This is a genomic window from Roseateles albus (assembly GCF_028595345.1).
In the GTDB taxonomy this organism is placed as follows: Bacteria; Pseudomonadota; Gammaproteobacteria; order Burkholderiales; family Burkholderiaceae_C; genus Paucibacter_A; species Paucibacter_A albus.
Window position 1 is genome coordinate 1 of sequence record NZ_JAQQXT010000009.1, and the last position, 57,671, is coordinate 57,671.

At 62.0% G+C, this 57,671-nt stretch carries 40 protein-coding genes (1 of these 40 running past the window's edge); 15 read left to right on the plus strand and 25 right to left on the minus strand.

From position 1 onward, the window contains the following. From PRZ03_RS14895 to PRZ03_RS14910, 4 genes are all read left to right on the plus strand, one after another. Window positions 1-385: hypothetical protein (locus tag PRZ03_RS14895; protein WP_273601037.1), on the plus strand; the 385-nt coding region annotated here is incomplete at its 5' end. 313 nt (window positions 386-698) lie between these two features. Then, on the plus strand, window positions 699-1,283 hold the full coding sequence (locus PRZ03_RS14900) for an FxDxF family PEP-CTERM protein (protein ID WP_273601038.1): 585 nt from the start codon (window positions 699-701) through the stop codon (window positions 1,281-1,283). 138 nt (window positions 1,284-1,421) lie between these two features. Continuing rightward, window positions 1,422-3,119, plus strand: a complete 1,698-nt coding sequence (locus PRZ03_RS14905) for a type I secretion system permease/ATPase (RefSeq protein WP_273601039.1) — start codon at window positions 1,422-1,424, stop codon at window positions 3,117-3,119. Beyond that, the gene (locus PRZ03_RS14910) at window positions 3,116-4,480 is read left to right on the plus strand and encodes an HlyD family type I secretion periplasmic adaptor subunit (protein ID WP_273601040.1); all 1,365 of its coding nucleotides are present in this window, start codon (window positions 3,116-3,118) and stop codon (window positions 4,478-4,480) included. Before PRZ03_RS14905 ends, PRZ03_RS14910 begins: the two co-directional genes overlap by 4 nt. Window positions 4,481-4,613: 133 nt before the next feature. On the opposite strand, the gene PRZ03_RS14915 is transcribed toward PRZ03_RS14910, so the two are convergent. Beyond that, window positions 4,614-11,756 carry a beta strand repeat-containing protein gene (locus PRZ03_RS14915; RefSeq protein ID WP_273601041.1) on the minus strand — a complete coding sequence of 2,381 codons (7,143 nt, stop codon included), beginning with the start codon at window positions 11,754-11,756 and terminating at the stop codon, window positions 4,614-4,616. 198 nt (window positions 11,757-11,954) lie between these two features. Between PRZ03_RS14915 and PRZ03_RS14920 the strand changes: the two genes are divergently transcribed. Then, window positions 11,955-13,478, plus strand: a complete 1,524-nt coding sequence (locus PRZ03_RS14920) for a hypothetical protein (protein WP_273601042.1) — start codon at window positions 11,955-11,957, stop codon at window positions 13,476-13,478. A gap of 411 nt (window positions 13,479-13,889) precedes the next feature. On the opposite strand, the gene PRZ03_RS14925 is transcribed toward PRZ03_RS14920, so the two are convergent. The 9 genes from PRZ03_RS14925 to PRZ03_RS14965 all read right to left on the minus strand — a co-directional run bounded on the left by PRZ03_RS14925 (window position 13,890) and on the right by PRZ03_RS14965 (window position 25,277). Next, a complete protein-coding gene (locus PRZ03_RS14925) occupies window positions 13,890-14,699 on the minus strand; it encodes a substrate-binding periplasmic protein (protein WP_338109615.1) in 810 nt (269 codons plus the stop codon). Between the two features lie 326 nt (window positions 14,700-15,025). After that, a complete protein-coding gene (locus PRZ03_RS14930) occupies window positions 15,026-16,570 on the minus strand; it encodes a methyl-accepting chemotaxis protein (RefSeq protein WP_273601044.1) in 1,545 nt (514 codons plus the stop codon). 1,178 nt (window positions 16,571-17,748) lie between these two features. Further along, the gene (gene garD / locus PRZ03_RS14935; RefSeq protein WP_273601045.1) at window positions 17,749-19,308 is read right to left on the minus strand and encodes a galactarate dehydratase; all 1,560 of its coding nucleotides are present in this window, start codon (window positions 19,306-19,308) and stop codon (window positions 17,749-17,751) included. Between the two features lie 58 nt (window positions 19,309-19,366). Beyond that, window positions 19,367-20,461 (minus strand): porin, encoded by a 1,095-nt coding sequence (locus PRZ03_RS14940; RefSeq protein WP_273601046.1) that lies wholly within the window; start codon window positions 20,459-20,461, stop codon window positions 19,367-19,369. Window positions 20,462-20,626: 165 nt separating this feature from the next. Next, window positions 20,627-21,910 (minus strand): TRAP transporter large permease, encoded by a 1,284-nt coding sequence (locus PRZ03_RS14945; protein WP_273601047.1) that lies wholly within the window; start codon window positions 21,908-21,910, stop codon window positions 20,627-20,629. Further along, window positions 21,901-22,389: a TRAP transporter small permease gene (locus PRZ03_RS14950; protein ID WP_263533996.1), complete on the minus strand. Its 489-nt coding sequence runs from the start codon at window positions 22,387-22,389 to the stop codon at window positions 21,901-21,903. Before PRZ03_RS14950 ends, PRZ03_RS14945 begins: the two co-directional genes overlap by 10 nt. 110 nt (window positions 22,390-22,499) lie before the next feature. Next, the gene (locus PRZ03_RS14955) at window positions 22,500-23,477 is read right to left on the minus strand and encodes a TRAP transporter substrate-binding protein (protein ID WP_273601048.1); all 978 of its coding nucleotides are present in this window, start codon (window positions 23,475-23,477) and stop codon (window positions 22,500-22,502) included. A gap of 46 nt (window positions 23,478-23,523) precedes the next feature. Then, window positions 23,524-24,423 carry an SMP-30/gluconolactonase/LRE family protein gene (locus tag PRZ03_RS14960; protein WP_273601049.1) on the minus strand — a complete coding sequence of 300 codons (900 nt, stop codon included), beginning with the start codon at window positions 24,421-24,423 and terminating at the stop codon, window positions 23,524-23,526. Then, window positions 24,420-25,277: an NAD-dependent epimerase/dehydratase family protein gene (locus PRZ03_RS14965; RefSeq protein WP_273601050.1), complete on the minus strand. Its 858-nt coding sequence runs from the start codon at window positions 25,275-25,277 to the stop codon at window positions 24,420-24,422. Before PRZ03_RS14965 ends, PRZ03_RS14960 begins: the two co-directional genes overlap by 4 nt. Before the next feature lie 153 nt (window positions 25,278-25,430). On the opposite strand from PRZ03_RS14965, the gene PRZ03_RS14970 reads away from it, so the two are divergent. The 9 genes from PRZ03_RS14970 (at window position 25,431) to pelA (ending at window position 35,999) form a co-directional block, all read left to right on the plus strand. After that, window positions 25,431-26,201 (plus strand): FadR/GntR family transcriptional regulator, encoded by a 771-nt coding sequence (locus PRZ03_RS14970; protein WP_263556757.1) that lies wholly within the window; start codon window positions 25,431-25,433, stop codon window positions 26,199-26,201. 285 nt (window positions 26,202-26,486) lie between these two features. Then, window positions 26,487-27,398, plus strand: a complete 912-nt coding sequence (gene kdgD / locus PRZ03_RS14975; RefSeq protein ID WP_273601051.1) for a 5-dehydro-4-deoxyglucarate dehydratase — start codon at window positions 26,487-26,489, stop codon at window positions 27,396-27,398. Between the two features lie 54 nt (window positions 27,399-27,452). Continuing rightward, window positions 27,453-28,787: a glucarate dehydratase gene (gene gudD / locus PRZ03_RS14980; RefSeq protein WP_273601053.1), complete on the plus strand. Its 1,335-nt coding sequence runs from the start codon at window positions 27,453-27,455 to the stop codon at window positions 28,785-28,787. 13 nt (window positions 28,788-28,800) lie between these two features. Continuing rightward, the gene (locus PRZ03_RS14985; RefSeq protein WP_273601054.1) at window positions 28,801-30,240 is read left to right on the plus strand and encodes an aldehyde dehydrogenase family protein; all 1,440 of its coding nucleotides are present in this window, start codon (window positions 28,801-28,803) and stop codon (window positions 30,238-30,240) included. Between the two features lie 107 nt (window positions 30,241-30,347). Next, on the plus strand, window positions 30,348-31,334 hold the full coding sequence (locus PRZ03_RS14990) for a sugar kinase (RefSeq protein WP_273601056.1): 987 nt from the start codon (window positions 30,348-30,350) through the stop codon (window positions 31,332-31,334). After that, window positions 31,331-32,812, plus strand: coding sequence for a pectate lyase family protein (locus PRZ03_RS14995; protein WP_273601057.1), 1,482 nt, complete (start codon window positions 31,331-31,333; stop codon window positions 32,810-32,812). The genes PRZ03_RS14990 and PRZ03_RS14995 overlap by 4 nt, the downstream gene beginning before the upstream one ends. A 41-nt stretch (window positions 32,813-32,853) precedes the next feature. After that, window positions 32,854-33,723 (plus strand): fumarylacetoacetate hydrolase family protein, encoded by an 870-nt coding sequence (locus tag PRZ03_RS15000; protein WP_273601058.1) that lies wholly within the window; start codon window positions 32,854-32,856, stop codon window positions 33,721-33,723. 25 nt (window positions 33,724-33,748) lie between these two features. Beyond that, window positions 33,749-34,630 carry a hypothetical protein gene (locus PRZ03_RS15005; RefSeq protein WP_273601059.1) on the plus strand — a complete coding sequence of 294 codons (882 nt, stop codon included), beginning with the start codon at window positions 33,749-33,751 and terminating at the stop codon, window positions 34,628-34,630. A gap of 37 nt (window positions 34,631-34,667) precedes the next feature. After that, complete coding sequence (pelA, locus tag PRZ03_RS15010) at window positions 34,668-35,999, plus strand: pectate lyase (protein WP_273601060.1); 1,332 nt, start codon at window positions 34,668-34,670, stop codon at window positions 35,997-35,999. On the opposite strand, the gene PRZ03_RS15015 is transcribed toward pelA, so the two are convergent. From PRZ03_RS15015 to PRZ03_RS15025, 3 genes are all read right to left on the minus strand, one after another. Beyond that, entirely contained in the window at window positions 35,970-36,482 is a 513-nt protein-coding gene (locus PRZ03_RS15015) for a YgjV family protein (protein WP_273601061.1), read from the minus strand. The two genes, pelA and PRZ03_RS15015, sit on opposite strands and share 30 nt — an antisense overlap. Before the next feature lie 78 nt (window positions 36,483-36,560). After that, window positions 36,561-39,407: a sensor histidine kinase gene (locus PRZ03_RS15020; RefSeq protein ID WP_273601062.1), complete on the minus strand. Its 2,847-nt coding sequence runs from the start codon at window positions 39,405-39,407 to the stop codon at window positions 36,561-36,563. Window positions 39,408-39,422: 15 nt separating this feature from the next. Beyond that, window positions 39,423-40,982 carry a methyl-accepting chemotaxis protein gene (locus PRZ03_RS15025; protein ID WP_273601063.1) on the minus strand — a complete coding sequence of 520 codons (1,560 nt, stop codon included), beginning with the start codon at window positions 40,980-40,982 and terminating at the stop codon, window positions 39,423-39,425. A 231-nt stretch (window positions 40,983-41,213) separates the two neighbouring features. On the opposite strand from PRZ03_RS15025, the gene PRZ03_RS15030 reads away from it, so the two are divergent. Continuing rightward, window positions 41,214-42,398 (plus strand): dienelactone hydrolase family protein, encoded by a 1,185-nt coding sequence (locus PRZ03_RS15030; RefSeq protein WP_273601065.1) that lies wholly within the window; start codon window positions 41,214-41,216, stop codon window positions 42,396-42,398. A gap of 251 nt (window positions 42,399-42,649) precedes the next feature. Here the strand turns inward: PRZ03_RS15030 and PRZ03_RS15035 are convergent, their stop codons facing one another. The 12 genes from PRZ03_RS15035 to dgoD form a co-directional block, all read right to left on the minus strand. Beyond that, the gene (locus PRZ03_RS15035) at window positions 42,650-45,289 is read right to left on the minus strand and encodes a TonB-dependent receptor (protein ID WP_273601067.1); all 2,640 of its coding nucleotides are present in this window, start codon (window positions 45,287-45,289) and stop codon (window positions 42,650-42,652) included. Between the two features lie 221 nt (window positions 45,290-45,510). After that, window positions 45,511-46,464 (minus strand): LysR family transcriptional regulator, encoded by a 954-nt coding sequence (locus PRZ03_RS15040; RefSeq protein WP_263534014.1) that lies wholly within the window; start codon window positions 46,462-46,464, stop codon window positions 45,511-45,513. A gap of 89 nt (window positions 46,465-46,553) precedes the next feature. After that, window positions 46,554-47,339 (minus strand): SDR family oxidoreductase, encoded by a 786-nt coding sequence (locus tag PRZ03_RS15045; protein WP_273601068.1) that lies wholly within the window; start codon window positions 47,337-47,339, stop codon window positions 46,554-46,556. Next, a complete protein-coding gene (locus tag PRZ03_RS15050; protein WP_273601069.1) occupies window positions 47,336-48,538 on the minus strand; it encodes a glycoside hydrolase family 53 protein in 1,203 nt (400 codons plus the stop codon). The genes PRZ03_RS15045 and PRZ03_RS15050 overlap by 4 nt, the downstream gene beginning before the upstream one ends. Then, window positions 48,531-49,481, minus strand: a complete 951-nt coding sequence (araH, locus tag PRZ03_RS15055; RefSeq protein ID WP_263534090.1) for an L-arabinose ABC transporter permease AraH — start codon at window positions 49,479-49,481, stop codon at window positions 48,531-48,533. The genes PRZ03_RS15050 and araH overlap by 8 nt, the downstream gene beginning before the upstream one ends. Before the next feature lie 76 nt (window positions 49,482-49,557). After that, window positions 49,558-51,057, minus strand: coding sequence for an L-arabinose ABC transporter ATP-binding protein AraG (araG, locus tag PRZ03_RS15060; RefSeq protein ID WP_273601070.1), 1,500 nt, complete (start codon window positions 51,055-51,057; stop codon window positions 49,558-49,560). Next, on the minus strand, window positions 51,054-52,049 hold the full coding sequence (locus PRZ03_RS15065; RefSeq protein ID WP_273601071.1) for an arabinose ABC transporter substrate-binding protein: 996 nt from the start codon (window positions 52,047-52,049) through the stop codon (window positions 51,054-51,056). Before PRZ03_RS15065 ends, araG begins: the two co-directional genes overlap by 4 nt. 31 nt (window positions 52,050-52,080) lie before the next feature. Continuing rightward, window positions 52,081-53,040 (minus strand): SMP-30/gluconolactonase/LRE family protein, encoded by a 960-nt coding sequence (locus tag PRZ03_RS15070; protein ID WP_273601072.1) that lies wholly within the window; start codon window positions 53,038-53,040, stop codon window positions 52,081-52,083. Window positions 53,041-53,175: 135 nt separating this feature from the next. Continuing rightward, window positions 53,176-55,662, minus strand: coding sequence for a beta-galactosidase (locus PRZ03_RS15075; protein WP_273601074.1), 2,487 nt, complete (start codon window positions 55,660-55,662; stop codon window positions 53,176-53,178). A gap of 44 nt (window positions 55,663-55,706) precedes the next feature. Further along, window positions 55,707-56,336, minus strand: coding sequence for a 2-dehydro-3-deoxy-6-phosphogalactonate aldolase (locus tag PRZ03_RS15080; RefSeq protein ID WP_273601075.1), 630 nt, complete (start codon window positions 56,334-56,336; stop codon window positions 55,707-55,709). Between the two features lie 13 nt (window positions 56,337-56,349). Further along, a complete protein-coding gene (locus tag PRZ03_RS15085; RefSeq protein ID WP_273601077.1) occupies window positions 56,350-57,333 on the minus strand; it encodes a 2-dehydro-3-deoxygalactonokinase in 984 nt (327 codons plus the stop codon). Then, on the minus strand, window positions 57,327-57,671 hold the 3' end of the coding sequence (gene dgoD / locus PRZ03_RS15090) for a galactonate dehydratase (RefSeq protein WP_273601078.1). The gene runs 804 nt beyond the window's last position; the window shows 345 of its 1,149 coding nt (coding positions 805-1,149); the start codon falls outside the window, past its right edge; the stop codon is at window positions 57,327-57,329. The genes PRZ03_RS15085 and dgoD overlap by 7 nt, the downstream gene beginning before the upstream one ends.

The window sequence follows — 57,671 nt, forward strand, 5'->3', positions numbered from 1 at the left end:
CAATGCCGATCAGCGAGACACCGACAACGATGGTTACGGCAACGTCGTGGATGCCGACCTCAACCAGGACTTGATGGTGGACTTCTTCGATCTGTCGATGCTGGACAGCGTGTTCTACACCGAGGACCCGGATGCCGATTTGAATGGCGACGGGCTGGTGGACTTTTTCGATCTATCGATGCTGGATGATTTGTTTGGCAAGGCCCCAGGGTCCTCATACATCGATCTGCCGCACGGTGGGCACGGCGCGGTGGCGAATGCGTGGAAGCAAGGCGCCGACGCGCAGCAATTGGTCGAGGAGCATGTGTCGGAAGATATCTTGGAATTGACGCTGGTGGGTGTGCAGCATGGGCATGGCATTTCAACTTTGCTACACCTCGCTTGATGTGATGACCTATGCCCAGGGTAATCTTGCCTTTCGTTCGTGCCGCGGCCCTTGATGTAACCCCTTATTTGAGGGGTTGCAATGCAGTGTGTTGTAGTTAGGATATGAGGGTAACGTTGGTGTTAGTCCGCTCGGCGCGTGACCGAGGGGCTCATGAGCGAGTTTAGTGACAACTATTGAATTGTTCGTGTGGTCAGCCATCGCCACCCGGATAGCAAGTCGGTCAGATGGTGCAATTTGGGGTCTTCGTCGGCGCTGGAGTTGCTGCGCTGGAATGAGGCGTTACATAATTTGCCAAGGGATATAAACAATCATGATGAAGTCAATAATCGCCGGTTTTTCGCTTGCCGCTCTGTCCGTAGCTGCGCATGCTGCGCCTGAAGTCAAGCTTCAGCCGAGTTTCAATTCGGTGGCCGTTGGTCAAGAATTCGAAGTTTCGGTCAATGCTCTGGGCTTCGGTACAACGAGCGGTGGGCTAACGATCGATAACTTTACCGGCGGGCAAAAGCTGGATTTCACTTTTCAGAGCTCGAAGCTTCAAGTGTTGAGCGTGACTATTGATCCGCGCTGGACCTTTACCACCGGCAATAAAGTCGGCACGATCGATAACGTCAACGGAACCTTGAAAGGCGTTGCCTTTGGTGTGTTCCCGGCGACTACTGATGATGACTTTGCTATTGCCACCATCAAGGTGCGCGCCATTGGCGCTGGTAACGCAACACTTGATCTGACTAACGGAACATTCATTGGTAAGGTCAACAACAAGGCGGGTCAGGCCATCGCCGCGACGATGGGCCAGGCCGACGTCGTGGTGACAGCGGTACCTGAGCCGCAGACATTGGCCATGCTTTTGGCGGGTCTCGGTTTTGTTGGCTTTGTAGCGCGTCGCCGCGCTTGATTTTTCGAGGGGGACGCAGCTCTGAGGCAGCTTCCCCAAACTAGATGCACCGATCTGGTTGTTCATGGCTTTTTCCTTTAGGGCGCCGTTCATACCCCCAATCGACCAGGGTTTGAACGGCGTTCACACATCTAAGACGTGAAAACATACCTCAAGCGCGCCGCCTTCTTTTTTCGCTATGCATGGCTGTTCAGCCTGTTCATCAATCTGACGCTGTTGCTGTCTCCGCTGTACATGCTGCAGGTCTACGACCGCGTCTTGGCATCTCGCAGCTTGCCGACGCTGGCCATGTTGACCCTGGGTGTGTCCTTGGGCTATTTGGTCTACATCGGGCTCGAGACTCTCCGCTCCAGAATTTTGGTCCAGGCCGGGCTGGCATTGGACGAGATGCTGTCTAGCCGCGTGATGGACGTCTTGTTTGAGCGGGCTGCGCAAATCGGTGGTGAGCGGCATGCGGGATCGATCAGGGATGTAGCCGTGCTGCGTCAGTACCTGACTGGTAATGGGCTATTTGCCTTTTTTGATGCGCCTTGGGGCCTCGCCTTCCTGGCGATTATTTTCGTCATTCACTGGGCGCTGGGAGTGACCGCGCTGCTGGGTATGGCGATTCTGGTCCTGATGACTTTTATCGATGATCGTCGAACTCGGCCCATGCTGCAGGAGGCCAATCTGCAGTCACGCGAGTCTGGGCGTTATCTTGATGGTGCGCTGCGCAATGCCGAGGTGATCAAAGCCATGGGCATGCGGGCTAACGTTGTCGCGCGCTGGAGTGGCCGCAATGCCCGTGTGATGGCGACGCAGGCCGGGGCAAGCGACCGCGCCGGTGTCATCGTGGCAAGCTCCAAAGGTGTCAGGCAGTTGCTGCAGACCGCCATGCTGGGTTTGGGGGCGTATTTGGTCATCACGCAGAATTTGAGTTCCGGCACCATGATTGCCGCGACCATTTTGCTGGGCAAGGCGACGGCGCCCTTGGAATTGGCGATCGGAGGTTGGAAGGGCTTTGTGGAGGCGCGCGCCGCATATGGGCGTTTGGATGCGATCTTGAAGCTTCCGCAAGACGCGCCAACTGCGGTGCAGTTACCGGACCCCGTCGGCGCGCTTGCAGTCGATCGGGTTGTATTTGGAGCGGCATCTGGCCAGCCGCCCATTCTGAAGGGTGTGTCTTTTGCGCTGGCGCCTGGCGAATGCCTGGCGGTGATCGGCCCGAGTGCTGCGGGCAAATCGACCTTGGTAAGGGTGTTGCTTGGGCTGTGGCGGCCACAGTCAGGAACGGTCCGGCTTGACGGCGCTAGCTTGGCAGACTGGCCCAGTCATTTGATAGGGCCACATATCGGCTACCTTCCTCAGGAGATTGAGCTGCTTTCTGGGACCGTTGCCGAGAACATTGCTCGCATGAGTTATGCGGAGCAAGCGTCAGAGGCGATCGTCAAGGCTGCAAAGACCGCCGGAGCCCATGAAATGATTTTGAAGCTTCCGCAAGGTTACGACACCGAGATTGGCGAGACAGGCCAGAAATTGTCGGGTGGACAAAAGCAGCGCATCGGATTGGCTCGCGCCTTGTTTGGACAGCCTCGCTACGTTGTACTGGATGAGCCCAACTCCAATCTGGACAAGGAAGGCGAAGAAGCGCTTGTCGATGCAATACGTGTGCTCAAGGGCTTAGGCACCACGCTCATTTTTGTGACGCACAAGCCGTCTTTGGTCAAGCATGCGGACAAAGTCTTGGTGCTCGAGTCTGGCAATGTTTTGGCCTTTGGGCCGCGCGAGGCCGTATTGGCGAAATTGCAACTGCCATCGGCTTCTGCTGCGGCAAGCCGTGGAGGTGACATCGAATGAGCCGCCAGTCTGAAAAATCGCCAGCGTGGCAATCAAACCAGGACTCGGAACGTGCTGATGGCTCGCCTGCCTTTCAAAAGGGTGCCCGCATCGGGAGGGCCGGCGCATTGGCCATCGCCATCCTGTTTGGCGTCACAGCGCTTTGGCTAGGTTTGGCTCCTTTGAATGGTGCTGTCGTCATGCCGGCGCAAGTGAAGGTCGAGAACTATCGCAAGACTGTTCAACATTTGGAGGGCGGCATTGTGCGTGCGATCCTGGTGAAGTCTGGCGACCATGTCAAAGCAGGGCAGGCACTGTTGCAGCTTGAAGAGGTGCAGGCCGATGCCGCCGTAGAGGGTTTGCAGGATCAGCTAGATGCCGAGCGCATCCGAGGTGCCCGAGCAGATGCTGAAAGGCTGCGGCGGCCCTCTCTTGAATTCGCGAGCCAGTTGCGTGAACGCTCGTCACGTAGCAGCAAGCTGCAGTCACTGCTGTTGGCAGAGAGTGAATTGTTTGCTGCCCGCAGAAAGCAGTGGCTTGGGCAAACGGCGCTGCTGCGTAGTCAGGCGCAGCAAGTCAGTGCCGAGATGCAGAGCATTCAAGAGCAAATGGTGGCGGCCAATGTCAATCGGAAGCTACTCGTTGATGAATTGGTGATCAACCAAGATCTGCATAAACGCGAGTTTGTGCAGCAAACCCGGCTGATGGGCTTTGAGCGGGCCTTGGCCGACAAGGATGAAAAGCGTGGCGAATACAGCGCTGACATTGCTCGAGCGCGGCAGAAGCTGATTGAGATCGAGCTGAAAATCAGCAGCTTGCAAGATGAATACATCAGGCGTGCGTCCGACGAATACTCAGACTCAAATCGGCGGATTCTTGAGTTGCAGGAGCGCATTCGGCCTTTGAGCAATGCACTCGCTCGCCAAGTGGTCACCGCGCCGACCTCGGGCGAAGTTGTCGACCTGCGCGTTCACACCGTTGGCGGCGTGATTGGGCCACGCGATGTGCTGATGGAAATCGTGCCCGAGAAGCAAACCTTGCTGATTGAAGGCAAGATGCGGCCGGAAGACGTAGCCGACCTGGTTCCCGGCCAACATGTTGACGTTCAAATAACGGCATTCAAGCAACGCACAACGCCCTTGTTAGCGGGGCGAGTGAGCTACGTCTCGGCGGACACGATCATTGAGAACGTGAACGGCATGCCGATGCCACACTACGTCGTGCAAGTGAGCGTCGACCCCGATTCCGAGGCCGCCATGCCCGCTCGTTTATCGCCGGGCATGCCAGCGGTTGTGTTTATCCAAACCAAAGCTCGAACGGCCATGGACTATTTGTTACAGCCGCTGACTGACTCCATGAGGAATGCTTTCAGGGAACATTGATTGATCGACAGATTCTTGGGCTTTGATGGATGGCTAGCGTGATAGCCAAGGCAAATCGAAGGCGCGGAGTGAATGCCTTCGTTGACGGTCAACTACCGGGGTGATCAACCGATTGGTGGGCTTGCTCCGCCATTCATGCCAATGCTTCGAAGTGGCCGTTGAAATGAGCGGCGCGCACACCGACCAGCTCCAATTCCCATGAATCCAACTTGACGTGGTGATTTGAAGCATGCTCTGCGACCGAATCGGAACTCCAAGCGCTGAACTTGATACTGTCTGCAGGCCAGTTTGCACTGGATTGCTCCGGCAGCGAAATCTGCTGGCTTGTTTCGAAGTAGTGACTTTCGATTGGGTCATATCGCGATGCCGAGTCTCGCAAGGCAGCGCCATAGTGCCACCCCTTCTGGAAACTGCTCACTTGGAACAGGTCAAAGTCAAACTCATCGACACTAGCTTTACTAATGTGTGGACCCTCAACAGGCAGCGCGATTCGGCTGATGCCGTCGATGCTGACCGCGGTGCTTGAGGTCGCGTCCGGTCCGCCGGGAGGCTGGTCGATGAATGACGGCCCTGGCGCCTTGCCGAACAAGTCGTCCAGCATCGACAGATCGAAGAAGTCCACCAGCCCGTCTCCATTCAGATCCGCGTCTGGGTCTTCCGTGTAGAACACGCTGTCCAGCATCGACAGGTCGAAGAAATCGACCATCATGTCTTGGTTCAGGTCGGCGTCAACGATATTGCCGTACCCGTCCCCATCCGTGTCACGCTGATCAGCGTTAGCCACAAAGATCGCGTTGTCGTGGAAGTCGCCTACCCCATCGTCGTCGCTGTCAAGCATCAGCCGCACTTGCGTCGACGCGGCTTGGCCCGCTGCGCTGGCCGTGGCGATGAACTCGCCCACCAAGCCGGTGGCGAGGTTCAGATGCGTCGCGAACGTTCCATTGCCGGCCGTGTCCAGGTCCAACACACCGGTTGCCTTGTTGTAGCGCAAGGCGCTGAATCGCACGCCAGAAACATCGATGAAATCGTTGAAGCCGAGGTCGGTGATGCGGTCCTGCTGCAGGTTTGCACCCGTGTCAGCAAAATGGTCGGCGCCCGCGCCGCCTGTCAAGGTGTCGGCCGCGGCGCCACCGGTCAGCGTGTTGTTCGCAGCGTTGCCCACCAGCACATTGGCCGCAGCATTGCCGGTCGCGTTGATCGCCGTCAACCCGGTAAGGGTGAGATTTTCAATGTTGGTGCCGAGGGAGTAGGTGATGCTGGACTGGACGGTGTCACTGCCTTCGTTGAGCAACTCAGTGATGTTGTCCCCGGCTGAGTCGACCACATAGCTGTCGTTGCCTGCGCCGCCGAGCAAGGTGTCATTGCCCGCTCCGCCATTCAGTACATCGTCTCCGAGGCCACCGGTCAAGGTATTGGCCGCGGAGTTGCCGATGAGGATGTTGTTCAGTGCGTTGCCAGTGCCATTGAGGGCGGCTGTGCCGGTGAGGGTGAGGTTCTCGACGTTGGCGGTCAGCGTATAGCTGCTGCTGGACTGGACGGTATCGGTGCCTTCGTTGAGCAACTCGGTGACCGTGTCGCCGGCGGTGTCGATGACGTAGGTGTCGTTGCCGGTGCCGCCTAGCAGGGTGTCGTTGCCAGCGCCGCCGTTGAGGGTGTCGTTGCCTGCGCCACCGTGGATGTAGTCGTTCATCGCACCCGCGGCCGCTGCCGAGTTGTCGATCACGTCGTTGCCTGAACCGGTCATGACGAGCATGCGCTCGACGTTGCTCACCGTCACGCCGTTGACCACCTGTGCGGCCCCTGCTTTATTGACCCAGTTGATGGCCGACGTCGCACCACTCCAGTCAGCGTACAACGTGTCGACGTCAGCGCCGCCGTCGTACTTGGTGCCCGTGCCGTGAACGATCAGCAGGTCTTTGGTTGAACTGCCGACCAATACGCTCCAGTTCTCGACGTTCTTGATGTCCAACTGCGTGGTCCATCTTCCGTGGTTGTTGTCGTAGTACTGCAGGTAAGCTGTCGTCGTCGCCGACAGTAATGAGGTCACGTCCGCGTAGCTTGCGTCCGGCATGACGGCAGTGGCGGTGTTGTCTACGCCACCGCCGTCACGCGACCAGCGGGTTTGGTAGGTGGTCCCGACACCTGGATTGATCGCTGTGAGGGTCACCGTGTCGTTGCCCGACCCCCCGTCCACGCTGCCATTGGTGATGGTGATCGTGTCGTTGTCTGCCCCACCGTCCGCCGTGCCGCTGGTGAGTTTGATGGTGTCGTTGCCGGCACCCCCGAAGATGGTGTCTGTTCCAGTCCCCCCATTGATGTTGTCGTCACCCGCCCCGGCATTGATGTAGTCATTTGTGTTCCCCACGGCCGCTGCAGAGTTGTCGATCACGTCGTTGCCTGAGCCGGTCGTGACGAGCATGCGCTCGACGTTGCTTACCGTCACGCCGTTGACCACCTGCGCGGCCCCGGCGTTATTGACCCAGTTGATGGCCGACGTTGCACCACTCCAGTCGGCGTACAACGTGTCGACGTCAGCGCCGCCGTCGTACTTGGTGCCCGTGCCGTGAACGATCAGCAGGTCTTTGGTTGAACTGCCGACCAATACGCTCCAGTTCTCGACGTTCTTGATGTCCAACTGCGTGGTCCATCTTCCGTGGTTGTTGTCGTAGTACTGCAGGTAAGCTGTCGTCGTCGCCGACAGTAATGAGGTCACGTCCGCATAGCTTGCGTCCGGCATGACGGCAGTGGCGGTGTTGTCTACGCCACCGCCGTCACGCGACCAGCGGGTTTGGTAGGTGGTCCCGACACCCGGATTGATCGCTGTGAGGGTCACCGTGTCGTTGCCCGCCCCCCCGTCCACGTTGCCGGTGGTGATTGTGATCGTGTCGTTGTCTGCCCCACCGTCCACCGTGCCGCTAGTGAGTTTGATGGTGTCGTTGCCGGCACCCCCGAAGATGGTGTCTGTCCCAGTCCCCCCATTGATGTTGTCGTCATCCGCCCCGGCATTGATGTAGTCATCGGTGGTCCCCACGGCCACTGCCGAGTTGTCGATCACGTCGTTGCCTGATCCAGTGGTGATCAGCAATCGCTCGACGTTGCTCACGCGCACGCCGTTAACCGTCTGTGCGGCCCCGGCGTTGTTGACCCAGTTGATCGCCTTCGTCGCGCCGCTCCAGTCGGCATACAGCGTGTCGGCGCCAGCGCCGCCGTCGTACTGCGTGCCCGTGCCGTGGATGATCAGCAGGTCTCTGGTTGAACTGCCGACCAATACGCTCCAGTTCTCGACGTTCTTGACGTCCAACTGCGTGATCCATTTAGCGCTTTCGCTGGCGCAGTACTGCAGGTAAGCCGTCTTCGCCACCACCAGAAATGACGTCACGTCCGCATTACTCGAGTCCGGCGTCACCGCAGCGGCGGAGTTGTAAGCCCCACTGCCATCACTCGACCAGCGAGTGTTGTAGTACACCCCGACTCCCGCCGTGATCGACGTGAGGTTCACCGTGTCGTTGCCCGTGCCCCCGTCCACACTGCCGCTCGTGATGGTGATCGTGTCGTCATCCGCACCCCCGTCTACCGCGCCGCTGGTGAGTTTGATAATGTCGTTACCGGCACCTCCGAAGATGGTGTCCGTTCCAGTCCCCCCATTGATGTTGTCGTCACCCGCCCCGGCATTGATGTAGTCATCGGTGGTCCCCACGGCCACTGCCGAGTTGTCGATCACGTCGTTGCCTGATCCAGTGGTGATCAGCAATCGCTCGACGTTGCTCACGCGCACGCCGTTGACCGTCTGTGCGGTCCCGGCGTTGTTGACCCAGTTGATCGCCGTCGTCGCGCCGCTCCAGTCGGCATACAGCGTGTCGGCGCCAGCGTCGCCGTCGTACTGCGTGCCCGTGCCGTGGACGATCAGCAGGTCTCTGGTTGAACTGCCGACCAATACGCTCCAGTTCTCGACGTTCTTGACGTCCAACTGCGTGCGCCAAACCAAGAAGTTGGCGTCGAAGTACTGCAAGCAAGCCGTATTCGCTGCCGACAGGAATGACGCCACGTCCGCATTGCTTGAGTCCGGCTTCACGGCAGCGGCGGTGTCGTATATCCCACTGCCGTCTATCGACCAGCGGGTGTTGTAGTACGTCCCGACTCCCGGATTGATCGCTGTGAGGGTCACCGTGTCGTTGCCCGACCCCCCGTCCACGCTGCCATTGGTGATGGTGATAGTGTCGTTGTCTGCCCCACCGTCCACCGTGCCGCTGGTGAGTTTGATGGTGTCGTTGCCGGCACCCCCGAAGATGGTGTCTGTTCCAGTCCCCCCATTGATGTTGTCGTCACCCGCCCCGGCATTGAGGTAGTCATTTGTGTTCCCCACGGTCGCGGCAGAGTTGTCGATCACGTCGTTGCCCGAGCCGGTCGTGACGAGCATGCGCTCGACGTTGCTCACCGTGATGCCGTTGACCACCTGCGCGGCCCCGGCGTTATTGACCCAGTCGATGGCCGACATCGCGCCACTCCAGTCAGCGTACAACGTGTCGACGTCAGCACCGCCGTCGTACTTGGTGCCCGTGCCGTGAACGATCAGCAGGTCTTTGGTCGAACTGCCGACTAAAACGTTCCAGTTCTCGACGTTCTTGACGTCCAACTGCGTGCGCCACACCAAGAAGTTGGCCTCGAAGTACTGCAAGTAAGCCGTATTCGCTGCCGACAGGAATGACGCCACGTCCGCATTGCTTGAGTCCGGCTTCACGGCAGCGGCGGTGTCGTCTATCCCACTGCCGTCTCTCGACCAGCGGGTGTTGTAGTACGTCCCGACTCCCGGTTTGATCGCCGTGACGGTCACTGTGTCGTTGCCCGTGCCCCCGTCCACGCTGCCATTGGTGATCGTGATCGTGTCGTTGCCGCTGTCTCCAAACAACTGATCGACGCCGCCTGCCCCATTGATTCTGTCGTTTCCGCCGCCGCCATAAATGATGTCGTTGCCTGGCGTGCCGGTAATGTCATCATCCCCGTCGCCGTTGTAGGTGCCGTTGGTCGTAGACCCGCGGTAGGCGGTCGAGCCGTCCGTGCTGCCGGTGGCCTGGCTGGCGCTCCATGCCGCGACGAGGTCGTAGTTGTGCTGGGTGCCATTCAAGTTCAGACCGAACGACTCGACTTGACTTGCCGCGGTTGCCATGCCGCTGAGGCGGACCTCCTGCAAAACCTGCCCGGCGGTGTTCCTGATCAGGATGTCAAGGTTGGCTCCGTCCTTGACGAACAGCAGCTTGAGACGGTCAGCAGCATTGGCCAAGACTTCGATCGAGTCCGTCCCAGAGGCATCCGCAACCAATGCGACCCGCGTGGGCGCAAAGATGTTCGTCGCCTGGATCCGGAACACGTCATTTCCGGTTCCGCCGTCCAGCGAATCGACACCGTCAAAGCTTTCCAGCGTGTCGTCGCCGGCCTCGCCGAAGACGAGGTCCTGGATCCCATCGGTGCCGCCATTGAGCAAGTCGTTGTTGTCGCCGCCATGCAGTTGGTCGAAGTTAGCCCCGCCATACAACTCGTCGTTTCCAGTGCCGCCATCAAGCGTGTCGTTGCCATTGCGGCCCCACATCACATCGTTCCCGGCGCCGCCGTGCATGGCGTCGCCCGCCGAGGTCCCCAGGATGTACGAATCGTTGCCCTCCGTGCCGTCAATCACCAGTGGCAGAGCATCCTCCACGCTCGTGAAGTTCCAGGTTTGCGACTGCCCCTCGCTCACCATGACCAAGGCGGCCGGTCGATAGGCTTGCGTCGGCGCCAGCCAGTCCTTCAACGTGACAGACCGTTCGCCCCACGAGCCGGAGAAGACGAGATTCAAGTCATCGCCGCCATCGACGATGTCACCAAGGCGTACCGATCCCAGGCCATCGGAGACGAAGTAGATCGTGTCCCGCTGTTCCCCGTTAGGGCCGCCCAATGCAATCGGTGCGTTGGCAATGGGCTTCACCACCAGCGCATCGCGGCCTGTGCCCCCGTCCACCAGTTGATTCCCTGAAGTCGCCACGATCACGTCGTTGCCGCCGCCACCCGACAGGACCGCACCACCAATGCCGGAGATCAGGTTGTTGGTCGCGTCGCCGGTGACGGCACGCAGCAGCACGGGGGAGTCGGCGGCGGTTTCATTGAGCGTCAGTGGCGCGTCGGTGATCAGCCGCAGCATCGACTCCAAATAATTGCCCATGCCATGCATGGTCAGCGTCGGAAGTTTGCCCGTGGTTGAGTCGGTAATGGTAGCGTATCGGTCATGCACCAACACGCCACCGACGGGGACACCCTTGATGTCGATATTGAGCACGGTGCCCAGATCCGCACTGCCGATGTTGGAGACGGGGTCGCTCGCGAACGGGTTCAGGATCGTTGAGAAGCCGGTATCCGAGTGCTCGAACTGAAACAGTCGAGGGGCAATATCAAAGTCCCGCTCGGAACTGCTCCAGTTCTGCAGCAAGGGATTGATCATCGTGGATGAAATTCCCTCCTTGATCACCCATTGAACGAGATCAACGAGCGTCATTGGCAGCGAAGTACCCCCTGACAGGACCACCTGGTACCCAGCCAACGCAAGCTCGGCAACGATTTCAGTACTGGTGGGCTTTTGCGGGTCGGTCAGGATGCTCGGTGCACCAAACGTAAAAGCACTGACGAAGGGGAGCAGCGCTGCAGCATTTACGCCCACCAGACCAGCGTCTTTCCAGATTCTGTCGCCCGCCTTCAGCGGTACATCGTCCCCAGGCATGTTCCATATGCCGCGATCTGGGGCGATGAATAGATCCAATAGCGCAGCCTGGGCTGCGGCGCCACCCAGGCTGTGCCCTGCCAGAACAATCCGGACGTCCTTGCCGCTGGCTTTGTCGGCGGCGGCATCCTGCAGCAGCCCAACAAGGACGTCGCGTAGCGATTCGTAGTAGTTACTGAACCCGTACTGCGCCAGGTTGTTGTGGAGCCAGTCGTTCACCTCGTTGTCAGAGCCTCGCAGCGTGAAGGCATAGGTAACTCCATTGCTGCCGTCCAGATGTTTGGCGGCGAAGGCATATGCCGTCGAGCTCGTGGCGCCTGGGCCGCCTGAAGAGAACATGCCGCCAGCGGCGTCGAGCCCCCATTTGGAGATCGGCACCCAATCCATAGCAGCGAGCGCCGATACCAAGGTGGTCTGTTGCGAGCTTACCGGGTCGCTGAGATAGGCGATATCGGAAAGCCGCGCCGCCTGGACAGCCAGATTCAGGTCGTAAGAATAGGCCGTATCTATTATGGAATCTCTGACGGACATTCTTCTTCCCCCCATATCGCACGCTGCCACCTATGGGTGGTAGCGATTTCAGTCATCAACATTTTGGCAGCACCTTTGTAAGCAAACGTGCGTAACGGCGTTGACCTTACCCGTCCGTTCTGCAGACACCCCTGACAGTTTTGACACTTCACAGCGCCCGGCCCATACTCCGCCCCGGTCCAGGGAGAGGAGCCAACAATGCAGATCGAGATCGACGCTCGGAACAATCGCGCGTGGCTGGATGGGGTGACAGTTCAACCGCGGCAGCAGTGGCTGTGTGCTTTTCTGCAGTTGCTGGTCCAGAGCAGCAGCCGGGCAGGGCGGCGCCTGACGCGGGCGGACCTGGAACAGGCGCTGCAGCGTTTTGGGCGCGGCGCCGTGCCCTTGCACGCCAAACAGGTGCAGCGGCTGGTTGATGGCTTGCGGGCGCTGTTTGCGTCGCAAGGCATGGGCGAGGACTTCGACGCCCGCTTTGTTTGCGAACCCGCTCACAAGACGGCCGGCCCCTGGGGCTGGACGCCGCAACCCGGCGACGCGTTGGTGCAGCGAGGGGGGCAGGAGCAGCAGGGGGCGGCGCCCAGTTCATCAGGTGTCGACTGGCTGCCCACGCTCGCTGCGCCCGAGAGCCATCACCAAGCCGTGATCGTGGCCATGCAGATGCAGCAGGCCATGGCGCAGCAGTGGGATGGCAACACGGCGCTGGCCCTGGAGGCACTGGATTCGCCCACGGCCTGGGAGGGCGCCAGCCGCAAGATGTTGGCCTTGCGCGAGCTCAAGCGCGCCGATCTGTTTGCCAACCTGCGGGACTTTGATACCGCCGAGCGGTGCCTTGACGCAGCGGTAGCGTTGACATCCGGCAGGCACACGCTGGCCGATTCGGTGGTGAGTTCGATGGCGCATGTGTCACGCATGCGCCTGCACTACTCGCGCTCGCCCGCGCTGCATTTCCAAGAAATCCTGGATGCAGCCCATGGGGTCGGTACCGCGCAGATGCCGATGCCCGGCGAGGCAAGTCCCTGCGGCTTCGCAGACCGATGGAACTTGCTGATGCTGTGTGAGCGGCGCTGGCTGGAGGCGCATGTACGCACGGCGGATACTGCAGCCTGGGCGGCGCACCTGCATGCCATGGAACGCCTCGGGCATGGGGCCTTGTTCATGTGCCTGGCAGCGCATCTTCATGAGCGGGCGCAGAACATTTGCGCCAATCTAGCCTACGCCTATCAGCGGCTGTCAGCACTGGCCGCCACGCGGACGCCCGACGGCGCCAGTGAGAGCACCCAGCACCTGGAGGCGGCGATTGAATGGCACGCGTTGTCGCTCAGCTATCGACTGCGATTTGACCTGCCCGACAACTCGGCCTACGACCTGATCTTCCTCGGTGAGCTGTGGCTGTCAGGCCCAAAGGCACGTGCCGCTTTTGAACGCTACGCGTATCACATCGCATGGTTGGGGCTGCGCCCTGATGAGGCAGAGTTCTACCAACGCGCCTGGGAATGCGCGTCGATCATCAACGACCCCCGGCAGATGGCCTACTGCGCGCTGAACAAACTGGGCTTTGCGCGCCACACACGGAACGGCGCGATCCAAGACTTGGCGCTGCAGGAACTGCGATGCGTGCTCGGCGCCCACCCCAATTTGGTACAGCTGCTGGCTCACGAGGGATATGCTGTGCCCAAGGTGCGCTTGCAATCCGGAGTTGGCTCCAACCTCAGACCAGATTGACCAACCGTGTCGGTTGCCATGGGCGCGGCACGGTCAATTAGCCGCCTGTTTGCGGCGCCGCCGGCCGACACCGCACCCCGGCCTGCCCTACGCCCGAACGCTGCCGAACGGCTGGTAAGTGAGGTGCCACGGTCATTCGGACCGCAAGCTGTTCAATGTCTGGTGCCGGCGGCAGCGGTCGCTCGGCCGCCAAAAGCCAGCGAGTACAGACGCCCTGGTGCTGAGGTTCGTTGAACTTCAGCTTTGGGCACGGAATTGCCACGCAGTCAGTGCCTTCGAAATGTCCGGGCCAGCGTCAGTCCGACAGTTCGAACAGGCGCCGCAAAGCTGACTTTGGGTTCGCCGACTGTTTTGGTCAAGGGCGGCTTACTGGCTATCTACGGCTCTGCTTAGTGGATCGCCAGAAAGCAGTCATAACCAGTCTGCCGTTTGCTTGATCACTGCAGCCAATTCGCCGCTGGCCTTCATCTCGGCCAGGCTTTTGTTGAACAAAGCCAGTCGGCTAGAGAAGTCCGTGCTTGTGCGCGTCAGCGCCGCATGGAGTGGCATCTCGGTCAAGGCTGGTTCCAGCCACACCAACTGTTTGGCCGCGCTCCGCAGCGTTGTTTTCAGCAGCCGAAAAGCCACGCCCTTGTCGATCAAGGCCAGGTCGATCCGGCCTGCCAGCAATTTGCGCAAATTACCCAAATCGTTGAGCGCCTCGTCGCGCTGCAGATGAGCCAGCTCAAAGGCAGGCGGGTTGACATAGCCGCGCACCGTGCCGATGTGAAGCGTCGTCAATTTACCAAGATCACTGACCTCAAGCGAGCTGCCAGCGCGGGCCATGAAACCGATACGGTTGGCAATACCCAGCGGCTCGGAATAGGCCAGATAAGCTTCCCGTTTAGGATCAAGCCAGGATCCAACAATACCGTCGCAAAGCCCACGCTGTGCTTCGGCCAACACGCGCGCCCAGGGGCGGTAATCCACGCTCATCGCAAACCCCGCGCGTGCCAGTGCCGCGCGGGTTATTGCCACCGCTGGGCCACCCTCGACCAGCGATTCGCTCATATAGGGAGGGTATTCCGTGGTGAGGAAGATCAGTGCTTGCTGCTGCTTCGCTGGAGTTTCAGCCGCTAGTATTGACGGCTTGGCACCGAATGAGCCAGCGGCCAGCGCGAGTAGCATGTTTCGGCGTCCAGGCATGAATTGCTTCTTTTCAAATGCAGAGTGGACAAGCATGACTGTCGCATTTGTGCCAAGGATCAGTGTGAGCGAGTCTAAACGAGTAACTGATGTCTGAACTCCGAAGGGACCACAATGGAGTCGTCGGGTGTCGCACGGGCGTAAATGGCGTTGTCGTAGGCAGACCTGAAGTGGCTTCTGTGCCGAGGCTGGCCGGCTCGGCACAAGCCGGCCAGCAGCAACTGCTGCTGCAAAAACGCACAAACCAAGCTACCGAATCGGTCGAACCCTGGCGCTGAGGGCGCGCAGCAATGATCGCGCGCGAGGGGCGACTGCTATGGGCACTGAGTTGCCACGCAGTCAGTACCTCAAACACCGAGCGATCAGCGGTCGCCCTTAAGTCGGAACACGGCGACGGCGTGCACCAACTGCTCCGCTTGAGTGCGCAGGCTTTCGGCGGCCGCGGCCGATTCTTCGACCAAGGCGGCATTCTGCTGGGTTGCTTTGTCCATGTGTGTGACGGCTTCCCCGACCTGGGCCACGCCCTGGCTCTGCTCGACGCTGGCTGCGCTGATCTCGCCGACGATGTCGGTGACCCGGCGAATTGACGCGACGACCTCGGTCATTGTGCTGCCGGCTCGGTCCACCAGAGCCGTCCCCTGCTCAACCCGCTCGACACTGGCTCCGATCAAGCTCTTGATCTCCTTGGCTGCGTCGGCGCTGCGTTGCGCCAGGGTGCGCACCTCACCGGCCACCACCGCGAACCCGCGACCCTGTTCACCCGCCCGGGCGGCCTCCACCGCCGCATTGAGTGCGAGGATATTGGTCTGGAAGGCAATGCCGTCGATGACGCCGATGATGTCGCTGATCTTGCGTGAGCTGTCGTTAATGTCTTTCATGGTGGCGACCACCTGGGCCACCACCTCGCCCCCCTGTGTGGCCACGCTGCTGGCGCTCTGCGCCAGTTGGTTGGCTTGGCGGGCGTTATCGGCGTTATGTCTGACGGTTGCACCCAGTTCTTCCATGGAGGCCGAGGTCTGCTCCAGCGCGCTGGCTTGCTGCTCGGTCCGGGCAGAGAGATCGTTGTTGCCGGAAGCGATTTCTGCGCTGGCCGTTGCGACGCTTTCCGAGCCTTGGCGCACCGTGTGCACGACCTGGGCGAGGCTTTGCTGCATCGTGTCCAAGGACTGGACCAGCAGACCAATCTCATCTCGACCGCGAACCTCCAGGGTGGCCGTCAGATCGCCTGCGCCTATCCTTTCGGCAATACGGCTGGCATGGGCCAGGCCACCGGAGATGCTGCGCGACAGATGCCAGCTCAACAGGCTTGCCAACACGATGGCGATCACAAAAAGCACGGCGCCCATGATGTATATCTGCCGAAAAGCGGCTTTCACCTCGGCTTGGGCCGCTCTGACGCTCTCTACCTCTCCATCGACCAGTTGCTGAGTCACGCGGATGTATTCATCGGTGGCGGGCGCAAACTTCTTCTGCACCAGATCCCGCGCGCCTTCGCTCTCTCCGGCGGCTTTCAGGCTATTGACTTCGTCGCGTACGGCCAACCAGCTTTTGCGGACCTCTCCGACCCGGTCGGCACGTTGCCGTGAGGCGGGGTCCTGTACCATCTCGAGAAATGCCTTTTGCGTCTCCGAGGTCTGCTTGGTGGTGTCGGCCATCTGGTCTTTGAAGAAGGCCAGCAGCGTCCCGCCTTCGGAAAACGCCACCGCCAGCGAACGCGCTGAGTTCTGGCGTACATGGCCTTGCCAGTAGCTTGCCAGCTGCACCAATGCGGCCGAACGCTCCATCCTTTCGGTCGCAGCAGCCGCTTTCTCGACGCGCAAGGCCGTAACCGCAGCGAGCAGGATGAACAGCAGGATCACGGTCCCAAAGCCCAGTTGCAGTCGGGTCGATATCTTTAAGTCATTCATGCTTTGTCTCCTATGGATCGATTGACGCCTTGAGTGCAGGGTTGTCGGCAAGTGTAGAAATCAACTCGCCGGGCATCGCGGCGAAAAGCGACCCCAAGGCGCTGATATCGGCCACGCCAGAAGGCACTTGAGGCCACAGTTGCCGTGAAGGAAAGCGGGCCAAAGTGGGGGCACACCTAGCCAGTGAAACGGATGAAGTCCATGCTCACCCTCTAGACGGGCTTTCGGTGATCAGGCGATAGGCAAGCAGGACGAGCAGCAGCACGCGCAGTTGATGCGTCAACGGGTTCTTCATCGGCGGTTGCAGTCCATGGGGTGTTGGCGCCGACCCAGCGATGAGCCGCCCCGCCGAAACTTGAGTGAGCCAGTGTTTGCGACAAGAGCATCCACAGCCATGCAGGTGTGGGATCTACATGCATGGCTCACCAGATTGTCGGGACCGACGCGCAAAGTGGCTCAAATTCGCCTCGGCGCCAACATGTATTGGAAATGCACATGCGTGATCCATATATCGCACCAGTGAGGGACGGCAGCCGCAAGGCGCTTCGCACTGACCTTGGTTCTCTGAACCTGCCTGCGCTGAAGTCGCAGGGGCTGTTGGATCGTCTTCGCGAACGCATCCGTTTGCCGTCCTGAAAGCGGCCGCTGGTCAATGACCGCTTACTGACAATGATCAGGGCTCAAGAAGCTCAGTTGGGACGACCGCAATGTGCACCGTGCTGGCGCCACCCACTGCGCATCCGAATGACAGCAGCTGGCCTGGAGCGTGAGGCCGCAACAACGCCCGTAAGCCGACGTTGACCAAAACGGTCGGCTACCCGAACGTCAGCTTTGCGGCTCCTGCTCGAACTGTCGGCTTGGAGCAGGCCCGGATTTTTCGAGGTCACTGCCCGCGTAGCAACTCGGTGCCCATTGCAGTCGCCCATCGCGCGAGATCGCCCGACGCTGGAAGGCTGGCAGCAGTCGATCGATTTTGGCGAACCAACGACCGCAGTGGCTGAAACCGGCCATTGAGCATTTCGTTGAGCGAATGTCTGCAGCACCTCACAAAGCCGCCGATCGAAAAATTTGGGGCGCGAGACCATAAGAGAACGAGGTGCAGCCTGTGGGAGGAAAAGCCGAGCGGCTTCTTGCTATCCGGGTTGTGATGGCATTGGCTTGCGCTAGCCGTGGGGGTATCAGGTAATCGGCGCCGGGTTGAACAGCACCAGCGCGTTGTGCAACTTCCATTGCTCGGCCCAGGTCCTTTTGCGCCCACTGGCCACCTCCAGCAGCAGCCGGAACATCTCCCAGCCTATGTCCTCGATGCTGGCTTCGCCGCTGGCAATGCGGCCGGCGTTGACGTCCATCAGATCATGCCAGCGCCGTGCCAGATCATTGCGGGTAGCGACCTTGAGCACCGGGCAAGCCGCCAGACCATAGGGTGTACCCCGGCCGGTGGTGAAGATATGCAGATTCATGCCGGCCGCCAATTGCAGCGTGCCGCAGATGAAATCGCTGGCCGGGGTGGCGGCAAAGACCAAGCCACGCAAGCCCTTTGTCTGCACGCGCTCGCCCGGCGACAAGACGCCGTTGATAGGCGCTGTGCCACTTTTGATAATCGAGCCCATCGCCTTCTCGACGATATTGGACAGGCCACCGGCCTTGTTGCCCGGCGTGGTGTTGGCGCTGCGGTCGGCGCTGCCGCGCTGCAGATAGGCGTCATACCAGGCCATCTCACGCCGAATCGCCTCGGCAAGCTCGGCTGTCGCGGCGCGCCCGGTCAGCTGATCCACGGCGTCACGCACCTCGGTCACTTCCGAGAACATCACGGTAGCCCCGGCGCGCACCAGCAAATCGGTGCAAAAACCGACCGCCGGGTTGGCGGTGACGCCGGAGAACGCGTCGCTGCCCCCGCATTGCACGCCGACCACCAGCTCGGACGCCGGCACGGTCTCGCGCCGGCGCTGGTTGAGCCGCTGCAAATGGCTCTCGGCGCTGCGCATGATTGAATCCAGCATCGATTGAAAGCCGATATGCGCGTCATCCTGCAGGCGCACGACATCCAGCTCCTCCTCTCGTTGATCGGCGATCGCAATGCTGCCCGGCGGCAGCAAGCGTTCCGGCTGCAGTTTTTCGCAGCCCAGGCTGACGACCATCACTTCACCGCCGAAGTTCGGATTCAGGCTGATATTGCGCAGCGTGCGGATAGGGATGATGGCGTCAGGCGCGTCGATCGCCACACCGCAACCGTAGCCATGTTCCAAGGCCACCACATCATCCACATGGGGGAACAGCGGCAGCAGCTCGGCCTTGATGCGCTTGAGCGCCAACTCCAGCACGCCGGCCACGCATTGCACGGTGGTCGTGATGGCCAGGATATTGCGCGTGCCGACCGAGCCATCGGCGTTCCGGTAGCCTTCAAAGCTGTAGCCCTCCAGCGGCGCCAAGGCTGGGCTGGCCACTGTGCAGATCGGCAACTCGTTCAGGCTGCGCGCGGTGGGCATGGCCAGCAGCTTCTCATGCACCCAAGCGCCGGCCTTGATGTCTTGGATGGCCAGGCCAATGCTGACGCCGTAGCGCAGCACCTGCGCGCCGCTCGGAATGTCAGTTAGCGCCACCTTGTGACCCTGCGGCACGCGCTCAAGCAGGGCGAGGCCGTCGGCAAATTGGCTGCCGGCATGCAGGCCACCATCATTGACGACGATGGCGACGTTGTCGCCAATTTGCATGCGGATGTAGAGAGGCTGCTGGCTCATCTGGAATAAGTTGCTGTCTTGTCAGGGGTGCGCCCCAGTTTGACCTGGGGCGCTGGGTTCAGAACGACTTGCGCAAGCCGACTTGCATCACGCGTTCTTGCGAGATGTACTCCTGCAGATCGCCGCTGGCAAAGGAGATGCTGGAATACAAAAAGGTGTTCTTCGAGAAACCATATTTGACGCCAAAGCCCAGCTTGCCCAAGGTGGCACTTTTGCCGACCTTGTTGGCGGCGACGCCGCTGTACTCTACGCTGGAGTAGTTGCTGCCCAATAGAAAATCGCCCAAGGGAACTTCGACGCCAATGGTGTAGCCCTTGATGGCGTCGGCGCTAAAGACGCCGTCCGGGCCGGTCACGGTCAGGCCGATACCGGCCGCAGCGCCATTGCCGCTGGTGGTCGTCAGCTCATCATTCTTTTGGTAGCCGCCCAGCAGCTTGAACAGGCCGAAGTTGTAGTTGGCGGCCAGCGTCAAGGACTTGTTGGTGTCGGCGCCGCTGCTGCGCGACTTGTTCCATTCATAGGACAGCGCCGAATTGAAGTTGCCCAGGGTGTAGGCGGCCTTCAGCCCGTGGAAGCGGTCGGCGGTGGCCTCGCCGGGGGCAATCTGTACCGTGCCGGTAAAGCCGGCCCAGGTCGGCGTCGCGTATTGCACGACGTTGTCGGCCCGCGGTGCATTCAGCCAAAACGGCAGGCTCTTGCCCATATTCGTGACCGCTGTGCCCTGGTTCAGCGTCAGCGCGTTGACGAAGGGATTGCTCAAACCCATCACGCTGTCTTCCAAGATGTACTGGCGCCCCAAGCGCAGCTCGCCCAGGCTGGCCGATGTCAGAGACACAAAGACTTGCCGACCAAAGGCCCGCCCGCCCTGGGCCAGCGCGCCGGTGTCGGCCAGCAAACCGCCTTCCATGATGACGCCCGCTTTGAGATCATTGCCGAGGTCTTCGGTGACGCGCATGCCCCAGCGCGAACCATTGAGGCCGTTGACGGTGCCGTCCTGAACCAAAGTTAGGTTGCCGGCATTGGCCTTGGCGCCGCTGTCATAGTTGCTGACGTTGACGTCCAGCAGACCGTAGAGCACGACGCTGGAGGACTGGGCCTGAGCCGCGCCTGCACATAGCAGCATGGCCGCGTAGCCAAGAGAGTTGATTTTCATGGTGATGTCTCCGTTATAGATGTTGGAAATTCGAAACGGCCGGGCAAATCAGCACGGGTCAGCGTCGGCAGGACGAATTCCGGCATGCGTCCCGGCCATGGCCATGGTCGGGACAGCGGAGCAGACTTGGGCGCGGCATGGCGCCGAAGATCAGGTTCCCAAAAATCAGGGAAAAACGATGCCTGGCAGCCACAGCGAGAACGCCGGCACAAAGGTCACCAGCATCAGTGCGGCGATCAAGGCGCCGTAGAAGGGCCAGATGGTCTTCATCACCGTGCCGACCGACACCCCGCCGATAGCGCAACCGACCACCTGCGTGGTGCCGACCGGCGGCGTGTTTAGGCCCAAAGCGCAGTTGATCAGCATGACGATGCCGAACTGGATTTCGCCCATGCCGTATTTCATGCAGATTGGCAGGAAGATCGGTGTGCAGACCAGGATGGTGGCGGCCATGTCCAGGAAGGTGCCCAGCACGAACAGAATCAGATTGACCAGCAGGAATATCACCCAGGGGCTGGAGCTGAAATTGGTCAGCGCGCGGCCGGTCAGGTCGGCCACTTCGTAGAGGCTGATGATGTAGCCGAAGGCCGATGAAATGCCGATCAGCAGCAGCACCACGCCGGTCGTCTTGACCGCCTTGGCCGCCGCTTTGACGAACTGCTCTAGCTTGAGCGAGCGGTAAATCACCACGCACAAGAACAAGGCATACAGCACCGCCACGGCGGCCGATTCGGTGGCCGTGAAGACCCCCGACATGATGCCGCCCAGGATCAGCACGACGACGAACAAGCCCGGCAAGGCAGCCGCGAAGCAACGCGCGACGATGGCCCAACCGGGGAAACTGCCCGCCGGATAGCCGCGCTTGACGGCCACGGTGTAGGCGGCAACCAGATTGCAGATCGTCAACACCAGGGCTGGAATCAGGCCGGCCAGAATCAGTTTGGCGATCGAGACCTTGCCGCCGGCCGCCAGCGAGTAAATGATCATGTTGTGGCTGGTCGGCATCAAGGCCCCGACCAGCGCGGCGTGGGTGGTGACGTTGACGGCGTAGTCGGCGCCATAGCCTTCCTTCTTCATCATCGGAATCATCACCGCGCCCATGGCCGACACATCGGCCACCGGGCTGCCCGAGACGCCGCCGAACAAGGTGCAAGCGACCACATTGGACATGCCCAAGCCGCCGCGCACATGGCCGACCAAGGCGCGGGCGAAATCGACGATCTTGTCAGCGATGCCGCCGTAAAGCATCAACTCGCCGGCAAAGATGAAGAAGGGGATCGCCAAGAAGGAGAACACATTCATGCCCGAGGTCATCTGCTGGAAGATGACCGCCATCGGCAAACCTTCATACAGAATCGTCGCGAGTGCCGACAGGCCAATCGCGAAGGCCACCGGCACGCCCAGAATGAGCAGGCCGAAGAAGGCGATACAAAGGATAGTCAGTGCCATGCGGGCTTCACCTCTTCGCCGCGCTGCAAGGCGACGATATGTTCAAAAGAAAAAAGCATGATCAGCAGTCCGGCCAGCACCATGGGCACATAGCGCAAGGACTCTGAAACGCCCAAAGTGGGGATCAGATAGCTGCGCACGGAGAGCAGCATCTCGGCGCAGTTCCAGGCCATCAGGCCGCCGAACAGCATGGTCAGCAAATGGATCAGGATCTCTAGCGGACGACGCCAGTTGTTCGGCAGCAGGCCGTCAAGCAGCTCCATGCCGATATGCCCGGCGTCGCGCACACCGACGGCGCAACCCAGCATCGTCACGTAGAGCACCAGCAACAAGGCCAGGCTTTCCGCCCAGGTGGGCGTGTTGTTCATCACATAACGGCCGAATACCTGGTAGCTCACGGCCAGCAGCAGCAGCAACAAGCCGAACACGCCCAGGCGCAAGCAGGCCTTGGCGATGGCCGCACAAAATTTGGTCAACATGGTGTTTCCGGTTCGGTCGGGGCGCGGCCCGACGCACAGATGAAATCAATGTGAGCACAAGTCACCCGCCCGGCCTTTTGATTGAAGGCCGGGCGGGCAGCGGCCCTGGCTTATTTGGTTTCTTGAATCCGTTTGACCAGATCCTTCAGCTTGGCATCGGTGATGAATTTGTCGTAGACGGGTTTCATCACGGCCTGGAAGCTGGCCTTGTCGACCTCAATGATCTGGGCTCCGCCGGCCTTGACCGTGGCGAGGGACTTCTCTTCGCGTTCATCCCAGAGCTTGCGCATAAAGGGCACGGAGTTCTTGGCGGCTTGACGCAGCGCTTTTTGATCCTCGGCGCTCAAGCCGTCCCAGATCTTTTTGGAGAACAGCAGCATCTCCGGCGCCATCGAATGCTCGGTCTTCGAGTAGTACTTGGCGACTTCGAAGTGGCGCGAGCTTTCATACGAGGGGTAGTTGTTCTCCGCCGCATCGACCAAGCCGGTTTTCAAGGCCGTGTAGACCTCACCGAAAGGCATCGGTGTGGCGTTGGCACCCATGGCCTCCAGCAGCGAAACCCAGAGGTCGGATTGCTGCACGCGGACCTTCAAGCCCTTGGCGTCGGCCAGGCTCTTGATGGGCTTCTTGACGGTGTAGATTGAGCGGGCGCCGCTGTCGTAAAAGGCCAGGCCGATAAAGCCCTGCGCTTCGCAGCTCTTCAGAATCTCTTCACCAATCGGGCCGTCCAGCACCGCGCGCATATGTTCCTTGGAGCGGAACAAGAACGGCATGGTCGGCACCACGGTGGGCGCGCAGATATTGTTCATCGGCGCGATGTTCACGCGTGTCATCGCGATCGCGCCGATCTTGGCCTGCTCGATGGTGTCCTTCTCGGCGCCCAGGGCGCTGTTGTTGAAAACCTTGATGCTGTGGCGGCCGTTGCTGAGCTTGCTCAGTTCCTGGCCCATGAACTTGACGGCGTCCACGGTAGGGTAGCCGTCGGGATGGATGTCGGTGGAGCGGAAGTCGGTGGCTTGGGCACTCAGGCTGGCGCCAAGTATCAGTCCGGGTAGCAATTTGGCAAACAATTTCGCTTTGAGTTTCATACGGTCTCCGTTCGGTTTTTTGAGTGTTTTTTTGAGAATGGCGCCATCAATCCGCGTAGGGCGTTTCGGGCAATCCTGTCACTCCGGGCCGCAGCGCAAACAGTGCGCCCGCCAGAGTTGCTTGCACGCCGGCGCCGGCAGGGCGCATCGACGTGATCAGAAGGGTGGCCATGTCGGCGCCACCAAAGGCGCACATGGTGGGTTTGGCGACGGGCAGCTCAATCCGGCGGTCGAGTTGCCCGGCGGGTGTGTAGCGCAGTACGGCGGCGCCGTCATTGGCACATATCCAATAGCAGCCTTCGACGTCGACGGCTGCGCCGTCGGGTCGGCCCGTTATGAGGCGATCGATGAAGACCCTCGGCTGTGCGGCTTGGCCGCTGGCCCGGTCGTAATCGCAGACCCAGACCTTGGCGACGGCGGGGGCCGAGTCGCTGAAATAGAGCTTGTCGCCGCTGGGGCTGAAGGCCAGGCCATTGGGCACCAGCATCGCTTCCCGCAAGGCGGGTGCCCAGCTGCCTGTGCTTTCTGAGGGCGCAGCCAGTCGGGCCAAGCGACCGAGCGGCAGTCGTTCAATTGCTGCCGGATCCTCATGCATGCTGCCGACCCAGAAGCGCCCCTGGCGGTCGCAACGGCCATCGTTGAAGCGCAAGCCTTTGCCATGCAAAGCGGCGGCCAGCAAGGTCATTTGGGGCCGCGCCGCCGCGCCGAGTTCGAGGGCATAAACGCCGTCCTGCAGCGCCGCCACCAAGCCGCCACCCGCCCGCAAGGCGATGCAGCCGACCGTTTGATCCAGCTGCCAGTTTTGGGCCGGCCGGGTCGAGCCATCGTGACGCCAGATGCGCTGGCCCGAGATGTCGACCCAATAGAAACAGGCCTGCTCAGCGCACCAAAGCGGGCTTTCGGCCAAGGCCGCGCCGCCATCCCACCACAGCTCGGCTTGGTTCATGCCTGGGGCTCAAACGGCCCAAGGCCGAGGAAGCGCCCGCCCTGCAAGCGGGCCATCGGCGAGCCGGCGGCAAAGTCAACGCCTTGCACGCGCTCGCGCCAGGCTTCGGCATTGTCTTGTGGCTCGTAGCCGATCTTGTCCCAGCCTTCGGCGCTCCACCAGCGCTCGCTATTGGCCGAGACGCCGTAGACGGTCAGGCAGCCCACGTTGGGCGCGAATAGCGCCGCCCGCACCAGGCGCTCGAGATCGTCCGGGCTGAGCCAGGTGGACAGCGCGCGGCGGTCTTCGGGCTCGGGCGTGGCCGTGCCTATGCGCAAAGAGACCGTCTCGATGCCGTAGCGATCCCAGTACAGCTGCGCCATGTTTTCGCCGAAGAGCTTGGACACGCCGTAGTAGCCGTCAGGCCTGGGCTTGTCGCCGACGCTCAGGGGCCGACCTTGCTCGTAGCAGCCTATGGTGTGATTTGAGCTGGCAAAGACGATGCGCGTGCAGCCGCTCAGGCGCGCGGCCTCATACAAGTTGAAGACGCCGTGCAGATTGCTCGCCGCCACTTGTTCGAAGGGGTTTTCTACCGACACGCCGCCCAGATGAACCACACCGTCAACGCCTTGCAGCAAGGCCAGCATGGCCGCCCGATCGGCGAGGTCGCAGATCTGCTCGGTCTCATGGGCCCCGATCTCGCCGCAGCTGATGCGGTCCGACAGCAGCAGCAACTCGCAGCTGGCCTGCAGGCGTGGGCGCAGCATACGACCCAGCGTGCCGGCAGCGCCGGTCAGCAGCAAGCGTTGCAGTCGCTGGAGTCGTTCATTGGACGGGCCAGGCGGGTGGGCGGTGAAGGGCCGGAAGTCACTCATGAATAAAGCTGCGTTGGGTTTGGATTTGCCGACTGGATTTGATAGAGTTCGACCACAGATGATGTTTGTCATCGGTTGTCGTACAACTTGAGCGATGTTCGCTGGCTCGATCAAGGGTGTCAAGAAGCTTAATCACAGGGAATTCCCTTAAACATGCCGAATGCGAAGACCGCCCCGCCTGGGGCTTTGGCCAACATCGCCCCCGCCGGGGCTTTGCGTCGCCCGCGCAATCTTGCTGTCGCATTGGTCGATGCTTTTGGCCTGCGCATCCGCGAAGGTCTGCTCAAGGTGGGTGAGCGGCTGCCGACCGAGGCGGCCATCATGGCCGAGTTCGGGGTCAGTCGCACGGTGGTGCGGGAGGCGCTGTCAAAGCTGCAGGCGGCGGGCTTGGTGGAGACGCGGCACGGCATCGGCACCTTTGTGATGAGTGTGGGTGAGCGGGCCAACTTTCGAATCGCGCCGGAACAGCTGGCGACGCTGCGTGAAGTGATCGCAGTGCTGGAATTGCGCATCGGCTTGGAGGCTGAGGCGGCCGGTTTGGCGGCCCAGCGGCGCAGTGACGAGAACCTTCGGGTGATGCAGGCCAGTTTGGCTGCGTTTGCCGTGGCCATCGAGGAAAAGACCGATGCGGTGGCGGCCGACTTCCAGTTGCATATGGAAATCGCGCGAGCCACGCAGAATGTGCACTTCGTCGATCTGATGACTTATTTGGGGGCCATGCTGATCCCGCGCAACCGCATCAACACGGCGGGCTTTGCCGGCGAAGACAGGCGTGACTATTTGCGCCGCGTGCATGTCGAGCATGAAAGCATCGTCAATGCGATTGCCAGCAAAGACTCGGAGGCGGCAAGGGCCGCCATGCGCACCCATTTGTCGAACAGTCGTGAGCGCTTGCGACGTGCGCAGGAGGCTGCCGCAGATTGAAGCGGGCGGCGCTCGATTATTTGAGCGGCGAATGTTCTGGTCGCCTCGGCAAGGCTGGCAACAGGCCTGCTGCCCAGGTTGGGCTTGGCCTGAGCTGTGCTGAGGCTTGGCTGAATCTTGGGTGGAATAGGGCTTTGAGCGCCGCATTTTCTTGTTGACTGATTTATCTTGAGTTGTATGATGACGTACAAGTAGGGTGCTGATCGGTGCTCGAATCAGGCGATCGTCGGCGCTGCCCGATGTCTGCCACCCCATCAATTTGCAGCCACAGGAGCATCCCCTTTCATGTCGCCCCAAGATCTCAAGTCCGTTCTTCAATCCGGCCTGCTGTCCTTCCCTTTGACCGACTTTGACAGCGCCTTGAACTTTGCGCCCAAACCTTATGCCGAGCGGCTGGAATGGCTGCAGCCCTATGGCGCGACGGTCTTGTTCGCGGCCGGCGGCACCGGCGAGTTTTTCTCGCTGGAGCCGCAGGAATATGCACAGGTGATCAAGGTCGCGCTGGACACCTGCCGCGGCCGCACGCCCATCGTGGCCGGCGCCGGCGGCGGCACGACGCTGGCGATCAAATATGCGCAAGAAGCCGAAGCGCTGGGCGCGCAGGGCATCTTGCTATTGCCGCATTACCTGACCGAAGGCAGTCAGGCCGGCTTGATCAATCATGTCGAGGCGGTTTGCAAGAGCGTGAAGATCGGCGTGATTGTCTATAACCGCGGCGCCTGCCGCCTGACGCCGGCCAGCTTGCTGGTGCTGGCCGAGCGTTGCCCCAACTTGGTCGGTTTCAAAGACGGCGTCGGTGATATCGAGAAGTTCGTCGCCATCCGTCAGACATTGGGAGAGCGCTTTGCCTATCTGGGGGGCTTGCCAACGGCCGAAGTATTTGCCGGCGCCTACAAGGCGATGGGCTGCCCGGTCTATTCGTCAGCGGTGTTCAACTTCATTCCGAAAACGGCAATGGACTTCTACCGCGCTCACGCCGCCGGCGACAACGCCACTTGCGATCAATTGATCCGCGACTTCTTCTTGCCCTATATCGCCTTGCGCAATCAGGGTGAGGGCTACGCGGTGTCCATCGTCAAGGCCGGCGCGACGCTGGTCGGCCATGGCGCCGGCCCGGTGCGCCCGCCCTTATCGGACCTGCTGCCGGCCGAGGTCGAGCAGTTGCGCGCCTTGATCGCCAAGCTCGGCGCGCAGTAAATTGCAAGCGCTGCGCCACAGGGCGAGCCCGTCGCGGGCTGCCGGAGCATTGAAATGAGTCTGTCAGCCACCCCCGTCATCACCGGCCTGCGGGTGATCCCGGTTGCCGGCCACGACAGCATGCTGCTCAATTTGAGCGGTGCCCATGGGCCGTTCTTCACCCGCAATCTGTTGATCCTGACCGACAGTGACGGCCGCACCGGCGTTGGCGAGGTGCCGGGCGGCGAGCTGATTCGCCGCACGCTGGAGGATGCGCGCGAGCTGATCGTCGGCCAGCCGCTGGGCTCGCAGCAGCGCCTGATGGCGAGCGTGCAGCAATGCTTTGCCGACCGCGACAGCGGCGGGCGTGGCCTGCAGACCTTTGATCTGCGCACCACCATCCATGCGGTCACTGCGATCGAGTCGGCTCTGCTGGATTTGCTGGGCCAGCATCTGAATGTGCCGGTGGCCGCGCTTTTGGGCGAGGGTCAGCAGCGCGAGGCCGTGGAAATGCTGGGTTACCTGTTCTTCATCGGCGACCGCTCGCGCACCGATTTGCCCTACCGCAGTGAAGCGGGTGCTAGCGATAACTGGCTGCGGCTGCGGCATGAAAAAGCGCTGGACACCGAGGCCATCGTGCGCTTGGCCGAGGCGGCGCGCGAACGCTATGGCTTCAACGACTTCAAGCTCAAGGGCGGCGTGCTGCGCGGCGAAGAGGAGGTCGAGGCTGTGCGCGCGCTGCACGAACGCTTTCCGCAAGCCCGCGTCACGCTGGACCCGAATGGAGGCTGGCTGCTCAAGGATGCGATACGCCTGATGCGCGATATGCGCGGCGTTCTGGCCTATGCCGAAGATCCTTGCGGCGCTGAAGACGGCTATTCCGGCCGCGAGGTGATGGCCGAGTTCCGCCGCGCTACCGGCTTGCCCACGGCCACCAATATGGTCGCCACGGACTGGCGTCAACTCAGTCATGCCCTGGCCTTGCATGCGGTAGATATTCCCTTGGCCGACCCGCATTTCTGGACCATGGCCGGCGCGGTCCGGGTGGCGCAAACTTGCCGCGACTGGGGCCTGACTTGGGGTTCGCATTCGAATAATCATTTCGATGTTTCGCTTGCCATGTTCACCCATGTGGCGGCGGCGGCGCCCGGTCGGGTGACCGCCATCGACACCCATTGGATCTGGCAAGACGGCCAGCGCCTGACCCAGCAGCCGCTGCAAATCGTGGGCGGCCATGTGCAAGTGCCCAAACAGCCGGGTCTGGGCGTGAGCCTGGACATGGTCGAGGTCGAGAAAGCGCATCAGCTCTATCTTCAACATGGCCTCGGCGCGCGTGACGACAGCATGGCCATGCAATACCTGCTGCCCGGCTGGAATTTCAATCCCAAGCGGCCCGCCCTGGACCGATAAAAAGGCAATTCCCATGTTCAAGAATTTCATTGCCGGCGAATGGCTGGACGGCGCGCGCGTGTCGCGCAATATCAACCCCTCGGACACGCGTGACTTGGTGGGCGAATACGCGCAAGCCGATGCCGCCCAGGCCAGGCTTGCCGTCGCTAGCGCCGAGGCCGCGTTCCCGGCCTGGAGCTTGTCAACGCCTCAACAACGCTTTGACATCCTCGATGCCGTGGGCAGCGAGATCCTCGCCCGGCGCACTGAGATCGGTGATTTGCTGGCGCGCGAGGAAGGCAAGACGCTGCCCGAGGCGGTGGGCGAAGTGACGCGGGCCGGCCATATCTTCAAGTTCTTTGCCGGCGAGGCCTTGCGCCCGGGCGGCGAGCTATTGCCCTCGGTGCGGCCTGGCGTTGGAGTCGAGATCACGCGCGAGGCGCTCGGCGTGATCGGCATCATCACGCCCTGGAATTTCCCTATCGCCATACCGGCCTGGAAGATCGCCCCGGCCCTGGCCTATGGCAATTGCGTGGTTTTCAAACCGGCCGATCTGGTGCCGGGTTCGGCCTGGGTCTTGGCCGAAATCCTCTCGCGCAGCGGGCTGCCGCAAGGGGTGTTCAATCTCGTGATGGGGCGTGGCTCGGAAGTTGGCGCTGTGCTGCTTGAGGATGCGCGCGTTTCGGCAGTGACGTTCACCGGCTCGGTCGGCACCGGGCAGAAAGTGGCAGCGGCTTGTGTGGCACGCATGGCCAAGTTCCAGCTCGAGATGGGCGGGAAGAACCCGCTGGTCGTGCTGGATGACGCCGATCTGGATGTGGCAGTCAATTGCGCGGTGCAAAGTGGCTTTTACTCAACCGGCCAGCGCTGCACGGCTTCTTCCCGCGTGATCGTCAGCGAGGGCCTGCAGCAGCGCTTCGTCGCGGCCATGGTCGAGAAGATGAAGACGCTGAAGGTGGGTAACGCCCGCCAGGCCGGCATCGACATTGGCCCCGTGGTCGATCAGACGCAGCTCAATCAAGACCTCGACCATGTCCGCATTGCGCAGCAGCAAGGGGCAAAGCTGGCCTTTGGCGGCGAGGCCTTGGCCGAGAACGAGCAAGGGCAGCCCGGCTTTTACTTGCGCCCGGCCTTGATCACCGAGACTTCGCCCGAGATGCGCATCAATCGCGAGGAGGTCTTCGGCCCGGTGGTGAGCGTGCAGACGGCGCGCGACTACGAACATGCTTTGGCGCTCGCCAATGACACGCCGTTTGGCCTGGCCGCAGGCATCGTCACCCGCTCGCTCAAACATGCCACGCATTTCAAACGCCATTCACAAGCCGGCATGGTGATGGTCAATCTGCCCACGGCGGGTGTCGACTACCACGTGCCCTTTGGCGGGCGCAAGGGCAGCAGCTACGGCTCGCGCGAGCAGGGCCGCTACGCCGCCGAGTTCTACACGGTGGTGAAGACGGCCTATACGCTGCCCTGAACAAGCCTCAGCAAGCCTGCCTCGCTGTATCAGGGTGTTTGCTGTTTCAAATATTGTATTTGTCGACATAAAATAAAGAAACACCGTTTCAAAATAGCAAATACCCGATGAAAACAAGTAGAACGATGCAGGTGGCCCTGGTGGGGGAGTGCATGCTGGAGTTGCAAGGCCAGGCCTTTGGTTCGATGCAGCAGAGCTACGGCGGAGACACCCTCAACACGGCGGTCTATCTGGCGCGCTGCGGCGCCGCGGCCGGTGTTCGCAGCCATTACGCCACCGCTTTGGGCGACGACAGCCTGAGCAGCGGCATGCTGGAGCGCTGGGCTGCGGCCGGCATCGAGACCGATTTGGTGCGGCGCATTCCCGGCCGCATGCCGGGGCTCTACATGATCGAAGTTGATGCGCAGGGCGAGCGCCGCTTCAACTACTGGCGCGACACGAGTGCCGCCAAAGCCCTGTTCGATGATGGCATCACGGCGCTGGAGCAAGGCCTGTATCGCTGGGACGCGCTCTATCTGAGCGGCATCAGCCTGGCGATATTGCCGCCCGGCGGACGTCAGCGGCTGTTGATGTTGATGCAAGCGATGCGTGAGCGCGGCCAGGTGGTGGTGTTCGACAACAACTACCGGCCGCGCCTGTGGCGGGATGTGGCCGAAGCACAAGCCGTTTTCATGCAGGCGTTTGAGCTGGCCAGCATCGCTTTGGTGACGGCGGACGATCATCAAGCGCTGTTCGGCCTGCCCACGCTGGAGGCGGGCGTGGCCGCCGCGCAAGCGCTGGCGCCGCCCGAGTTGGTGATCAAGCGCGGCATGGCGGCGACCTTGGTACGTGCGCCGGATGCGATCGAGCTGGGCTGGCAGCAAGCGGCCACCGAACATGTGCCCAAGGTGGTGGACACCACGGCCGCCGGCGACTCCTTCGCGGCCGGCTATCTGAGCCGCCGCCTTGTGGGCGCTTCGGCCTTGGAGGCGGCCCGCTTCGGCAATCGCCTGGCGGCACGGGTGATACAGCACCGCGGCGCCTTGATCGCGCCCGAGTTGATGGCCGATTTGTTGCTTGAAACCTTGGTCGCTCCACAGGCGCCTCAGCTATGACACCTCCCACCTATCGAAACCGGCCGACCAAAAGCCAGGGCCTGAGCAAGCTGATCAGCCTCGCCGTTGGTATTGGCCTGGGTGCCGCCGTCTTGATGACGGTCGCTTCGCCGCCAATGAGTGAGCCCGCCAGCAAGCCTGCTTCCGCATCTCAGACCTTGGCGCTGCCCGCAGCCGACGCAGCGCCGGGAGCCTTGCGCGTCTTGGCGCAGCTCAACCCCGCCAGCTACGACATCCTCGGCTGGGCCGCAGGCACGGTGGGCGGGCAGGGCGGCCGGATCATCCGCGTGCGCAACCTGAAGGAGTCGGGGCCGGGCTCCTATCGGGAAGCGGTCGAGGCCGAGGGGCCGCGCATCGTTGTCTTCGAGGTCGGCGGCGTGATTGATATGGGCGGCAAGAACCTCACCATTCGCCACCCCTATTTGACCGTGGCCGGCCAAACCGCGCCCAAGCCCGGCATCACCGTCGTCAAAGGGCAAACCAATATCGCCACTCACCAGGTGATCATCCAGCACTTGATGATCCGGCCCGGCGAATTCGGCCGCGCCAAGAAGAGTGGCGCCGATCAAGACGGCATTGGCACGGTAGGGGCGCCGGGCGGCGCCCACCATGTGATCGTCGACCACTGCAGCTTTTCATGGGCGACCGACGAAAACCTGTCGGCCAGTGGTCCGCGCTTTGACGGCGCCAACCCCGACGAATGGCGGCGCAATACCTCGCATGCGATCACCTACAGCTACAACCTGATCTATGAGGGCCTGGCCAATTCGGTCCACAACAAGGGTGAACATTCCAAGGGCAGCCTGATTCACGACAATGCCAACGGCATCCTGCTCTACGCCAATATTTACGCCTCGAATCAGGAGCGCAATGCCTTGTTCAAGGGCGGCGTACGCGCGGCCATGGTCAACAACCTGATCTACAACCCTGGCGCCAAGGCCGTGCACTACAACCTGGTTGCACATGAATGGGTTGGCCACGCGCCGCAAACCGGCTGGGTCACGCTGGTCGGCAATGTCTACCGCCAAGGGCCGGACAGCAAGCCCAACACGCCGCTGTTCGCGCTCGGCGGCGTCGGCGATGTGGAACTGTTTTTGCAAGACAACCTGGCGGTTGATGATGTCGGCAAGCCGCTCGCCCAGACCGGCCTCTACACGGCCAGCCAGGCGCGCATATTGCAGGCGGGCAAGCCTTATCTGCCGGACGATATCCAGGTCTTCCCGGTGCACCTGTTGGAGCGCGAGCTGCCGCTGGCCGCAGGCGCGCGGCCCTGGGACCGCGACCCCATCGACTTCAAGCTGCTCTCCGACGTGGCCGAGAGTCGCGGCAAGATCATCGATTCGGAGCTGGAGAATGCCCACGGGTATCCGCGTTATGCGCCGACCAGCAAGGCCTTCAATCCGGCCGAATGGCAGCTGCAGGACATGAGTCCGAAAGCCGGTTGGGGCTCGCTCTTCCAGCCCGCCGCATCCCATTAAGCTTGGGTCATCCCAAGGCCCATCTATTCGGAGTCAACGAGATGAAACTTTTACGCTGGGGCGCAGCCGGTCAGGAGAAACCGGGCATCTTGGGGTCGGACGGCCAGCGCCGCGACCTGTCCATGCTGCTGAGTGATATTGGCCCGGCGCAGCTGAACCCGCGAACCTTGGCCGCTTTGGCCTTGCTGGATGTGGACAGATTGCCGCTGGTGCCCTTGGACCAGCGCCACGGCACGCCGTTTGGCGGCACCGGCAAGATTGTCTGCGTCGGCCTCAATTACGCCGACCATGCGGCCGAGGCCGGGCTGGCCTTGCCGCCCGAGCCGGTCTTGTTCTTGAAGCCCAGCAGCGCGATCTGCGGGCCTTTTGACGAAGTGGTCATTCCGCGCGGCTCGCGCAAGACGGACTGGGAAGTCGAACTGGGCGTCGTGATCGGCAGTACCGCCCGCGATGTCAGCGAAGCCCAGGCGCTGGCCCATGTGGCTGGCTACACCATCGTCAACGACATTTCCGAGCGCGAATTCCAGCTCGAGCGCAGCGGCCAATGGGACAAGGGCAAGGGCTGCGATACCTTCGCGCCGATTGGCCCCTGGTTGGTGACGGCCGATGAAATCGCCGATCCGCAAGACCTGAGCCTATGGTTGGAGGTCAATGGCCAGCGGGTCCAAAACAGTTCGACCCGGCAATTGGCTTTCGGCATCGCCGCCTTGGTCAGCTATATCAGCCGCTTCATGACCTTGCAGCCCGGCGACGTGATCAGCACGGGCACACCACCCGGGGTCGGCTTGGGCCAGAAACCCGAGCCTTGGTTCCTCAAGGCCGGGGACCGCATGAGCCTGGGCATTCAGGGCCTGGGCGTGCAAGAGCAGCGTTGCGTGGCGGCCGGCGATCCGCAGATGCCGCATGTCTGAGAGGAGGGGGCATGACGCGCTTGTGATGACCCGAAGTTGGCTCCGTTCGTCCCTGCAGTTGCTGTGGCTGGTGCTGATGACCTTGAGCCCGGTCTATGCGGAAGATCTGGTGGTCAGCTATCGCTCGCCGGAGAGCGATAACGATCGACGGCTTGACTACACGACCGACCTGTTGCGCTTGGCGCTCGACAAGACGGTGTCCAGCCATGGCGGCTACCGCTTCGAGCAGCAAGACCGCATGAACAAGGTGCGCAATATCCGGGTCGCCAAGAGCAATATGCATCCCAACTTCTTTGCGGTCTTGTCCTTTGATGAGGCCTTCGCCAAGGAAGGGCTCGACTATGTGCGCTTCCCATTGCATCTGGGCGTTGTCGGCTACCGCGTCTGTTTTGTCGCGCCGGCCGCGCGTGCGGCTGTGGCCAAGATTGACGGCGTAGCCGAGCTCAAGAAGTTCAGCATCGGCCAGGGGGTGGGTTGGCAAGACGTGAATGTGCTGCGCAACAATGGTTTCGAGGTGGCGGAGGTGCCTTCGTATGAAAGCCTGTTCGGCATGCTCAGCAAAGACAGGTTCGATCTGCTGTGCCGAGGCATCAATGATGTGGCGGGCGAAATGCAAGCCCATCCCGAGCTGGTGTTGGACCACAGCTTCATGCTGAGCTATCCGATGCCGCAGTTTCTCTATACCCACAAAGACAATCAGGCCGCCCGTCAGCGCGTGGAGTTAGGGCTCAAACGGGCCTATGCCGATGGTTCGCTGTTGAACTTGTTCAAGCTGCATTTTCGCCAGAGCATTGAAGCGGTGGAGCCGCTTAGGCGCCGGGTCCTCAAACTGAGCAATGCAGCGGTGACGGGCATTGACTTCGATTTCAAAAAGTATGACTTCGACTTGAATGAATTTTCGCGTTAGGCCCGCACGCAAGCCACCCCAAGGAAAGCGAATAGCAGTGAGCATCACATTCCCCTCATCCCGTTCGCGCTGGGCTGCAGCGCTGTTGCTGGGCCTCGCCTGCGCAGTTCAATCCGCCGTGATTGGTGTCAACGCCCCGGTCGTGCCGCTGACGCCCGAGCGTCTGGGCGAGCTTGAATCGGCCGATCTGCGGCGGGCTTGGGGCCAATATCTGGAACACTCAGCCCAGCAACGCGCTGCCGACAAGGCCGCGTTGGCGGCCGAGCGTGCGGGCAGTGCAGCCACGCCAGCCGGCCCCGATGGAGGCAATAGCGAAAAGAGCATGCCGCTGGGTCAGCCGGCGGCGTGGTACGGCTCGGCCCAGGCCTTGCTGGTCGCCAACAATATCGTCAGCTTTCAAACACCCGCCGGCGGCTGGGGCAAGAACCAGCCGCGTGATCGCCCGGTGCGCCTGCCGGGCCAGGACTATGTGGCCAACAGCAATTCAAAGCACCCGACGCCGGGCGATTTTGACCAAGCGATCGAGCCCCACTGGAGCTATGTGGGCACCATAGACAACGATGCCACCGTCACCGAAATTCGCTTCCTGGCCAAGGTCGTGGCGCAATTGCCGCCGGAGCAGGCGGCAGTTTTTCGCCAAAGCCTGCTCAAAGGCCTGAGCTATTTGTTCAGCGCGCAGTTTCCCAATGGCGCCTGGCCCCAGGTCTGGCCCTTGCAAGGGGGTTATCACGACGCCATCACCTTGAACGATAACGCGATGGTTGCGGTGGCAGAGTTGATGGGGGCGGTGGCGCGCGGTGCGGACGAGTTCCAAGGTCTGCCCCAGCGCGTGCAAGAGCAAGCCGCGCTGGCGGAGCGCCGGGCGATCGAAAGTCTGCTGGCGACGCAGGTCAGCGCCCACGGCCGCAAGCTGCTGTGGGCACAGCAATACGATGCCCTGAGCTTGGCGCCGGTGTCTGCCCGCAACTATGAACCCGCCGCCTTGAGCAGCGCAGAGAGCGCGCAGGTATTAATTTACTTGATGAGCTTGCCGCAACCGTCGCCGGCCGTGGTGCAGGCCGTCGAGGCTGGCGTTGCCGCCTTGCGTGCGCTGGCCATCGAGGGCATGGTGTGGGGCAAGGTCGACGAAGCGCAAGGCCGCCGCCTGCGCCCGCGCGCCGGCGCCGCTCAGCTCTGGGCGCGCTATTACGATGCCCAGACCTTGAAGCCGGTGTTCGGTGACCGTGACAAGAGCTTGCATGACGACGTGGACGACATCAGCCTGGAGCGCCGCAATGGCTACGCCTGGTACAGCACGGGGCCTGCCAAGGCGCTCGCGGCTTATGCCGAGTGGCTCAAGTCATGCTGTGCGCCGCCGCAGGCGCAGTAGAGTCATGATATTCGTCGCAGCGATGGTCGCCTCCAACAGGCTGCCTCCGATCGAGCCGACCCATAGGTTGTTGGCGAGCCAGAGCAGCGTGCCCACCAGCATCAGCAAGCGCATCTGCATGCCTTTGAGAAAAAACAACGCCGTCGTGCCTATGCAAGATGCGGCTATCGGCAGCAGCGAGAGCCATCCGGTTTGCAGCCAGGCGCCCAGGCTCAGACTGAGTGCAATGAAGAACCCTGCGACCCAAGGCGAGCGGCTGCGAATTGCCGCCACCGAGCGGCCCAGCGAAACCAGGCTGCTGGCCACGGCTGTGGGTTGGCCCAGCAGGCTGAAATGCAGGGCGTAGCTCAAGCACTCCAAGGCCATGAAGATCTTGAAACGCCTGTCGTCGGTCTGCGCAAAACTGGCCACGCCCAGCGCAAAGGCCGCATAACCGAAAAGCTGAGCGGGCTCGAATGGGTTGCTTATTGGGAGTTGCGGCATCGGCGGGCATTGTGCCCGAGGGTCAGCAGACCTCATACCAGCGAAGCGCCGCTCGCCCGCATTCCATTGGCCGAGCGGCTAGGTCCCGCTTGAACGCGAATCCATATACAGCGGTAGATGCAGGTCGAAGCGGCAGCCAAATCCTGGCTTGCTGCTGACTTCAATGCGTCCGCCCAAGACGCTGGTGACGAGGTTGTAGACGATGTAGAGGCCCAGGCCGCTGCCGCCCTGGCCGAACCGGGTCGTATAAAAAGGCTCGAAAAGATGGCGCAGTGCGGCCGGCGCTATGCCACAGCCATTGTCGGCATAGGTGATGGAGACCTCGGTGCCCTGTGCCTGCGCTTGAATGGTGATGCAGCCTTCGGCCTGTGCCTCAAAGCCATGTTTGACGGAATTCGTCAGCAGATGGCTGAGAATTTGTTCCAGCGGCCCGGGGAAGCTGTGCAGGTGAATGCCAGGGTCGATATCGACTTGAATTTGCACCTGGCCCAGCAGGTGGCTGCTGCTCAGCATCGACAGGGTGTCATTGACCAGATCCTGCAAGGCAAATTCACGTCGATGCGTGCTGCTTTGATCCACCGCGATTTGTTTGAAATCCGCCACCAGCTTGGCCGCACGCTTGGCGTTGCGCTCGATCAGCAGGCTGGCTTCATGCAATTGGTTCAAGCGAGCCTCAACCTCGGCGCGGCGCAGGCGGCCACCGAGCAATTCTTGGCCAAAGGCCTTGCTGGTGTCCGCTATCGTCGAGGCGACGGTCAGTACATTGCCCAGCGGCGTGTTCAGCTCATGCGCTACACCGGCGACCAAGCTGCCCAGAGCGGCCATCTTGTCGGCCTGCAGCAGTTGCTCCATGGCCAGCTCCAACTCATGGCTGCGCGCCTCAACGCGGGCCTCCAATTGTTGATTGAGGGCCAGCAGGCTCTCTTGCGTGCGTTTGAGAACCGTCACGTCGATCACGGTTTCAATCGCCCCGACCACCTGACCCTGCTCGTCACGCAAGGGCGCTGCGCAAAAGCGCAGCCAAAGCTCGGCGCGTTCGCCCTGCGCGGGAATACAGGACTCGCCTTCCATTGCCCCCAGCACCTCATCACTGCTGCGGAGTTGGTCACCGTAGAGCTGCGTCAGGCTTTCGACGCCTAGGCCGTCCACCACCGCATCAACCAGGCAAGGTCGGGCCGTAGGGTAGATGCCGCGCCAAGCCTCATGACTGCCGATGATGTCTTTTGCCTCGACCCCGGTCAGCCGCGTCATCTGCTCATTCCAGAAGCTCACCCGGTGCTGGGCATCGATGACAAACACCGCCACCGGCAGGTTCTGATAGATCTGTTTGACTTGATGCTGGAAGGCCTGGGCTTGTGTCTCCAATTGTTTGCGGTCGGAAATATCGCGTACCGTGGAAATGATGCGTTCGCCCTCCGGTAGTTTGAAGGAGGTCAGCGATACGTCGGCCCAAAAATGGCTGCCATCTTTGCGGCGCGAACGCCATTCAAAAAACTGCGGCCCTTCGTTTCTGGCCTTGTCGATTCGCTCGGCCACCATGGCGCCGGTGTAGAAGTTGGCTTCGTCGCTGAGTTGCGATGCGCTGAGCAAACGGGCTTCATCCGGGCTATAGCCATAGAGGCTGCAAAAACGCGGATTGACGTCGATGATGGCCAGGCTTTTGCCGTCGCGCACCAGGATGGCGTCGCTGCTGCTGTTGAACAGCGCCAGATAATTTTGAGTGCTTTGCCGCATGGCCTGCTCCGAGCGGTGGCGCAGTCGAATTCCGTTGATCAAGAGCGCGATGATGACCAGCAAGCTGCCAAACAGGCTGAACAACCAGCCCAGATAGGGCCGCAAATCGGCCCACCAATCGGTTGGGCGATGCAGCACCACGGCATTATTTGGCAAGGCGGCCTCGTCAATGCCCCAGCGGCGCAGTTGTTGGTGTTCGAAAGTTGGCACACCCAGGCCGGTCAACATCGGCAGTTCATCCGCGTTTTTGCCCTGCAAGACCTGCACGGCAAGCCGGCCCAGATGTTCGCCCTGCTGGCGGCCGGTGACCAGAAAGCCGCCCAATACACCCGGCCGCATGCTGACGTCGCGCGTGACCGTCAACGGGGCCGCTGCAGCTTCGGCCCAGTGTTCGCTGGCCTCCTCGTGGCTGATGACGCGACCCTGGGCGTCGAGATTGAAGGGCAGGGCCAATACGAGATCGGTGCCGCTCAAGGCCCGCAAACGGGTCTGCACCTCCAGTACCGACATCCGCGTTAGATGTTCGACCTGCAAGCCGGGGTGCTGGGCCAAAACAGGCGCGAGGCTGCTCACTTGTGCCAGGCTGGTTCTGCTTTGGTCGTGCACGATCACGACCCGTTTGGTTCGCGGTAGCAGTTTCAACATCAAGGCGAGGTTTTGGCTGTCGTCGACGTCATCGAATACACCACTGATGTTGCCCTCATCCTGCAGGCTGGCCCGGCGACTGCCCGAAACGCCGGAGAACAAAATCGGCACAGTCGGGAAATGGCGGGCCCGCATGCGCAGGGCTAAGTCCAGCGCATCATCATCGGTGGCCAGCAGCAGGCGCGGAGGCGTGAGGCCGTACTTGCTCAGCAGCAGGTCTTCGAACTGTTGTTGATAAGCGGGCAGCGGCTGCACATTCTTGGTGTCAAGAAAGTCCAGGCTCAGCTTGAGGGGCCGGTCATAGCGGGCCAGTTCGCTGCGCAAGCCGGCGATTTGCTCGTCGCTCCAGGCCATGCCGGCGTGGTAGGACACCAGCAGCATGACTCTCGTGGTGGGCTCGGCCACGCTGCCGGCAGCCGCTTGCTCAGCCTTGGCGCCTCCAAGTAGCGGCAGAGCAAACAGCCAAGCGAGCAACAAAGACTTCAACAAGGACGAAGCCAAGCCGGCATGCCGAGCCAGAGCCACAGGCCAAGTGAGCTTGGGCATGCCCATGACAAGCGCTCAGCCTTGGCTGCGTTTGCCCGCCAACTTGAAAAATTCCATTGCCTGAACCAAGGCTTGAGCTTGGGTGCGCAAGCTGCTGGCCGCTGCGGCCATTTCTTCGACCAAGGCGGAGTTCTGTTGGGTCACTTGATCCATCTGCTGTACCGCAGTGCCGATCTGGGCAACGCCGGAGCTTTGCTCGCTGCTGGCAGCGCTGATCTCGCCCATGATGTGGGTGACTTTCTGAATCGAGGCCACGACCTCTGTCATCGTCACACCTGCCCGGTCGACCAAGCTGCTGCCCAACTCGACCCGCTCGACGCTGGTGCTGATCAAGGACTTGATCTCCTTGGCAGCCTCGGCCGAACGCCCCGCCAGGCTGCGCACTTCGGACGCCACCACTGCGAAGCCGCGCCCCTGCTCGCCGGCCCGCGCCGCTTCCACGGCGGCGTTGAGGGCCAGGATATTGGTCTGAAAGGCGATGCCGTCGATCACGGTGATGATGTCGGCAATGCGTTTGGAGCTGTCGTTGATGCCCTTCATCGTCTCGACCACTTCGTTGACGACATCGCCGGCTTTGATGGCCACGTTGGATGCCGTCAAGGCCATCTGATTGGCTTGGTGAGCGTTCGCCGCGTTTTGTTTGACGGTGGCGCCCAACTCTTCCATTGACGCAGCCGTCTGCTGGATGGCGCTGGCCTGCATCTCGGTGCGCGCGCTCAAATCATGATTGCCTTGGGCTATTTCGGCGCTGGCGGTGGAGACGCCCTCGGCGTTCTCCCTGACCTCGCCGACGATGTGGGCGAGCTTGTCACGCATGGCCAACAAGGCTTGCAGCATCTGCGCGGATTCGTCACAGCCCTGTGTGGCAATGCTCACAGACAGGTCGCCGTCGCTGATCGCTTGAGCCGAACTCACCGCCTGGCTGATCGGGCGCGTGATGGCGCGGGTCGCCACGATGGCAAATCCCAGGCCCAGGCCCAAGGACAGAACGGCACCCAGACCCAACATCCATTGACCAGTCTGGGCCACGGCATTGGTTTCGGCCTGACTCTTGCTCAGCATCTGATCCATATGCTGATCAAGCTTGTCGAGCGCGGCCAAATAAGTCATGGCCAAGGGTTGCAAATTCGACTTGACCGCTTCTGCGACATCTTCTCCCGCCAGCTTCTTTTTCATCAACTCACTGCGTGGCCCACGGTAGATCTCCCGCGCCTTGCTGATGTCGGCCAGCAAGTCTTTGCCCTTGGTGTCGGTAATCAGGGGCTCCAACTGCTTTTGGGTCTCGCCTATCAGCTTGGAGGTGGCTTCCATGTCGGCTTGCAAGGCCTTGACATAGGCGGCGTCGCTGGCGAACAAGGCGGCCGAGGTGCGCACCCAGTTCAGATTGATATTGGCTGACCAGCGCGCAGCTAAGCTGCTGCGCTCCATCTCGACGGTGGCCAAATCATTGGCGGCGGCCTTCAGTGTGCCGAGCCGCCAGGCGCCAATGCCCGCGATCAAGGCAGTGATCAACAGCACCACGCCAAACGCCAAACCTAAGCGGGTGCCGATCTTGATATTGCTGCCAGATCCCATGCTTGTCTCCATTCTCATTAGCGCCGTGATGGCGCCTGATTTCGAATGCCCGAACAATTAGCTCATGGCACTGGTTTTTTCTGCTGACTGAGTCGGCGGTATGCTCGTGTCAGCATACAGTGGGCTTGCATGGCAAAGAAGACAATTTTGGTGAAAACATCAGTGCAGCCAAGCATTTGTAGCCTCAGTGCCATGTGGCGGCATGTTTTGTGTCTTCGTCGATCCTTGGCCGTGGCCTGGCCTTTGCTAGCCCTGCTTCAAATTGGCCCGGCCCGGGCCGATTATCAGAACCCTGGATTGCTGGCCCCCGAGAGCCAGCTGCCGGTCTTCCACCAACAGCTGCGTGACAAACTGACTTTCAGCCTGGGCTGGACGAACGAGCATCATGCCAAGCCCCAGGCCTGGACCCAGGCGGGTTTGCGCAAGGCGCGTGAATTGATGTTGTTGCCCGGGCAAGACCTGACCCCGTTCTCGGCCCGCGTGATTGAAGAGCTGGACCGTGGCAGCTATCTCGCCCGCAAGCTTGAGTTCAATGTCAGTGCAGAAAGCCGTGTCGCGGCGCTGTTGCTCGTGCCCAAGGGCAAAGGGCCGTTTCCGGCGGTTTTGGCATTGCATGATCACGGCGCGCGTTTTGACATCGGCAAAGAGAAGCTGATCCAGCCCTGGGGCAACCCAGCCCGTGAACGTGCGGCTGCCGAATGGGCTGGCCGCTACTTTTCTGGCCATTACCCCGGCGACGAATTGGCCAAGCGCGGTTATGTGGTCTTGGCGGTCGATGCGCTGGGCTGGGGCGACCGCTCCGGCGCGGGCTTCGAGCGTGATTCGCAACAAGCGCTGGCGGCCAATCTGTTCAATCTGGGTAGTTCCTGGGCCGCTTTGATCGCGAGCGAAGATGCACGAGCGGCGAGGTTTCTGGCCGAGATGCCCGAGGTTGACGCGCGCCATGTGGCGGCGCTTGGTTTTTCGATGGGCGCCCAGCGGGCCTGGCAGGTGGCAGCCTTGTCCGACGCTGTGACGGCCAGCATCGCCGTCAACTGGATGGCCGGCTTGCAAGGCTTGATGGTGCCAGGCAACAACCAGCTCAAGGGCCAGTCCAGCTTCGCCATGCTGCACCCCTATTTAGCGCGTTACTTGGACTATCCCGATGTGGCCGCTCTGGCGGCGCCCAAACCTATGCTGATGTATGCCGGCGCACAAGATGCCTTGTTCCCGCTCGCCTCGGTGAGCCAGGCGTTCGCCAAGATGGCGCAGGTCTGGTCGGCTTATGGTGCGGCCGAGCGCTTGCAGACTTGCATTTGGCCCGGTGCCCATCAGTTCACGGCAGCGCAGCAGGACGCTGCCTTTGACTGGCTGGACCTGCAGTTCAAACGGTCGAATCGGATGCCGCTGCCCGTCTGCGGCGAGCCGTCCAAATGAGTCGCATCAGCCGCCTACTCCAGATGTACCAAGCCGTAAGCCGCTGCCGCCGGCGTCGGCACCCTGAATGGACCAATTTCGGCCGTTTCCTTCTTGCCCATCAGAATGCCGTGTTCGGGGAACCGTTCAGATCCATGCTGCCGAACACCGAGCTGAGCATGGAGACGGCACCGAAAGGACTTGAGCCATAAAAAGAAGGGGCGGTGCGACTGAAGAGTCGCACCGCCCCGTCCGTTTAGCCGTGGCCTGACTTAGAGCTTGTAAGAAACACCCACATTGAAGCGCCGACCGAACTGGAAGTTAGTCTGGTGGTAGGCATTCATCGGGTCGGTGTAGATGACCTTTTGGTTGGTCAGATTTTCGACCCCGAAGCGGACCTGCATCTGCTGCGTGATCTGCTGGGACAGGTTCAATGACACCCAGGTTTCCGCACCGTTGAGCTGGAAGGCGGTCGAATCCCAGGTCGGGGCGCGGTTGAAGGCCGAGTGGTAATTGGCCGCCAGGCGAGCCTCGAAGCCATTGTGCTCGTACCAGAGCGTCAGGCCACCGTTGTGTTTCATCAGGCCGTTGGTGGCGATGGGGGTGAAGCTCTGGCCGCTGCGGTCACCGTTCTCCTTGATATTGCTGTCGGAGTAGGTGTAGTTGCTCAGCAAGCCCAAGCCGTTGAACGGCGCCGGCAAGGCAGTGAAGGCCTGCTGGTAGACCAGCTCAAAGCCCTGCACATGGCCGCCGTCGCGATTGACCTGTTGGGTGAAATAGGCCGGCTTGCCTTCGAATGTGCCCTTGACCGAGGCGATGCCGATGTAGTCGCTGATCTCCTTGTAGAACAGGCCGGCCGAAACCAGGCTGCCCTTGCCGAAGAAGCGCATAAAGGTCAAATCGATCTGATCCGCCATCATCGGCTTGAGCCGCGGGTTGCCGCCGCTCACGATGGTCGGGTCAATCCCCTTGGGATCAATATAGACCGTGTGGGCGTTGTTCATCACGTCCAGCGGCGCGCGCGACATCGCACGTGCCAAGCCGAAGCGCACCTGATTCACTTCCTCTTCGTCCAGATTCAGGATCAAGTTCATGCTGGGCAGGAACTTGGTGTAGCTGGTGCCATCGGAGACGGCGGTGGGCTTGCCGCCATTGCGCTGCTCGTAGCCATAGCCGGTCTGGCTGGTGTGGATGGCGCGCAGGCCGGCGTTGCCGCGGTAACTCAAGCCGCCGAAGGCCTGGCCGGCCAAGTCGGCTTGGGCGTAAAGGGCAGCATTGCTTTCTTTTGCGCGCCAGTTGTCTTGCACCAGATTGGCGTCGGTCGAGGTGCGGCCAGCCGAGCTCAGTGCTGCTGGGCCGAAATACTTGCCGACGGCATCGGCGAAGCCGCCGACCAGTTCGACAAAGTCGGGCCGGCCGTCGACCGTCGCGCGCTGGAAGCCCGAAGTCGGAATCGTCACCGTGGGCCCAAGGTTCCAGGAGATCGCCTCGTAGGACTTTTCGCGCTGGGTGGCGCGAGCGCCGAACTTGATTTTGTTGACGTCGCCCCAGTCCACCAGGCGGCTGGCGCTCAGTTGTTGGGAGTTCAGCGAGTCGTCCAGTTTGCCGCCTTTGGTCGGCCCCCAAGTCTCACTGACCTGGTTCGCGTAGTTGGCCGGATTACCGGTGTCCAGATTGGTGGAATAGGTCATCCACTGGTCTTTGCTGAAATCAAAGGTGGTGGCGCCGGACTTCAGATTTTTCAATTCGACGGCCGACCACAGCGTGTCGCGGCTGGCGGTCGAGTGGGCAATGTCGGCGTCGAGCTGCCAGCCATTGGTCTTGAACTTGCCGTTCAAGCCGGTGGCGAAGTTCTTCATGTCCTGCTTCCACAGCGAATTCAGCGTCTGCAGGGTCACGTCCTTGACCGTTGCGGCGGTGACGTAGCCGCCATCGACCTTGACATTGCTGAAGTTCGCGCTTTGCCAGCCATCCCAGTTGCCGATGCCGTCTTGCACATGGGTCAGCGCCGGTTCTTCGATATTGGAGCGCGCCGCATAGATGTCGGCGGTGATGGCGAGGTCGGCATTGGGCTTGTACTCAAGCTTGCCTGTGGCGCTGGAACGCTTGTTCGTGCCCTTTTTGACGCCGGTCTGGAAGCCCCAGCGGGTTTTGTCGATCTTGCCGTCGCCGGTGATGTCGGCGGAATGGTCGTTATTGAAGTCCCAGCTCTCCACCCGGTCTTCCAGGGAAGGCTGGTCGAAGTAGCTGAAGGCTACCGCCACACCGACGGTGCGGTCGGCAAACTGATCGACATAGATGCCACCCAGGCGAGGTGCCGTGGTCTTGGCGCCGTCGATCTTGCTGCCCATTTGGTAATAGAGCGCATCGGCCTTCAGTGCCAACTGGCGCTCTTTGTAGGCCAAGGGCTGAACCGTTTGCAAGTCAATCGTCGTGGCGATGCCGCCTTCGATCAGCTCGGCGGATTGGGTCTTGTAGACAGTGGCGCCCGATACCGATTCGGACGGGAACATCTCGAAGCGCACCGCCCGGTCCGGCTCGCTGGAGGCGAACTCGCGGCCGTTCAGCGTCGCGCCGACGAAGCGAGGGCCCAGGCCACGTGCCACGATCTGGCTGGCGTTGCCGCGGTCGATGCCGGCCGACAGGCCCGGCAGACGAGCTAGAGACTCGGCGATGGTGGTGTCGGGCAGCTTGCCGATGTCCTCAGACGCAATCACCTCAACCATGCTGTTGGACAGCTCTTTGGTCGCCAAAGCACTGCGCACCGAGGCGCGGATGCCGGTTACCACCACCGCTTCAAGCTCGGTGCTCGGCTTTGCTGCAGGTGCTGCTTGTTGCGCCAGCGCTTGACCGCCGACTGCCGGCAGCACGAAGATTGCCCGAATCAGCCAGGCCAATTTTTTCTGTCTCATGTCTTGTCCATTCTTATATTGACAAACCGGCGGGGCGCTGAGGGCAGGCCGAGCCGGCAGCAGTGCTGTCATTGATGTTGGCTGCTGGAGGCCATGCTAAGGACACAGGCGTATGCCGTCTTATCACTTATCTCGCAGGAAATATATGAATTTCGGATGCCAGGCCTTTGCATGCGGTGCAAGCTCACTCAAGGTCGAGCTAAAGCCGAGCTAAAGCCGAGCTATGGCCGAGTTATGGCCACTTCCCGCAGGGTCTGCAGCATGGCCAGGGCACCAGGGGAGAGCTGGTTATTCTTGCGGGTCACGATGCCATACAGGTCCATGCGAATGCCGAGTTCTATCGGCAAAATGGACAAGAGTTTGGCGTCCAAATAGGGCTGCACCAGCTCGGTAGGCAGCGCGCACACCATGTCGCTGTCGAGCAGTAGATTGGTAATCACCGGCAGCGCCAGAGTTTCGACAATCTCGGCCGGTTGATCCAGGCCTTGGGACAGAAACAAGGCGGTCAGCCGGTCGCGCAGGATGCTGCCGCTGGGCGGCAAGATCCAGCCCAGGCCTACTAACTCGGCCAGTTGCAGATTGGCCCGCGTGGCCAGTGGATGGCCGGCACGCGCGATCAGGCTGTGTGGCTCATCATTGAGGGGCTCAAAGTTCAAGACTGCGGCCGATTCGGTGTCCAGAATGCGCCCGATCACCAAGTCCAGTTCGCCGGCGCGCAGGCGTTGAATCATCGGCTTGCTGGTGTCGACCGTGATCGCGACATGGACGCGCGGGTAGTTCTGCTTGAGCCGCTTGACCGCCTCCGGCAGCAGCGAGGTGGACGGCGTCATCACTGTGCCCACCGCGACCCGGCCACTCAGGCCCGACAGCAACTCCATCACCTCTTGATGGGCAGCGTCCATCTCGGCCAGCGCGGCACCGGCGCGCCGGATCATCACATCGCCATACAAGGTCGGCGCCACGCCGCGCGGCAGCCGCTCGAACAATTGCACGCCTAAAGCATGTTCCAGCTCGGCCAATAGTTTGGAGGCGGCCGGCTGCGTCAGGTTGGCGGCCTGCGCTGCATGCAGGATGGAACCATGCCGACCCAGTTCGACCAGCAAGACCAGTTGCCGCGTCTTCAGATGGGATCGGACAAAGCGGTCGGAGGGCTTGTTGGGTCGATGTTCGGTCATGCTTTCAGTGTAGGGCGAGGGTGCTAGAACTTGCGCAAAACAGTTCCAGCAAGGCGGAGCAAGGACGCTGGAGAGGTTTTTCGCAAGTTCTACTCGTGATACAGCTGGCTGCGGCCGCCGTCGATCAAGATGTCGGCGGCGTTGATGAAGCGAGCCTCATCGCTGGCAAGGAAGAGGGCGGTATAGGCCACCTCGATCGGCTCGCCCAAGCGTTTGACCGGCAGCAGCTCGGCCTGCCGCTGTGCTTCGGCGGCCGGGTCGGCAAAGCCGGCCAGCCAGGCCTGGTTCGACTCGGTCATGATGAAGCCCGGTGAGATCGAGTTGACCCGCACGCCGCGCGCCGCGTACTCGATACCGAGCGACTTGGTCAGGCCCAGCAAAGCATGTTTGGCCACCGGATAGGGGAAGCAGCCGGGGATGATGCGGTGACCATGGACCGAGGCGATGTTGACGATGCTGCCCGCGCCTTGCGCCAGCATGTGGGGGAGCGCGGCGCGCGCGCAATGCCAGGCGCCGTCCAGATCGACGGCAAAGCAGCGCTGCCATTGCTCGCTGCTCATGGCCAAGGGGTCGGCAAACACATTCATGCCAGCATTGTTGATAAGGATGTCGAGGCGACCAAAGCGCTGCACCGTCTGCGCCACCATGTCGTTGACGGCAGCCGCATCGGCCACATCGGCCTGCACGAACAGGCAGCGCCCGCCGTCTATGTCCTCATGCAACTCGGCGCAAAGGGCGGCGGCGTCCGCATCATCGCGGTGGCTGTTGATGACGACGCAGGCACCCTCGGCCAGGAAAAGCCTGGCGATGGCGCGGCCTATGCCCAGCGTTGAGCCGGTCACGATGGCGACTTTGTTGTGCAGTCTTTGGGTCATGGTTTTACCTGGGGAGATTGATGGTTCAAGGACTGCTCACGCCAAGCATCGAGCACCGGCAAGGCGCGGCCTTTGAAGTCAAACAAGGTGGTGTTGGACACCACATTCGGGCCCGCCTGGGCCTTGCTGCCGCCCTTGCCCTCAAGCAGGGCCCAGCCCAAGCCCGGCGTGGCAATCATCACCGGGTCCCAGTAGAGCAGGCCCAGCACACGCGGTTCGCGTTTGAGCAGGCCGAACAGCTCGGCCATGAAGTCGCGCTGGCCCTGCGGCGAGCTCATGCTGGCGGGGTAGGGGCCGTTGTCGCTCAACTGGCCTGGCCAGCCATTCGGCAGCTTGGGCGTCCAGTTGAAGCCGACCTCCATGACCAGTAAATCCTTGTCATACAGCGTCGTCACCGCACGGCTGAAGGCTGCCATCTGGGTGGCTGTTTTCTTGGTCCAGAACGGATAGTAGGACGCACCGATGACGTCCCATTCAACGCCGTGGGCGCGCGCCTGGTCGAACCAGTCGCGGTACTTGGCCAGGTTGCCGCCGTCGTCCAAGTGCAGCACGATCTTGGCCTTAGGAGTGACCGATCTGACCGCCGCATGGCCGGCGCGCAAGAGCGGCGCCAAGCCGTCCCAACCGGTGTCGCCGGGTGGCGTGATCTTGCCGTAAGGGTAGAGCATGCCGTGCTCGATCTCATTGCCCAGCGAGACAAATTCTGGGCTGGTGCCCTGTGCCTGCATGGCCAGCATGACCTCGCGGGTGCGCTCGAACACCAGCTCGGCCAAGCGGGCGCGGCGCGCTGCTTCGTCGGGCAGCCGAGCCAGCTCGCGCGCCCAGGCAGAGGGGAGGTTCTGTGTCTTCGAGTTGGTCCAGAAATCGCTGTAATGCAGGGTCAGCTGAATCTGCATCTGCAGTGCCTTGGCGCGGCGGGCCAGCTTGAGCAGATCCGGCAGATCCATCGAGCCTTCGGGCCAGTAGTAGCCGTCCGCACCCGTGCCCGGGCCGGGGCTGTCGTACAGGCGCAGGCGGGCGATATTGTGGCCGTGGTCGGCCAGTATCTTCAGCGCGTCGCCGGGTTTGCCTTGGCGGTCCGAGTAGATCGCGCCATGCGCTTCCATCAAGGGCAAGACGGAGACATCGCCGCCGGCCAGAAAGGGCGCCGCCTGCGCGGCCGAGCAGGCCAGCAGCGCCGCTGCAAGCAACTTAACCATGCTTGCTGCCGCGCGCTTTGAGTTGATCCAGCAAGACGGCGGCCAGCAGAATCAAGCCTCGCATCAGGTATTGATAAAACGCATCGACATTCATCAGATTCATCACGTTTTCGACCGTACCCATGATCAGCACGCCGATCAGCACACCGAAGATGCGCGCTTTGCCGCCCTGCAGCGAGACGCCGCCCAGCACGCAGGCGGAGATCACGTCCAGCTCAAAGCCGGTGGCCGAATTGGGCTGGCCGCTGGTGATGCGCGAGGCCAGGATCAGGCCGGCCAGCGCCGTCACGAGGCCCTGCAGCAAGAAGATCCAGACGCGCAGCTTCTCGACCTTGACGCCCGCCAGCCGGGCGGCTTCCGGGTTGCCGCCGATCGCCAGCGTGTTGCGCCCGAATACCGTGTGGTTGAGCAGCACGCCGAAGACCAAGAAGCAAGCACCCGTCACCCAAATCGGCAAGGGCAGGCCGAGGATGCGGGCGTCGCCGAAGGCGATAAAGCCTTCGTCGGCAATGCCCACCGCTTGGCCCTGCGAGACGATGAAGGCGAGGCCGCGCACCATCAGCATGGTGGCCAGCGTGGCGATCAAGGCGTTGACCTTCAGATAAGCGATCAGCACGCCATTGCCCGCGCCGATCAGGGCGCCTGCCAGCAAGCCGCCGCCGACCGCCAGCGTCACGCTCTGGGTGTGCTCCAGGATGATGGCTCCGAGCACACCGGCAAAGGCAATCGTCGAGCCGACCGAGAGGTCAAAGTCACGCGAGGCCAGGCACAACATCATGGTGCAGGCGACCATGCCGATCTGCGCCACCGACAGCATCAGGCCGACGATATTGGCAGCCGAGAAAAAGTTCTCGACGCTGACGGCCAGCACGAGGAACAAGACGGCATAGCCGAGGGTCATGCTGTGCTCGGTCAGCCAGGCACGGTTGAGGGGTTTCTTCATGGTGGCTTGGTCGAGCGGAGTCTTGCTGATGGCAGTCATGGTGAAAAATGTTCCGTGCAAATATCTAGTTACGGTCTCAGACCAGGTCGGGCAAGGCCATGCGCAAGACAGCGGTTTCGCTGGCAGCCGAGCGGTCGAGCTCGCCGCTGATGCGGCCCTCGCGCATCACGATCACGCGGTCGGCAATGCCCAGCACCTCGGGCAGTTCGCTGGAGATCACGATCACGCAGCAGCCGCTTTCAGCCACCTCGTGAATGATCCGGTAGATCTCATTCTTGGCGCCGACGTCGATGCCGCGGGTCGGCTCGTCCAGGATCAGCACCTTCAGGTCCGGCTCGGCCAGCCAGCGCGCCAGAATCACCTTTTGCTGGTTGCCGCCGGACAGCAGGCGGATCTCCTGCTCGCGGTTCGGCGTCTTGATGCGCAGGCGCTTGATGAAGGCATCGGCCAGCGCCGCCTCGCGCGCGTGGCGCAGGAATAGTCCGCCCAGCAGACCATGGCGGCGGCAGCTGATATTGATGTTCTCGGCCACCGAGGATTGCGCCAAGATGCCTTGCTCCTTGCGGTCCTCCGGGCACAGCACGATGCCGGCTTCAATCGCCGCCGACGGGCCCTTGGCCGAGACGGTTTGGCCGTCCAGCAAGACCTGACCCTGGCTGCGCGCATCGGCGCCGTAAAGCAGGCGCATCAGCTCGCTGCGGCCGGCACCGACCAGACCAAAAAAGCCCAAGACCTCGCCGGCGCGGACCGCAAAGTCCAGCGGTGCCGCAAGGTGTTCGCCGAGCATGCCGCGCACCTGCAGGCGCTCCTGGCCCAGCTGGCGCGGCCGGTAGTCATAGATATCGCTGACCTCGCGGCCGACCATATCGCTGATCAAGAGGTCGCGCGGCACATCGGCCATCACAGGATGCGTGGCGACTTTGCGGCCGTCTCGGAAGATGGTGCAGCAGTCGCACAGCGCATACAGCTCTTCCAGCCGGTGCGAGATGTAGATGAGGGTCTTGCCGCTAGCGCGCAGATCCTTTACCAGCTTGAACAGCACTTCGCTCTCACGGTGCGAGAGGCTGCTGGTCGGCTCGTCAAAGGCGATCACTTGCGCGTCCTGCAGCACCGCCTTGCAGATTTCGGCCATCTGGCGCTGCGCGATCGACAGATCGATCATCAGCGCGTCCGGGTCGAGGTCGACGCCGATCGCGGCCAGGCGTGCTGCGACCATGGCGCTGGCGGCCTTTTTGTCGACGAAGCCGAAGCGCTGCGGCAGCCGGCCCAGCAGCACGTTCTCGGCCACCGTCAGTTCGGGCACATATTGCAGCTCTTGGTGGATGACGGCGATGCCGGCCTTGATCGCGTCCGATGCCGAGCTGAAATGGCATGCCTGGCCGTTCAAGAGCAGGCGGCCGCCGTCCGGCCGGTACTGGCCGCCGAGTATCTTTAAGAGCGTGGACTTGCCTGCGCCGTTCTCGCCCAAGAGGCCATGGACCTGGCCGGCGCGCGCCTCGAAGCTGACGCCATTGAGCGCCTTGACGCCGGGGAAGACCTTGCTGACCTGGTCGAACTGAAGGGATGCTGTGTTCACAAGCCCATCTGCTTGCGCAGCTCGGTTTGGTTCTGGCGGGTCATCAAGGTGCCGCTGGTCAGGGTGACGGCCGGCGGCGCTTGGTTTGTAGTGATCCAGCTGTGCATATTGGCGGCGGTCTCGTAGCCATGGCGCTTGGGGCTGATCAAGACCGTGCCGAAAAAGGCGGTCGGCGCCGGCTTGGTGAACTCGTTCAGTGCGGTCTGGCTGCCGCCGATGCCGATGGCGATCAGCTCATCCTTGCGGATGCCGCGGCCTTCACCGGCGCGCACGGCACCCAGCACCGCTTCGTCATTCATGCCCATTGCCACCCAGTGTTTGAATTTGGGGTTCTTGGTGAAGGCGATATTGGCGGCGTTGAAGGCGTTCTCGGTGTCGGTCTTGGCCTGCGGCGCATCGATCACATTGGCGGCGGGCAGGCCGGCGGCCTTCAAGGCGTCAATGGCGCCCATGGTGCGTTCGCGCCCGGTCGGGAGTTGATCAAAGGCGACGCGCAGCGCGCCGACTTCGTTCAAATTCCAGCCGCGCTTCTTGATTTCTTCCAGCAGGCCCAAGCCCACCTGTTTGCCGATCTCATAGCCCGAGATACCCATGTGCGGGATGCCGGCAATCGGCTTGCCGGCGCCATCGACCAATTGATCATCGACCGAGATGACCTTCAGATCATGGCGCTTGGCGGCGCGGGCGACTGCCGCGCCCAGCTTCACATCGGGGGCGCAGATGACAAAGCCCTGGGCCTTTTGCGCGGCCAGATTGTCGATCGCGGCCATCATTTTTTCGCCGTTCGGGATGCCGATCTTGACGAGGGTGAAGCCCTTGTCCTTGGCGGCTTGCTCGGCGTATTTCCATTCGTCCTGGAACCAGGGCTCCTCGGCCTGCTTGACCAGGAAGCCTATCTTGACCGGGTCGGCCGCATGGCTGGCCAATGGCAGCAGGGCCAGCAAGGCGCTGGCCAATAGGGGCTTGGCCCATTGTTGTAGTTTGGTTTTCATGGCTTTTTGTCTCCGTTCTTGGGGCGTAAAACTAGGGCATTGGACTGTCGTCGAACAAGGCATCCGGCAGGCCTTGCACCAGCGGGAGCCGGCCTGCGAACAAGCTGCCGGAGGCGGGCAAGCGCTCCAGTTCCTCGCGGCTCAAGTCGCTGCGTGCCGTCGTCACCATCAGCTCGTCACAGTCAGCGCCGCCAAAGGCCGGACAGGTGGTGTTGGTGGCCGGCACGCCGACCACGCGCATGAGCTGCCCCTCGGGTGAATATTGGACCACCCGTCCGGCGCCCCATTGGGCGTTCCAGAGGCTGCCGTCAGCGGCGATGACCGAGCCATCTGGCCAGGCATGGTCCGGTGTGATGCGAGTGAACAGCCGCAGCTTGGCGATCTGCGCGCTCTCGGCGTCGTAGTCGCACTGCATGATGGCTTGGCTCAAGGTGTCGCAGAAGTACATGGTGCGGCCGTCCGGGCTGAAGCAGATGCTGTTGGCAATCGCCACCGCCGGCAGGGCCAGGCGGCGCAGGCCATGCTGCAGCGAATACTGGTAAAAACTGCCGATGGGCCGTTTGTCGCTGGCCTGGTTCATGGTGCCGAAGACGAAGAAGCCGCGCCGGTCGGTGCGCCCGTCGTTGATGCGGGTGCGCGGCTCGGCCGGGTCGACCGGCACCAGCGATTGGATCGCGGGAACGCTGCTACCTGTTGCCTGAAGGTCCGCCAGCGTGGCCAGGCATAGGCGCTTGGCCAGGCCCAACAGCAAACGGCCCGAGCGGCAATGGGCAAAGCTGCCGAGCCGGTCAGGCAGTTTGACGTTCAGCGTGCTCTCGTCGCCCGGTGTCCAGGCGTGCAGCGTCGATGCCTCGATATCAGTCCACCACCAGCGCGCGCTGCCGGCATGCCATTGCAGGCCCTCGCCCAAGGTCGCGCTCTGCGCGAGGGCGAGAGTGAGCGAGGCCTGCTCATCAGCGTGTTCAAAAGGGCTTGGTGTTTCGGTCGGCATGGCTGGCTGAGGGCGAATGTGGTGGCGAGTGCAGTCGGCAATGAGTAACAAGAGCCGATAAGTTAACGGCCTTTGCAATGCCTAACAAATGGTTTATTCGACTGCAGCTATCAGGATTATGTATAGCTGCAAGGCTCAGGGCCGCAGGCTCCAGCGGTAGACGGGGATCAGATCGATCTTGCGCAGGGCGGCTATTTGCGCCTCGCCCTTGAAGTCCGGGCGAGCTTCGCGCGGCAGGTAGATTGGCGCATCGGCGCGCAGCGGCAGCACGCTCAGGTTCAGCGGGCCCTTGGTCTTCAAGCTCTTCAAGCCCTTCAGGCCCTTCAAACCGATTTGCCATTGCTGGCCGTTGTAATACCAGTCGTCCAGCATTTTTGTGCCGGCAAACAGGCGCCCAATATCGCCGACGAAATCGATCTGCAAAAGCACATCATCAAGGCCCTTCAAGGCCTGCTTGGGCAGCTCGATCTGCCAGGCGGCCGCCGCCTTGAAAGTCTCCGGTATCGGCTGCAGCGCGGCGCGCGCCAGCCCGCCGATCATGACGGGCGGCGCTTTTTGTGCTTCGCGCACCTGCGTGACCTTGGCGGCGAGTTGGCTTGGCGCATGCTCGGCGGCCAAGACCTGGAACAGCCCATCGCGGGCCGCCGGCTTGAGCGGCAGGCTGGACTTGGGCAACTTGGGTAAGGCGGGAAAGACGGCCACGCGCAGGCTCGGCGCGCCGGCCGACAGCACATCCAAGCCGCCAGCCGCGAAATGGCTGTCCTGCGCGCTCAGCACCAGGCGCCGCTGGCCGGCCAGCTCGCCAATCGACAGTTGTTGCGTCTGCTCCGGAGTCAGCAACAGGACGGTGACGGGGCGGGCGCCGGGGCGCTTGATTGTCAGCGCCGCGTCTAGGCCGGGCTGCAACTGGTCGAGCACCAGCTTATCTCCGAGCAATTGGCTGCGCGCATGTGGTGCGCTGATATGCGTGCTGCTTGCTGCATCAAAACCCAGCTCGACCGGGATGCCGGCCTGGGCGGAGAACACATAGACGAGGCCGTCCTTGCCATGATCCAGGCGCGCGACCGGCTGGGCCGTTGCGTAGCGAAGGCGGGTGCCGCCCAGATCCAGATTGAGCGGCCAGATGAAGTAGGCGCCGTTGGCGATGTCGACCGGCTGCTGCGGGAACTGCAAGGTCTCCGTCGCCAGTTTCACCGAGAAGCGGATCTGCTTTTGCGCCGGCATCGCGTACTGCCGCACATGGTTGTTGAAGAACAGAAAGCCGCTGTCGCCCTTGGCGCGCACCGACCAGCGCGGCGCGCTCAGCTCGGCCGCGTCCGCCGGCGTGCTGGCCGGCTTGCGCACCGTCATGGTCGCAAGCGCAGGGCCGAAGTCCTGCAAGAAGTAGTGAAAGGGCCGCAGCTTGTTCAAGACCGGGCGCTGCTGGCCATCGGGCCCGAGCGGGGCGTTGAAGTCGTAGTTGATCGCGGGTGTGTCGTTGTAGCCGCCGCTGAGGGTGCTTTCCTCTAATGTGTTGACGCCGTTCACGCTGAGCGGATTGCGCCCGCCGTGGAACATGTAATAACCCATCAGATTGACGCCCGAGCCCAGCTGCACCGGCAGCATCGATGCGATGTCATCCGCCGAAACGAGTGTGCGGCGGCGGTACATGGCCGGCAGGCCGGCACCATATTCGGCACCCAGGAAGGGCGTCAGGCCGATGTCGGTCTCGGCCGTGCCGGGGGCGGTCGCGGCGGTTTGCGCGCCGAGGTCGCCGGAGACGCGGCTGTCGAAGCGAAAGGCATAGGTCTCCTTGGGCGGCAGCTCGCTTGTCGAAACGCCCCAGGGTTCGTCGGGGTAGCCGCCGAAGACGGGCGTTACTTCGCCGGATGGGTAAATCGTGCCGTCCCAGCCGGTGACGGTGTAGAGCGGTGCGTCCATACCGGCTTGCCGGGCCAGGCTCTTCAGCTTGCTGATATGGGCGGCGCCCTGGGCGGGTCCATTCAGGTTGTATTCGTTCTCCAGCTGGATACCGACGACGCGGCCGCCGTCCTTCCACATCTGGCCCTTCAGCTGCTGACCGATCTGGCCATACAGTCGCTCGACCACGGCCAGATATTGCGGGTCGTTGCCGCGCGTGGGCATGGCAGTCACGACCCAGTCCGGGATGCCGCCAAAGCGGGCCTCGGCATGGACCCAGGGGCCGATGCGCACCACCACATCGAGGCCGATCTTGCTGGCCAGCTCCACAAAGCGGCGCAGATCGCGGTTGCCGCGCCAGATGAATTGACCCTCTTGCTCTTCGTGGTGGTTCCAGATCACATAGCTGGCGACGATGGTGATGCCGGCCGACTTCATCTTGCGCAGCTCGCCCTCCCAGCTCTCGGCCGGGCTGCGGCTGTAGTGGAATTCGCCCATCACCGGCAGCCAGGGCATGGCATTGCGTGTCAGGTACTGGTTGTTGGCGCCCAGCGTCTCGCCTTTGGGCGAGACTGCACTGCCGAGTTGCAAATGGCCGGTTTGCGGTGCCGGGACTGGCGCACTGGCGTCGATCTGCAGCAGGGTCTGTGCCTGGCTGAGGCTGCTGACGAAGCTGCCGACGCAGGCGCCGAGCAGACCGGCCGCGATTCTTTTTTTGTTCATGATGTCTCTGGTTTTTTTCTTGATCAGCGCCTCGGCGCGGCGGTTTACAGCGCGCGCCAGGCCTGCACAAAAGCACGCGCGCGCTCGACCACGGCTGCGGCAGAGTGGCCCGGCGCATACAGGGCCGAACCGAGGCCGAAGCCGGAGGCGCCGGCCTGCACATAGGGCGCCATGGTTTGTGGCGTCACGCCGCCGACGGGCAGCAGAGGCAGGCTGAGTGGAATGACCGCACGCATGGCTTTGACGATCTGCGGCGTGATCAGCTCGGCCGGGAACAGCTTGACGGCGTCGGCGCCTGCATCGGCGCAAGCAAAGGCCTCGGTCGGCGTCACTGCACCGGGCACGCAGAACATGCCGTCCGCCTTGGCGGCCCGCACGACGGCAGTGTCGGCATGCGGCATCACGATCAAGCGGCCACCGGCATCGCGGACCTGGCGCGCAGCGGCGGGGCTCAACACGGTGCCGGCGCCCAAGAGCGCGTCGGCCGGCAGGCAGCGCGACAAGCGCGCGATCGAGTCCAGCGCCTGTGGCGAATTCATCGGCACCTCTATCAGGCGAAAGCCTTCTTCATAGAGATCCAGCGCGATCGCCTCGACTTCGTCGGGTCGTACGCCGCGCAGGATGGCGACCAGGGGCAGTTCGGCAAAAGCGCGGTCGAACAAAGAGCTCGTCATGGGGCGGTCCAATTCAGTGCGAGAGTTGCAGCCAACCGGCGCTTTGCGCCAGCCGCCAAAGCCCGGTCGGGGCGGTGTTGTCGAGGCGCAGCGCGACCACGCCATCAAAAACGTTCAAGCCTTGCTCGTAGCGAGCGCAAAGTTCCGGTTCGCCAATCAGCAGCAGTGGCGCCAAGCCCAAGCCATGCGCTGTGCGCCAGGCCAGGCCGGCGCGCAGCTCATGGCCGATCAGCAGGCCGGACATATAGTCGGCCAGGCCGCTGGCAGGCAGTTGCTCGGTCAAACCCAGGCTGCGCACGGCAAACAGCTGATGGCCCAGGCCCAGGTGGCCAGCGTCCCGCGCGGCCCGCACGCCGGCTAGAAAGGCGCTGGAGTCGGTGGCCGCCTCAGGCTCGGGCATCAGTCGCCCTAACACCGAATGTTGACGCAGCAGGGCAAACAACTCGCCGGTCATCTGGGTGGCAAAGCCGCGCACCTTGGCGTCGCGCAGCTCGGCCCATTTCGAATGGGTGCCCGGCATCACGACGCAGGCCGCCTCGGCCAAACCGGGGTGCAGCGCAAGGGCGCCGAACAGCTGTGTCTCTTCGCCCCGCATCACATCGGGCGGCATGCCCTGGGGCTGGTATCGCAGACCCGGCAGTATGCGCAAATGTTGACCCACGCCGAAAGCTACTTCGACGGAGCTTGCGGCCAAATCGGCTTCACTGGCGGGGCAGTCCACATAGGGCGCCTCGCGCCAGCCATGTTTAGCGCCGACCATGCCGCAGGCCAAGAGCGGCAGCGGCAGCTGCGGCTGGGCTTGCAGCCAGTCGCCGGCGATTTGTTCGAGCGCCTGTGCGTAGGCTTGGGGCTTGCCGTCCATCACGCTGGCACCCATGGCCGAGCTGCGGGACGCGAGCGTCTGGCCCTGCGCGTCGATCAGAAAGGCGCGCAGCCCACTGCTGCCCCAGTCGAGGGCGAGCAGGGCGGCGTGCTGGCCGCTGCTGGAGATCACCATTCGGCCACGCTGCCATCGGCATGGCGCCACAAGGGGTTGCGCCAATCGGGTGCATTGCGGCTGGCTTCGATGACGCGGGCCTCGTCGATCACGATACCCAGGCCCGGTTTGGGCAGTGGCGAGATGTAGCCGCCTTCGATATGGAAGTCGTCCTTGTTCAATACATAGTCCAGCAGCTCGCCACCCTTGTTGTAGTGGATGCCCATGCTCTGCTCTTGCAGGACCGCGTTGTGCGACACAAAGTCCACCGCCAGGCAAGCGGCCAAGGCTACCGGGCCGAGCGGGCAATGAGGTGCCAGCGCTACGTCATAGGCCTCGGCCATGGCGGCGATCTTCAC

What these genes read in the sequence shown, in the direction of transcription:
- PRZ03_RS14900 (WP_273601038.1), top strand. Translation starts at nt 699, where the DNA reads ATGATGAAGTCAATAATCGCCGGTTTTTCGCTTGCCGCTCTGTCCGTA.
- PRZ03_RS14910 (WP_273601040.1), top strand. Translation starts at nt 3,116, where the DNA reads ATGAGCCGCCAGTCTGAAAAATCGCCAGCGTGGCAATCAAACCAGGAC.
- PRZ03_RS14915 (WP_273601041.1), bottom strand. Translation starts at nt 11,756, where the DNA reads ATGTCCGTCAGAGATTCCATAATAGATACGGCCTATTCTTACGACCTG.
- PRZ03_RS14920 (WP_273601042.1), top strand. Translation starts at nt 11,955, where the DNA reads ATGCAGATCGAGATCGACGCTCGGAACAATCGCGCGTGGCTGGATGGG.
- PRZ03_RS14925 (WP_338109615.1), bottom strand. Translation starts at nt 14,699, where the DNA reads ATGCTTGTCCACTCTGCATTTGAAAAGAAGCAATTCATGCCTGGACGC.
- PRZ03_RS14930 (WP_273601044.1), bottom strand. Translation starts at nt 16,570, where the DNA reads ATGAATGACTTAAAGATATCGACCCGACTGCAACTGGGCTTTGGGACC.
- garD (WP_273601045.1), bottom strand. Translation starts at nt 19,308, where the DNA reads ATGAGCCAGCAGCCTCTCTACATCCGCATGCAAATTGGCGACAACGTC.
- PRZ03_RS14940 (WP_273601046.1), bottom strand. Translation starts at nt 20,461, where the DNA reads ATGAAAATCAACTCTCTTGGCTACGCGGCCATGCTGCTATGTGCAGGC.
- PRZ03_RS14945 (WP_273601047.1), bottom strand. Translation starts at nt 21,910, where the DNA reads ATGGCACTGACTATCCTTTGTATCGCCTTCTTCGGCCTGCTCATTCTG.
- PRZ03_RS14950 (WP_263533996.1), bottom strand. Translation starts at nt 22,389, where the DNA reads ATGTTGACCAAATTTTGTGCGGCCATCGCCAAGGCCTGCTTGCGCCTG.
- PRZ03_RS14955 (WP_273601048.1), bottom strand. Translation starts at nt 23,477, where the DNA reads ATGAAACTCAAAGCGAAATTGTTTGCCAAATTGCTACCCGGACTGATA.
- PRZ03_RS14960 (WP_273601049.1), bottom strand. Translation starts at nt 24,423, where the DNA reads ATGAACCAAGCCGAGCTGTGGTGGGATGGCGGCGCGGCCTTGGCCGAA.
- PRZ03_RS14965 (WP_273601050.1), bottom strand. Translation starts at nt 25,277, where the DNA reads ATGAGTGACTTCCGGCCCTTCACCGCCCACCCGCCTGGCCCGTCCAAT.
- PRZ03_RS14970 (WP_263556757.1), top strand. Translation starts at nt 25,431, where the DNA reads ATGCCGAATGCGAAGACCGCCCCGCCTGGGGCTTTGGCCAACATCGCC.
- kdgD (WP_273601051.1), top strand. Translation starts at nt 26,487, where the DNA reads ATGTCGCCCCAAGATCTCAAGTCCGTTCTTCAATCCGGCCTGCTGTCC.
- gudD (WP_273601053.1), top strand. Translation starts at nt 27,453, where the DNA reads ATGAGTCTGTCAGCCACCCCCGTCATCACCGGCCTGCGGGTGATCCCG.
- PRZ03_RS14985 (WP_273601054.1), top strand. Translation starts at nt 28,801, where the DNA reads ATGTTCAAGAATTTCATTGCCGGCGAATGGCTGGACGGCGCGCGCGTG.
- PRZ03_RS14990 (WP_273601056.1), top strand. Translation starts at nt 30,348, where the DNA reads ATGAAAACAAGTAGAACGATGCAGGTGGCCCTGGTGGGGGAGTGCATG.
- PRZ03_RS14995 (WP_273601057.1), top strand. Translation starts at nt 31,331, where the DNA reads ATGACACCTCCCACCTATCGAAACCGGCCGACCAAAAGCCAGGGCCTG.
- PRZ03_RS15000 (WP_273601058.1), top strand. Translation starts at nt 32,854, where the DNA reads ATGAAACTTTTACGCTGGGGCGCAGCCGGTCAGGAGAAACCGGGCATC.
- PRZ03_RS15005 (WP_273601059.1), top strand. Translation starts at nt 33,749, where the DNA reads ATGACCCGAAGTTGGCTCCGTTCGTCCCTGCAGTTGCTGTGGCTGGTG.
- PRZ03_RS15015 (WP_273601061.1), bottom strand. Translation starts at nt 36,482, where the DNA reads ATGCCGCAACTCCCAATAAGCAACCCATTCGAGCCCGCTCAGCTTTTC.
- PRZ03_RS15020 (WP_273601062.1), bottom strand. Translation starts at nt 39,407, where the DNA reads ATGCCCAAGCTCACTTGGCCTGTGGCTCTGGCTCGGCATGCCGGCTTG.
- PRZ03_RS15025 (WP_273601063.1), bottom strand. Translation starts at nt 40,982, where the DNA reads ATGGGATCTGGCAGCAATATCAAGATCGGCACCCGCTTAGGTTTGGCG.
- PRZ03_RS15035 (WP_273601067.1), bottom strand. Translation starts at nt 45,289, where the DNA reads ATGAGACAGAAAAAATTGGCCTGGCTGATTCGGGCAATCTTCGTGCTG.
- PRZ03_RS15040 (WP_263534014.1), bottom strand. Translation starts at nt 46,464, where the DNA reads ATGACCGAACATCGACCCAACAAGCCCTCCGACCGCTTTGTCCGATCC.
- PRZ03_RS15045 (WP_273601068.1), bottom strand. Translation starts at nt 47,339, where the DNA reads ATGACCCAAAGACTGCACAACAAAGTCGCCATCGTGACCGGCTCAACG.
- PRZ03_RS15050 (WP_273601069.1), bottom strand. Translation starts at nt 48,538, where the DNA reads ATGGTTAAGTTGCTTGCAGCGGCGCTGCTGGCCTGCTCGGCCGCGCAG.
- araH (WP_263534090.1), bottom strand. Translation starts at nt 49,481, where the DNA reads ATGAAGAAACCCCTCAACCGTGCCTGGCTGACCGAGCACAGCATGACC.
- PRZ03_RS15065 (WP_273601071.1), bottom strand. Translation starts at nt 52,049, where the DNA reads ATGAAAACCAAACTACAACAATGGGCCAAGCCCCTATTGGCCAGCGCC.
- PRZ03_RS15070 (WP_273601072.1), bottom strand. Translation starts at nt 53,040, where the DNA reads ATGCCGACCGAAACACCAAGCCCTTTTGAACACGCTGATGAGCAGGCC.
- PRZ03_RS15075 (WP_273601074.1), bottom strand. Translation starts at nt 55,662, where the DNA reads ATGAACAAAAAAAGAATCGCGGCCGGTCTGCTCGGCGCCTGCGTCGGC.
- PRZ03_RS15080 (WP_273601075.1), bottom strand. Translation starts at nt 56,336, where the DNA reads ATGACGAGCTCTTTGTTCGACCGCGCTTTTGCCGAACTGCCCCTGGTC.
- PRZ03_RS15085 (WP_273601077.1), bottom strand. Translation starts at nt 57,333, where the DNA reads ATGGTGATCTCCAGCAGCGGCCAGCACGCCGCCCTGCTCGCCCTCGAC.